Annotated in this window: 48 protein-coding genes and 6 pseudogenes; 28 read left to right on the top strand and 26 right to left on the bottom strand. The window is 68.2% G+C overall.

What is annotated here, in order from left to right:
• Positions 1–183: 183 nt before the first annotated feature.
• Both ACFC09_RS32515 and ACFC09_RS32510 read left to right on the top strand, forming a co-directional pair.
• Positions 184–1,548, top strand: coding sequence for a rhodanese-like domain-containing protein (locus tag ACFC09_RS32515; RefSeq protein WP_376534139.1), 1,365 nt, complete (start codon positions 184–186; stop codon positions 1,546–1,548).
• Between the two features lie 143 nt (positions 1,549–1,691).
• Complete coding sequence (locus ACFC09_RS32510; RefSeq protein ID WP_376534137.1) at positions 1,692–2,441, top strand: sulfite exporter TauE/SafE family protein; 750 nt, start codon at positions 1,692–1,694, stop codon at positions 2,439–2,441.
• A gap of 919 nt (positions 2,442–3,360) precedes the next feature.
• Here the strand turns inward: ACFC09_RS32510 and ACFC09_RS32505 are convergent.
• On the bottom strand, positions 3,361–4,632 hold the full coding sequence (locus tag ACFC09_RS32505) for a GH25 family lysozyme (protein WP_376534135.1): 1,272 nt from the start codon (positions 4,630–4,632) through the stop codon (positions 3,361–3,363).
• 126 nt (positions 4,633–4,758) lie between these two features.
• On the bottom strand, positions 4,759–5,667 hold the full coding sequence (locus ACFC09_RS32500) for a peptidoglycan-binding protein (protein WP_376534132.1): 909 nt from the start codon (positions 5,665–5,667) through the stop codon (positions 4,759–4,761).
• 219 nt (positions 5,668–5,886) lie between these two features.
• Between ACFC09_RS32500 and ACFC09_RS32495 the strand changes: the two genes are divergently transcribed.
• From ACFC09_RS32495 to ACFC09_RS32485, 3 genes are all read left to right on the top strand, one after another.
• The gene (locus tag ACFC09_RS32495) at positions 5,887–9,663 is read left to right on the top strand and encodes a hypothetical protein (RefSeq protein WP_376534130.1); all 3,777 of its coding nucleotides are present in this window, start codon (positions 5,887–5,889) and stop codon (positions 9,661–9,663) included.
• 282 nt (positions 9,664–9,945) lie between these two features.
• A complete protein-coding gene (locus ACFC09_RS32490) occupies positions 9,946–10,332 on the top strand; it encodes a peptidase inhibitor family I36 protein (protein ID WP_376534128.1) in 387 nt (128 codons plus the stop codon).
• Between the two features lie 109 nt (positions 10,333–10,441).
• Positions 10,442–11,314 (top strand): hypothetical protein, encoded by an 873-nt coding sequence (locus ACFC09_RS32485; RefSeq protein ID WP_376534126.1) that lies wholly within the window; start codon positions 10,442–10,444, stop codon positions 11,312–11,314.
• A gap of 115 nt (positions 11,315–11,429) precedes the next feature.
• Here the strand turns inward: ACFC09_RS32485 and ACFC09_RS32480 are convergent, their stop codons facing one another.
• Positions 11,430–12,521 carry a hypothetical protein gene (locus ACFC09_RS32480; RefSeq protein WP_376534124.1) on the bottom strand — a complete coding sequence of 364 codons (1,092 nt, stop codon included), beginning with the start codon at positions 12,519–12,521 and terminating at the stop codon, positions 11,430–11,432.
• 38 nt (positions 12,522–12,559) lie between these two features.
• Positions 12,560–12,793 carry a hypothetical protein gene (locus ACFC09_RS32475; RefSeq protein WP_376534122.1) on the bottom strand — a complete coding sequence of 78 codons (234 nt, stop codon included), beginning with the start codon at positions 12,791–12,793 and terminating at the stop codon, positions 12,560–12,562.
• A 340-nt stretch (positions 12,794–13,133) separates the two neighbouring features.
• Here ACFC09_RS32475 and ACFC09_RS32470 point away from each other — a divergent pair.
• A pseudogene (locus tag ACFC09_RS32470) lies at positions 13,134–14,216 on the top strand (IS3 family transposase).
• Here the strand turns inward: ACFC09_RS32470 and ACFC09_RS32465 are convergent.
• A complete protein-coding gene (locus tag ACFC09_RS32465; protein WP_376534120.1) occupies positions 14,213–14,797 on the bottom strand; it encodes a hypothetical protein in 585 nt (194 codons plus the stop codon). The pseudogene ACFC09_RS32470 and the gene ACFC09_RS32465 sit on opposite strands and share 4 nt — an antisense overlap.
• Positions 14,794–15,714, bottom strand: a complete 921-nt coding sequence (locus tag ACFC09_RS32460) for an ABC transporter ATP-binding protein (protein WP_376534118.1) — start codon at positions 15,712–15,714, stop codon at positions 14,794–14,796. Before ACFC09_RS32460 ends, ACFC09_RS32465 begins: the two co-directional genes overlap by 4 nt.
• 332 nt (positions 15,715–16,046) lie before the next feature.
• Between ACFC09_RS32460 and ACFC09_RS32455 the strand changes: the two genes are divergently transcribed.
• Both ACFC09_RS32455 and ACFC09_RS32450 read left to right on the top strand, forming a co-directional pair.
• The gene (locus tag ACFC09_RS32455) at positions 16,047–17,099 is read left to right on the top strand and encodes a sensor histidine kinase (RefSeq protein WP_376534116.1); all 1,053 of its coding nucleotides are present in this window, start codon (positions 16,047–16,049) and stop codon (positions 17,097–17,099) included.
• Positions 17,096–17,758 carry a response regulator gene (locus ACFC09_RS32450; protein ID WP_376534115.1) on the top strand — a complete coding sequence of 221 codons (663 nt, stop codon included), beginning with the start codon at positions 17,096–17,098 and terminating at the stop codon, positions 17,756–17,758. Before ACFC09_RS32455 ends, ACFC09_RS32450 begins: the two co-directional genes overlap by 4 nt.
• A gap of 10 nt (positions 17,759–17,768) precedes the next feature.
• On the opposite strand, the gene ACFC09_RS32445 is transcribed toward ACFC09_RS32450, so the two are convergent.
• On the bottom strand, positions 17,769–18,665 hold the full coding sequence (locus ACFC09_RS32445; RefSeq protein ID WP_376534113.1) for a Tn3 family transposase: 897 nt from the start codon (positions 18,663–18,665) through the stop codon (positions 17,769–17,771).
• Between the two features lie 428 nt (positions 18,666–19,093).
• On the opposite strand from ACFC09_RS32445, the gene ACFC09_RS32440 reads away from it, so the two are divergent.
• The 3 genes from ACFC09_RS32440 (at position 19,094) to ACFC09_RS32430 (ending at position 22,831) form a co-directional block, all read left to right on the top strand.
• Entirely contained in the window at positions 19,094–19,243 is a 150-nt protein-coding gene (locus tag ACFC09_RS32440; protein ID WP_376534111.1) for a hypothetical protein, read from the top strand.
• 56 nt (positions 19,244–19,299) lie between these two features.
• Positions 19,300–21,900, top strand: coding sequence for a LuxR C-terminal-related transcriptional regulator (locus tag ACFC09_RS32435; protein WP_376534109.1), 2,601 nt, complete (start codon positions 19,300–19,302; stop codon positions 21,898–21,900).
• A gap of 196 nt (positions 21,901–22,096) precedes the next feature.
• Complete coding sequence (locus tag ACFC09_RS32430) at positions 22,097–22,831, top strand: alpha/beta fold hydrolase (RefSeq protein WP_376534107.1); 735 nt, start codon at positions 22,097–22,099, stop codon at positions 22,829–22,831.
• 507 nt (positions 22,832–23,338) lie between these two features.
• Here the strand turns inward: ACFC09_RS32430 and ACFC09_RS32425 are convergent.
• Both ACFC09_RS32425 and ACFC09_RS32420 read right to left on the bottom strand, forming a co-directional pair.
• A pseudogene (locus tag ACFC09_RS32425) lies at positions 23,339–23,425 on the bottom strand (IS6 family transposase); the annotation flags it as partial.
• A 130-nt stretch (positions 23,426–23,555) separates the two neighbouring features.
• The gene (locus ACFC09_RS32420) at positions 23,556–23,726 is read right to left on the bottom strand and encodes a hypothetical protein (RefSeq protein ID WP_376534105.1); all 171 of its coding nucleotides are present in this window, start codon (positions 23,724–23,726) and stop codon (positions 23,556–23,558) included.
• A gap of 127 nt (positions 23,727–23,853) precedes the next feature.
• Between ACFC09_RS32420 and ACFC09_RS32415 the strand changes: the two genes are divergently transcribed.
• From ACFC09_RS32415 to ACFC09_RS32405, 3 genes are all read left to right on the top strand, one after another.
• A complete protein-coding gene (locus ACFC09_RS32415) occupies positions 23,854–26,337 on the top strand; it encodes a SpoIIE family protein phosphatase (RefSeq protein WP_376534103.1) in 2,484 nt (827 codons plus the stop codon).
• A gap of 653 nt (positions 26,338–26,990) precedes the next feature.
• Entirely contained in the window at positions 26,991–28,337 is a 1,347-nt protein-coding gene (locus ACFC09_RS32410) for a phytoene desaturase family protein (RefSeq protein ID WP_376534101.1), read from the top strand.
• Positions 28,334–28,612 carry a hypothetical protein gene (locus tag ACFC09_RS32405; RefSeq protein ID WP_376534099.1) on the top strand — a complete coding sequence of 93 codons (279 nt, stop codon included), beginning with the start codon at positions 28,334–28,336 and terminating at the stop codon, positions 28,610–28,612. Before ACFC09_RS32410 ends, ACFC09_RS32405 begins: the two co-directional genes overlap by 4 nt.
• Before the next feature lie 74 nt (positions 28,613–28,686).
• Here the strand turns inward: ACFC09_RS32405 and ACFC09_RS32400 are convergent, their stop codons facing one another.
• The 4 genes and pseudogenes from ACFC09_RS32400 to ACFC09_RS32385 form a co-directional block, all read right to left on the bottom strand.
• Positions 28,687–29,088, bottom strand: a complete 402-nt coding sequence (locus ACFC09_RS32400; protein WP_376534097.1) for a transposase family protein — start codon at positions 29,086–29,088, stop codon at positions 28,687–28,689.
• Positions 29,089–29,183: 95 nt separating this feature from the next.
• On the bottom strand, positions 29,184–29,315 hold the full coding sequence (locus tag ACFC09_RS32395) for a hypothetical protein (protein ID WP_376534095.1): 132 nt from the start codon (positions 29,313–29,315) through the stop codon (positions 29,184–29,186).
• Positions 29,316–29,439: 124 nt separating this feature from the next.
• Positions 29,440–30,755, bottom strand: a pseudogene (locus ACFC09_RS32390) (transposase).
• Between the two features lie 235 nt (positions 30,756–30,990).
• Complete coding sequence (locus ACFC09_RS32385) at positions 30,991–31,824, bottom strand: enoyl-CoA hydratase/isomerase family protein (RefSeq protein WP_376534093.1); 834 nt, start codon at positions 31,822–31,824, stop codon at positions 30,991–30,993.
• Positions 31,825–31,930: 106 nt separating this feature from the next.
• Here ACFC09_RS32385 and ACFC09_RS32380 point away from each other — a divergent pair, with 106 nt between their 5' ends.
• From ACFC09_RS32380 to ACFC09_RS32370, 3 genes are all read left to right on the top strand, one after another.
• On the top strand, positions 31,931–32,323 hold the full coding sequence (locus tag ACFC09_RS32380; protein ID WP_376534091.1) for a winged helix-turn-helix transcriptional regulator: 393 nt from the start codon (positions 31,931–31,933) through the stop codon (positions 32,321–32,323).
• A 440-nt stretch (positions 32,324–32,763) separates the two neighbouring features.
• Entirely contained in the window at positions 32,764–33,975 is a 1,212-nt protein-coding gene (locus ACFC09_RS32375; protein ID WP_376534089.1) for a DUF4158 domain-containing protein, read from the top strand.
• On the top strand, positions 33,876–34,355 hold the full coding sequence (locus ACFC09_RS32370; RefSeq protein ID WP_376534087.1) for a Tn3 family transposase: 480 nt from the start codon (positions 33,876–33,878) through the stop codon (positions 34,353–34,355). The genes ACFC09_RS32375 and ACFC09_RS32370 overlap by 100 nt, the downstream gene beginning before the upstream one ends.
• Before the next feature lie 189 nt (positions 34,356–34,544).
• Here the strand turns inward: ACFC09_RS32370 and ACFC09_RS32365 are convergent, their stop codons facing one another.
• The 4 genes from ACFC09_RS32365 to ACFC09_RS32350 form a co-directional block, all read right to left on the bottom strand.
• The gene (locus ACFC09_RS32365) at positions 34,545–35,735 is read right to left on the bottom strand and encodes a transposase (RefSeq protein ID WP_376534207.1); all 1,191 of its coding nucleotides are present in this window, start codon (positions 35,733–35,735) and stop codon (positions 34,545–34,547) included.
• 183 nt (positions 35,736–35,918) lie between these two features.
• Positions 35,919–36,014, bottom strand: coding sequence for a transposase family protein (locus tag ACFC09_RS32360; protein WP_376534205.1), 96 nt, complete (start codon positions 36,012–36,014; stop codon positions 35,919–35,921).
• A gap of 129 nt (positions 36,015–36,143) precedes the next feature.
• A complete protein-coding gene (locus ACFC09_RS32355) occupies positions 36,144–36,929 on the bottom strand; it encodes a hypothetical protein (protein ID WP_376534085.1) in 786 nt (261 codons plus the stop codon).
• 12 nt (positions 36,930–36,941) lie between these two features.
• Entirely contained in the window at positions 36,942–37,538 is a 597-nt protein-coding gene (locus tag ACFC09_RS32350) for a hypothetical protein (RefSeq protein ID WP_376534083.1), read from the bottom strand.
• A gap of 643 nt (positions 37,539–38,181) precedes the next feature.
• Between ACFC09_RS32350 and ACFC09_RS32345 the strand changes: the two are divergent.
• Together ACFC09_RS32345 and ACFC09_RS32340 are read left to right on the top strand one after the other, a co-directional pair.
• Positions 38,182–39,423, top strand: a pseudogene (locus ACFC09_RS32345) (IS256 family transposase); the annotation flags it as partial.
• 34 nt (positions 39,424–39,457) lie between these two features.
• Positions 39,458–39,784, top strand: coding sequence for a hypothetical protein (locus tag ACFC09_RS32340; protein ID WP_376534081.1), 327 nt, complete (start codon positions 39,458–39,460; stop codon positions 39,782–39,784).
• 631 nt (positions 39,785–40,415) lie between these two features.
• On the opposite strand, the gene ACFC09_RS32335 is transcribed toward ACFC09_RS32340, so the two are convergent.
• From ACFC09_RS32335 to ACFC09_RS32310, 6 genes and pseudogenes are all read right to left on the bottom strand, one after another.
• Positions 40,416–41,321, bottom strand: a complete 906-nt coding sequence (locus ACFC09_RS32335) for a 3-hydroxyacyl-CoA dehydrogenase (RefSeq protein WP_376534079.1) — start codon at positions 41,319–41,321, stop codon at positions 40,416–40,418.
• Positions 41,318–42,298, bottom strand: coding sequence for a 3-hydroxyacyl-CoA dehydrogenase NAD-binding domain-containing protein (locus ACFC09_RS32330; RefSeq protein ID WP_376534077.1), 981 nt, complete (start codon positions 42,296–42,298; stop codon positions 41,318–41,320). The genes ACFC09_RS32335 and ACFC09_RS32330 overlap by 4 nt, the downstream gene beginning before the upstream one ends.
• A gap of 60 nt (positions 42,299–42,358) precedes the next feature.
• Positions 42,359–43,143: pseudogene (locus tag ACFC09_RS32325) on the bottom strand (crotonase/enoyl-CoA hydratase family protein).
• A complete protein-coding gene (locus tag ACFC09_RS32320; RefSeq protein WP_376534075.1) occupies positions 43,140–44,372 on the bottom strand; it encodes a CaiB/BaiF CoA transferase family protein in 1,233 nt (410 codons plus the stop codon). Before ACFC09_RS32320 ends, ACFC09_RS32325 begins: the two are co-directional and overlap by 4 nt.
• Positions 44,373–44,377: 5 nt before the next feature.
• Positions 44,378–45,604 carry an acyl-CoA dehydrogenase family protein gene (locus tag ACFC09_RS32315; RefSeq protein ID WP_376534073.1) on the bottom strand — a complete coding sequence of 409 codons (1,227 nt, stop codon included), beginning with the start codon at positions 45,602–45,604 and terminating at the stop codon, positions 44,378–44,380.
• 621 nt (positions 45,605–46,225) lie between these two features.
• Positions 46,226–46,672 (bottom strand): FBP domain-containing protein, encoded by a 447-nt coding sequence (locus tag ACFC09_RS32310; RefSeq protein ID WP_376534203.1) that lies wholly within the window; start codon positions 46,670–46,672, stop codon positions 46,226–46,228.
• A gap of 2 nt (positions 46,673–46,674) precedes the next feature.
• Here ACFC09_RS32310 and ACFC09_RS32305 point away from each other — a divergent pair, with 2 nt between their 5' ends.
• Entirely contained in the window at positions 46,675–47,514 is an 840-nt protein-coding gene (locus tag ACFC09_RS32305) for a hypothetical protein (protein ID WP_376534071.1), read from the top strand.
• 55 nt (positions 47,515–47,569) lie between these two features.
• On the opposite strand, the gene ACFC09_RS32300 is transcribed toward ACFC09_RS32305, so the two are convergent.
• Positions 47,570–48,154, bottom strand: a complete 585-nt coding sequence (locus tag ACFC09_RS32300; RefSeq protein ID WP_376534069.1) for an IS3 family transposase — start codon at positions 48,152–48,154, stop codon at positions 47,570–47,572.
• A 143-nt stretch (positions 48,155–48,297) separates the two neighbouring features.
• Here ACFC09_RS32300 and ACFC09_RS32295 point away from each other — a divergent pair, with 143 nt between their 5' ends.
• The 4 genes from ACFC09_RS32295 to ACFC09_RS32280 all read left to right on the top strand — a co-directional run bounded on the left by ACFC09_RS32295 (position 48,298) and on the right by ACFC09_RS32280 (position 51,826).
• Positions 48,298–49,383 carry a transposase gene (locus ACFC09_RS32295; RefSeq protein WP_376534067.1) on the top strand — a complete coding sequence of 362 codons (1,086 nt, stop codon included), beginning with the start codon at positions 48,298–48,300 and terminating at the stop codon, positions 49,381–49,383.
• Positions 49,290–49,634: a transposase gene (locus ACFC09_RS32290; RefSeq protein ID WP_376534065.1), complete on the top strand. Its 345-nt coding sequence runs from the start codon at positions 49,290–49,292 to the stop codon at positions 49,632–49,634. Before ACFC09_RS32295 ends, ACFC09_RS32290 begins: the two co-directional genes overlap by 94 nt.
• Positions 49,635–50,001: 367 nt before the next feature.
• Entirely contained in the window at positions 50,002–51,150 is a 1,149-nt protein-coding gene (locus ACFC09_RS32285; protein ID WP_376534063.1) for a DUF6236 family protein, read from the top strand.
• 151 nt (positions 51,151–51,301) lie between these two features.
• Complete coding sequence (locus ACFC09_RS32280) at positions 51,302–51,826, top strand: hypothetical protein (protein WP_376534061.1); 525 nt, start codon at positions 51,302–51,304, stop codon at positions 51,824–51,826.
• 79 nt (positions 51,827–51,905) lie between these two features.
• Here ACFC09_RS32280 and ACFC09_RS32275 read toward each other — a convergent pair whose 3' ends face one another.
• Both ACFC09_RS32275 and ACFC09_RS32270 read right to left on the bottom strand, forming a co-directional pair.
• Complete coding sequence (locus ACFC09_RS32275) at positions 51,906–52,577, bottom strand: IS5 family transposase (protein WP_376534059.1); 672 nt, start codon at positions 52,575–52,577, stop codon at positions 51,906–51,908.
• A 419-nt stretch (positions 52,578–52,996) separates the two neighbouring features.
• Positions 52,997–53,629, bottom strand: a complete 633-nt coding sequence (locus ACFC09_RS32270; protein ID WP_376534057.1) for a hypothetical protein — start codon at positions 53,627–53,629, stop codon at positions 52,997–52,999.
• Between the two features lie 263 nt (positions 53,630–53,892).
• Here ACFC09_RS32270 and ACFC09_RS32265 point away from each other — a divergent pair, with 263 nt between their 5' ends.
• The 4 genes and pseudogenes from ACFC09_RS32265 (at position 53,893) to ACFC09_RS32250 (ending at position 57,487) form a co-directional block, all read left to right on the top strand.
• Positions 53,893–54,585, top strand: coding sequence for a hypothetical protein (locus ACFC09_RS32265; RefSeq protein ID WP_376534055.1), 693 nt, complete (start codon positions 53,893–53,895; stop codon positions 54,583–54,585).
• Between the two features lie 385 nt (positions 54,586–54,970).
• Positions 54,971–55,558: a hypothetical protein gene (locus ACFC09_RS32260; protein ID WP_376534053.1), complete on the top strand. Its 588-nt coding sequence runs from the start codon at positions 54,971–54,973 to the stop codon at positions 55,556–55,558.
• 398 nt (positions 55,559–55,956) lie between these two features.
• Positions 55,957–56,629 (top strand): annotated as a pseudogene (locus tag ACFC09_RS32255) (formylglycine-generating enzyme family protein).
• Between the two features lie 57 nt (positions 56,630–56,686).
• Entirely contained in the window at positions 56,687–57,487 is an 801-nt protein-coding gene (locus tag ACFC09_RS32250) for a phosphotransferase (RefSeq protein ID WP_376534051.1), read from the top strand.
• Positions 57,488–57,671 lie beyond the last annotated feature (184 nt).

Below are 57,671 nucleotides of genomic sequence, written 5' to 3'. Positions count from 1 at the left end.
GCTCGCAGTCTTCGGGAAATTCGCTGCCACCATTCCAGACGGTGATCGTTTGTGCAATGGCCCAGGATATGAGAGCCGCGAATATCACGAACGGTCCGAAGTGGTGCGAATTTCCCGGAGCTGCGGCGGCGGTTTCCCGATACGTAATTACCCGGGTACGCCATCCCGGAGAGGAGTCACACCATGTTTTTTGTCGACACCCTGGAGTTCGAGGGGCTGGGCAACCGTAGTTATCTGGCTGGGGGGCGGAGAGCGGCGGTCGTAGTCGATCCGCCGCGGGACGTCGATCAGGTGATCGCCCTCGCCGCGCGGCGAGGGGTGCGCATCGCCTGCGTGGCGGAGACGCACGTGCACAACGACTACGTCACCGGCGGGCTGGAACTGGCCCGCCTCACCGGCGCCCGCTACCTGGTTCCGGCCGGCGCCCACGTCTCCTTCCCTCGCACCCCTGTCGCGGACGGGGACATCTCCGAGGTGGACGAGGACCTGGTGCTGCGTGCGATAGCCACCCCGGGCCACACCCCGCACCACACCTCCTACGTCCTGGAGGAGGAGGGACGCGCCGTGGCCGCTTTCACAGGCGGCTCGCTGCTGATCGGCTCCGTGGGACGTCCGGACCTGGTGGACCCGCGACTGACCGAACAACTGGCCCGTGCGCAGCACGCCTCCGTCCACCGGCTGGCAGCGACACTCGACGACGAGGTGCCGGTACTGCCCACGCACGGTTTCGGCAGCTTCTGCTCCTCCTCCCAAGCCGAAGGCGATGCGAGCACGATCGGCCAGGAACGCGCCGGAAACGACGCTTTCACCCTGGATGTCGACGCCTTCGTCAAGCAGGTCCTGGCCGGGCTGGAGAACGTGCCCGCCTACTACACGCACATGGGCCCGGCCAACGCCGCCGGCCCCGCGCCCGTCGACCTGACCCCGCCCGAGCCCGCCGACGCCGCACAGATCGCCGAGCGCCTGGCGGCGGGCGAGTGGGTGGTGGACCTGCGCAACCGGGTCGCCTTCGCCGACGGCCACGTGGCCGGATCGTTCAACTTCGAGGGCACCGGCAAGCTGGCCACCTACCTGGCCTGGCTGATCCCGTGGGGCAAGCCGGTCACCCTGCTCGGCGACACCCCGGCGCAGATCGCCGACGCGCAACGGGAGCTGACCCGGGTCGGCATCGACCGCCCGGCCGCCGCCGCCACCGGAGATCCAGCCACCTGGGTCCGTCAGGGAGAACAGCTCGCGTCCTTCCCCCGCGCCAGCTTCGCCGACCTCGCCGACGCACACGAGCGCGGCGAGGACATGGTGGTGCTAGACGTGCGCCGGGATTCCGAACGTGCGAACGGCTTCATCAAGGGCTCCGTGCACATTCCGATCCACGAGCTGCACGGCCGGACCGGCGAGGTGCCGGACGGCACGGTGTGGGTGCACTGCGCCGGCGGGATGCGCGCGGCGACCGCCGCTTCCCTCCTGGACGCGACCGGACGAAAGGTCATCGCCATCGATGACGGCTTCGAGGCCGCCGCCGACACGGGCCTGAGCATCACCCGGCCCTGACACCCCTTGCTCCACCTGCACAGAAGGCACACGATGTTCCTCTCATGCCACGATCCTGGCCGTCTCGGCCCCGAACAGGGCCACCCGCACGTCGCCGGGACCGGGCCAGTGACCGGCGACAGCGGACACAGTGGGCGAGTAGCATGACCGTGCTGATCCTGGCCCTGATCGCAGGAGCCGTCGTCGGCCTGGTGCTCGGCGCCCTCGGCGGCGGCGGCAGCGTCCTGGCTGTGCCCGCGCTGATCTACCTGCTCGGCTTCACCCCCGCCACGGCCACCACCGCCAGCCTGATCATCGTCACCGCCACGTCCCTGACCGCGCTGTACGCGCACGCCGGGGCCGGGCACGTGCGGTGGAAGGCCGGAGCAGCGTTCGCAGCCGCCGGGATCCTTCCGGCGGCTGCCGCCGGAGCCGCCGCCGCCCACCTGCCCCAAACCGCCCTCACCGTCGCCTTCGCCGCCATAGCCGCCCTCTCCGCCATCAAAATGCTCCGGCCCGCTGACACCGCCCGCCCCAAAGAAGGCGGCGTACGGCCGGGCAAGGCAGGCGGGGCCGGCGCCGCACTGGGCACGCTGACCGGACTACTCGGCGTGGGCGGCGGCTTTCTCGCCGTCCCCGCCCTGGTCACCGTCCTAGCCTTCGAGATGGACGCCGCGGTCGGCACCAGCCTGCTGGTCATCACGGCCGACTCACTGGCCTCCCTGGCCACTCGCTCCGGCACCGCCGCCTCGCTCGACTGGGCGCTGATCGGCCCGTTCATCGGAACCGCGATCCTGGGCGCCTGGTACGGCAAGCGCATAGCGGCGAAGGTCTCCGCGACCCACCTGCAGCGCATCTTCGCCGTGGTCCTGCTGGCCGTGGCTGCCTTCATGCTTGCCGACGCCGTGACGTGACGGCAGCTCAGACCGGCGACAACCTCTCCAGACGGGCCTGCATCCGCCCGGTATCCCCGGCCGCCAACGCGCCCTCCTCTCCGGTTGGCCTCCTAAGCGACGAGCTTCTCGGCACCGGGATCTCGCCTCCACAGGCCGTTCGGACCGCGGTAAGGGCACGGCCGAGATACGGGTCAAAGGGGCAATGAGTTGATCTTGAAGCCCTGGGAGCCCTTCTGCCCGGGCTCGCGAGGCTATTTGCTGTGGCCGTGTCCCGGACCGTCTGGGTGCCAAGGTGCGTCGGACCGCGTGCGAAGGGCGCCGGCGGTGAGCTGTGGGGGGTACACCGACTGTTCGGTTCCGGGGACGGGGCCGAGGTAGGTGTGGCCAGTCATGTGGCACCAGGCGGGCAGGTCGAGCGGGACGTCCGGGTCGGTGGCGATGACGTGGCTGTCGACCGCGCCACCGCTGACACCAATCGAAGGCGTTGGGGATCTCGGTCAAGTCGTCGAAGGGCAGGGTGTCTTGGAGGGGACTCAGCATTCGGGAGCCCATCACCCTGATACCGTCATCGACCAAGCGGCAACACACAAGAACCGTCCGCAGAATCGGTGGGCACCGCGGTGACGCTGAAGCCGCGTCCCGACCGCGTCCAGCGCCTCGTGCAGCCAGACGGCCGGATCGCACCCGGCACGCGGCACGGGAGCCCCGAGAGAGATCAATTTCTCCTCGACATACCGATGGCGCTGCTCCTGCCTGCGCACCTTCTGCGCCGCCCGGTCGGAAGCGCGCGAGTTCGCAGATTCTCGGGCGGGTTACCGGCGGAACCCGCGCGCCGAACGGCCTTAGCGGGCGTTCGGTGCGCGGGTTCGGTGGTGGTGGCAGTGGTGCTGGTCGGGGCCCACGACTGCTTGCCCTCTGGCGCATGCAGATGTCGACGTCAGGAGACGAGTGCTGCCCAGGTGTTGGGGCCGACGATGCCGTCGGCGGTGAGGCCCTGGCTGGTCTGGAAGGTGACGACCGCGCTCCGGGTCGCCGGACCGAAGTCGCCGTCCACCGTGACGGGGTGGCTGTGTGCAGTCAGTTCGTCCTGCACGGCCTTTACGGCCGGTCCGCTGTCGCCCTCCTTCTCGGTGATGATGAGCGCCTGCCAGGTGTTGGGGCCGACGATGCCGTCGGCGGTGAGGCCCTGGCTGGTCTGGAAGGTGACGACCGCGCTCCGCGTCGCCGGACCGAAGTCGCCGTCCACCGTGAGGGCGGAGCCGTGGGCGTTGAGCAGGTACTGGATGGCTGTGGTGCTGTGGCCGGTAGCGCCTTGTGAGATGACGGGCCAGCCGCTGCCCGGGGGCGGCGGGGGTGGGGTGTAGGTGCCGTGGGCGAAGGTCTTGAGGTTTGCGGTGGTGCCGTTGAAGATGTCCTGGTCGCCGGGGAAGGTGCCGCTGTCGGCGTTCTGCCAGATGGTGTAGGTACTCCAGCCGGCTGGCAGCGGGGTGGGCGAGCCGCCGTAGTTGGCGATCCACAGGGGGTCGTGCTGACCGGGCGTGGCGGAGTTGCCGGTGCAGGTCGACCACCAGTCCCGGGTGGAGTAGACGATCGGGTAGCGGCCGGTCCTGGTGTGGTACTCGGTGCTGAAGGCGGTGATCCAGGAGACCATCGCGCTTTGGCTGAGGCCGTAGCAGGTGGCTCCGTAGGGGTTGTACTCGATGTCGAGCGCGCCGGGGAGGGTCTTGCCGTCGTCGGACCAGCCGCCGCCGTGGGCGACGAAGTAGTCGGCCTGGGCGCTGCCGCCGGCGGTGTCGGGCAGCGCGAAGTGGTAGGCGCCGCGGAGCAGGCCCGCGGCTGCGGATCCGTTGTACTGCTGGGGGAACTGGCTGCTGGTGTAGTCGACGCCCTCGGTCGCCTTGACGTAGGCGAAGGACGCGCCTTTTGATGCCACCGACGGCCAGTTGATGTTCTCCTGGAACGCGCTGACGTCCAGGCCCTTCAGCGTTCCCGTGACGTTCGGGGCAGCAGCTGCGGTGGCGGAGTCGTGAACAGTCCCGGTCGGCATGCGGGCGGTGAGCCCGGAGCCCATGTGGTCGGCGTCCTCGTGCCAGGGGTGGGCCGGCGCTGTCGGGGCCGCCGCGGCACGGGCTGCGTCGTGTGGCAGACCGGCGGCTGCGGTGAGCACGGTGATGCCGAGTGTCACGGCGGCGGCCAGGTTTCTGTTCATCGGTGGTTCTCCGTTCTCGAAGGTCGGCGCAGGGTGGACCGGCGCCGCGATGCACGTGGTGTGCGTGTGATCGCGGCGCCGGCTGCAGTTGAGCGGGGGTGCCGGTGATCCGGCAGGGGCGTCTGGTTAGGGCCGGACCAGTCCGTAGAAGACGGAACTCGACAGGGTGTAGCTCTTGTCGTAGACGCCGATCTGGCTGGAGTTGCTCGGGTTGGAGGTGTTGCCCGAGATCACGTAGACGGTTGATCCGCTGACGTGGTCGACGATCCCGATGTGGTACCGATTGGTGGCGGTGCCGAAGATGATCATGTCGCCGGGGAGTGCCGAGTGCAGCTGGCTGGTGCCGTACCAGCGGTTGTGGCTGACCGCCCAGTCGTAGACGTTCGGCACATAGGTCATGAACGGGATGTTCTCCCCGGCGTCCCGCCAGACCCAGGTGGCGAAGGCGGCGCACCAGTCCGCGCAGATGCTGTAGGGCTTTCCGGGGACGCAGTTGCCGGAGTCGGCGCGGACGCCGAGCTGGCTCTTGGCCACGCTGACGATCTTGTCGCGCTGGGCGTTAGTGGTGTGGCAGCTCGCGACGAGTCGTGTGATGCCCATCGACTCCATGGTGTCGGGGCCGGCGATGCCGTCGGCAGTGAGCTGGTGCGCGCTTTGGTAGTTCTTCACGGCGGTGGTGGTGCCGGTGCCGTAGTCGCCGTCCTGGTTGACTCCGGCCTTGCTCTGGACCGCCTTGACGACGGTTTCCAGTTCGCCGAGCGTCTGGGTGCCGATGATCCCGTCGGCGCTCAGGCACCGGTCGGACTGGAAGGATTCGGCCGCTGCCTCGGTCTGCGGTCCGCTGATGCCGTCGACGGTGCCGGCGTTGTACGCCAGCCCGTTCAGGTCCTCCTGTGCCAGCTTGATATCAGCTGAGGCCGCCGACGCCGTGGTGGGTCCGGCCAGCACCGCGCCGGAGACGAGTACGGCTGCGAGAGCGCCGAGCACGGCCCTTCTCGTTCGCAGTAGTGCAGGGTGCTTCACGTCGCTGCTCATAGGTGTGCGTCCTTCTTCCCCGTTGTGGCCGTCACCGCCGCGTATGCGGTGGTGGCTTGTTTGTAACGGGCGAGACGTTGTCCGCTGTCGCCAGCTGGACGGCGGACAACAGCTTTCGCACAATGAGCACTCCACGTGGACGGATGGGAGGCGACGGTGCCCCGCAGCGAGCGGCCGTTAGACGACGAGGACACTCAGCTGGTCAGGTTCGCTGCGGACTTGCGGAAGCTCAGAGACAAGGCCGGCGCCCCGCCTTACCGCAAGCTCGCCCGTGCCGCGCACTACTCCTCGACCACCCTCGCCGACGCCGCCTCCGGCCGTAAGCTGCCGAGCCTGCCGGTCACCCTCGCCTACGTCCGCGCGTGTGGCGGCGACGCGGCGGAATGGGAGCAGCGCTGGCACCGCCTGTCGGCCGAGCTGGCCCGCGCCGATGAGCTCCCGGACGCCGCCGAGGGGAACGACGACTGCCCCTACGCGGGGCTCAGCCCCTTCGAAGCCAGTGACGCCGACCGGTTCTTCGGACGCGAACGGCTCACCGACGACCTGGAAGGCCGCGTCCGCGGCACCAGGTTCGTGGCGGTGTTCGGCGCCTCGGGCTCCGGGAAGTCCTCGCTCCTGCGGGCCGGCCTGATCCCGCGGGTGTCCGGTGGCGAGGCATCGTGGACCGCACTGGTTCTCACCCCTGGCCCGCACCCCTTCGAGGAGTGCGCCGCGCGGCTCGCCGCGCTCTCCGGCTTCTCCGCCGTCGCCCTCCACGACGATCTGCGGACCAACCCCCGCGCCCTGCATCTGACCTTGCTCCAGCTGCTCGCGCAGCAGCCGCCGGAGGCCGAACTCCTCCTCGTGGTCGATCAGTTCGAGGAGATCTTCACCCTCTGCGCGGACGCGGAGGAACGGGCCGCCTTCATCACCTCGCTGCTCACGGCTTCCAGTGCGGCCAACAGCCGGACGCGCGTCGTCCTCGGCGTGCGCGCGGACTTCTACGCCGCCTGCTCGCAGCACCCCGACCTCGTAGGCGCGCTCCAGGACTCGCAACTGCTCGTCGGCCCGATGACCACTGATGAGCTGCGCCGGGCCATTACCCAGCCCGCTGTGCAGGCCGAGTCCACGGTTGAGGGGCCCCTGCTCGCCCGGGTGGTGGCTGAGGCAACTGGACAGGCCGGCGTCCTGCCCCTGGTCTCCCACGCTATGCGTGAGACCTGGCGGCGAAGGCGCGGCAATACGCTGACCCTGAGCGGGTATGAGTCGGTCGGCGGCATCACCCACGCCCTGGCCAACACCGCCGAGACCGTCTACAACAGCTTTACTGGGCCGCAGCAACGCCTTGCGCAAGGCATTTTCCTGCGCCTGGTGTCCCTCAACGACGGCACCGAGGATTCCAAGCGCCGCCTGGCCAGGGACGAACTCGATCCCAGCGCGGAGGCCGTCGTCGATGCACTGGCCCGGGCCAGACTCGTCACCCTCGACACCGACAGCGTGGAGATCACCCACGAGGCACTGCTCCAGGCATGGCCGAGACTGAGCGGCTGGATCAGCGAAGACCGGGCCGGCCTGCTCATCCAGCAACAGCTCACCGACGCCGCCACGGCGTGGGAGCGGGAACAGCGCGACACGAGCGCGCTCCATCGCGGATCACGGCTCGCCGTCGCTCAGGAGTGGGCCCAAGCGCACGCGGATGAGGGACGGTTGAGCCGGCGGGCGCAGGAATTCCTGGCCGCCTCAAGCCGGCACCAGGGCCGGGGGGTTCGGCGCCGCCGCGCGGCAGTGGCCGCGCTCTCGCTACTGACGGTGCTCGCCGTGGTCGCGGCCGGGATCGCCCTTCAGCAGCGATCGACCGCGAGATCCGAGCGCGACAGCGCAGTCTCCGGCGAAGTGCAAGCACAGGCCGATCAGTTACGCGGCACCGATCAATCGCTCGCCGCCCGCCTCGACGTCGCCGGATACCGCATCCACCCCACCAGCCGCCTATCGACCGACCTGCTGGGAACCCAGAGCACACCGCTGTCCACCCCGCTGACAGGGCACACCGCAGCCGTCTACGCGGTCGCTTTCAGTACACAGGGCCACGTGATAGCCACCGCCGGCAAGGACGACACCATCAGGTTGTGGAACGTCACCGACCCCGCTCACCCGGCGCCGCTCGGCAACCCGATCCACGCCCACAGCGGCGGCATCATGTGGCTGTCCTTCAGCCCCGGCGGTCACACCCTCGCCGGAGCGGGCCGCGACCACACCGTGCGGCTGTGGAACCTCGCCGACCCGAAACACCCGACCGCATTGCCTGCACTGCACGGCCACACGGGCATCGTCTTCTCGGTCTCCTTCAGCCCGGACGGCCGCACCCTGGCCAGCGCAGGCGACGACGGCACCGTGCGGCTGTGGAACGTCACCGACCCCGCCCACGTAAGCGAACTCGGCAAGCCCCTCCGCAGCCAGAAAGGCGCCATCGCCTCGGCGGCCTTCAGTCCCGACGGCCGCACCCTGGCCAGCGCCGGCCACGACCACACCATCCAGCTATGGAACGTCACCGACCCCGCGAACCCGAAGCGCTGGGGTCTACCGCTGCGCCGTCATACGGACACCGTCTACGCAGTCGCCTTCAGCAAGGACGGCCATATCATGGCGAGCGCCGGGAACGACTTCAGCCTGCGGCTGTGGGACGTCTCCAACCCGGCAAAACCAGTCGCCCTGGGCACGGTCCCCGGCGCCGCGACCAACACGATCTACGCGCTGGCCTTCAGCCCTGACGGGAAGGTCGTGGCCACCGCGGGCGCCGACCAGACGATCCGGCTGTGGAACGTCACCGACCCCACTGCCCCGATCGCGCTGTGCCCGCCCCTCACCGGCCACACCGGCTACGTATGGTGGCTCACCTTCAGCCCAGACGGGCACTCCCTGGCCAGCGTCAGCGCCGACAACACCGCACGGCTGTGGGACCTGCCCCGGATCGTACTGCCCACCTCCAGCTACGAGAACACCGTCGCCTTCAGCCCCGACGGCCGCGTCCTGGCGGCCGGCGCCACCGACGGAGCGATCCGGCTGTGGAACACCGCCGAACCCAGCAACCCCAACCCCATCGGCACCCCGCTGCTCGGCAACGCCAACGCCGTGAACAGGCTCGCCTTCAACCGCGACGGCCACCTCCTGGCCAGCGCCGGCCGCGACGGCACGCTGCGGCTATGGGACGTCACCGACCCGGCACACCCCCGCGCGCTGAGCAAGCAGACCCCCGACCCGGCCCAAGCCGCCGTCACCCAGGCTGTCTTCAGCCCGGACGGCCGCACCCTGGCCAGCGGCGGCTACGACCACAAGGTGCGGCTGTGGGACGTCACCGACCCCACACACCTCCACGAGATCGGCACGCCGGTCACCGCGCACACCGACACCGTACGAGCACTGGCCTTCAGCCCGGACGGCCACACCCTCGCCAGCGCGGGAGCCGACGACACCACCCGCCTGTGGAATGTCACCGACCCCACCCGCCCCAAGCAGTGGTGCCCGCCGCTGGCCGCCCAGACCGGTGGCGTGGGATCGGTCGCGTTCAGTCCTGACGGCCGCACCCTCGCCACTGCCAACGACGACCACACCGTGCGCCTGTGGAACGTCAGCGACCCCCGCCGCCCCGCGACCCTCGCCGCGCCACTGACCGGACACACCAGCTTCGTGCTGTCCGTGGCATTCAGCCACGACAGCCGGACCCTCGTCAGCAGCGGAGACGACGGCACCATTCGGCTCTGGAACGTCGCCGACCCAACGGCGCCCACCGCGTCCGGCGGACCCATCAGCGGCCACACCGGACCCATCGACCAGGCAGTGCTGAGCCCGGACGGCCGCACCCTGGCCAGCGCGGGCGACGACCACAACATCCTCCTTCAGGCAACCAGCACCGCGGACGCCGTTCGCCGCGTCTGCATTACCACGACCGGCACCCTCACCCACCAGGTGTGGCGCCGCTACATCTCCGCTTTGCCCTCCTACCGGCGAGTCTGCGACTGACACCCACCGATTGGCTCTGCTGGGCCGAAAGGCCGTCACAAAAGCCGGCGCCAACTTGCGGGGAACCCAACGTGGACATGCCCCTCGTAGCCGCGTGCTCCCCGGGCAGAACAGCAGCGCTTGGTGGTTGTCCGGAGCCTGTTGTCCGGCAGCAGCTGGACGACCGCGGACAACGTAGACACGGTACGAAGGAACCGTTCCCGCGGAATCGCCGGCTGGGAGCGGTCGCCGTCGGAGAGTGATCCGCGGGGGCCATCAACCTCCACAAGACAGGGAAGTACCTTGTTGAAAAACCTCCTCTTGACGGGCGCGGCACTGGTGTCCTCGTCGCTGATCACCATCGGTGCCGCGGGAGGCCCCGCGAGTGCCACCACGGTCCACGGCTGCGCGGCTCAATATCTGTGCGCGTACGAGTCCGTGAACTACTCCAGCAGCCCCGGCCCGGTGAAGGACAACAACGCGGACCTCAGGTCGTACCCGAAGTTTCGGTACATGGAGTCCATCTACAACAACGGCGTCAGTTGCACGGCCTACCTCTGGTCCCAGCCCAACTACCAGGGTGTCGTGCATTCGCTCAGCCGTGGCCAGGGCTACCCGAACCTGAACAACATCCCGGAGTTCGCCTCCACCGGTGTCGAGAGCAACGCCTGGTGCAATTCCCGCCCCTGACGCAGGTGCTGCCCCCGGAGGATCCCGGGGGCAGCACCTCCCATCGACAGACAGAAGGAAGTTGGTGAGGCGCATGCAAAGGCAGCCTCGGCGGCGCAGGTTCCAGGTCGTGGCAGTCCTGCTTGCGAGTGCTACGGCGGCAGCGATCCTGGTCCTCTCGGACTCCGGTCAGGCTCGACCGGGCGCACTTCTGCTTCCGCAACCGCTGGCTTCCCTACAGTTGTCGTCTGCTCAGCAGATGTCCCTTGATCACGCCGAAGATGTGCTGGTCAGGCGATGCATGCGAGTTCGCGGTCTGGATTTCGCGGTCGCGCCCACCGCAGCTACGCGGCAATTCACCGATCCGAACCCTTACGGGCTGCTCGATCCTGCTGTTGTGGCGAAACAGGGCTACGGTCTGCATGGTCCGACGAATGGCGGCGCACATGAGCATGCGCTGACGGCTCGTGAGAGCCGGGCTCTACTCGGGACGGCTACGCATGAGAAGAAAGTGCGGCTACCCGGAGGCGGATACACCGTTGAGAACACGGATGGGTGTTTTTCCCAGGCGCAGGACAAGCTGTATGGGCTGGCGTGGAAACCATTGCACTACGGCGAAGAGACGTTGTTCGCCCAAGAGCTCGCCCGAGTGCGACATGATCCTGCCGTCCAGAGAGTCGAGAGTTCCTGGGCATCGTGCATGCGTGCATCAGGCTATAAGGTAGCCGCACTTCAGAATGTGTTTTCTGACGCGGAGCGACGTATCGCGGCCACCGGAACCGATCAAAACGCTGGGCAAGCGGTGTTCGCCAACTTATGGAAGCAGGCGCAGCGCGATGCCGCGTGTCAGCAGAAGGCAGGTGTGCTGACGGCATTCCGTCGTGCGCAGAACGCAGCCGAGCCTGTTGTGATGCGCGGAAAGCGTGGCGACCTTGCCCGTCTGGCAGATTTGCGCAGTCATGCCCTAGCGTTGGCCATCCAGTTGGAGAGCACCGATAGATGACCATAAGAGGCCAGCATTTTGCTCGACCGCGTCCTTTAAAGGCTCTGGCATTGCTCAGAGAAGCGGCCTATGACGTATCCACGGATGTCAACGCTGCTCAGCCAGGCCGACCGCACTATCGGGGCAGCCTCGCGGTGCGCTCCGGGTGGGCGGCGCTGACGTAGCGCATGGCGGCTCGCTCCGTGATGCCGAAGAGCCTCATCAACTTCAGCGGGTCGGCGCTCTCGAACGCTTTGTTGAGGATCCGGTCCTGGCGCAGGCCGTCTAGGGTCACCCCTTTGGGTAGCACTCCGCGGAGTGTCGCGGTGCTGACGGCCGGCCGGTCGGGGTCGAGAGCAGTCTTCTGACTGACCAACAGGTGGGGGTTGGTGGAGGCCGGCCAGCGGCGGTGGCGGAAGGTCAGCCACTCGGCGGCCTGCCTGTGCGTGAACTCCTCCAGGTAGAGAGTGTGCCGCAGCAGGCCGCGGCGGATTTCGAGCGTGCCGCGGGCGAGGTCCACATCGGCGGTCAGGATCGTGCGGATGTCGCTACCGGGTACCGCGAGCACGGCGGCCAGGGCGACGGTCAGGCGACCGAGCGGCGTGGCGGCGTGGTCGAGGAGCCCGGCCAGCAGGTCGCTGGGCACCGACTGCGAAACTCCCTTCAAGGCACCGACGGGCAGGTTTTGGGCAGGGTCGCAGAAGATGACCCGCTGCCCCTTCAGGGAGCGGAACAGGCTGCGAAGGACGATGGCGAGCTGCCGGCGGGCGTGCCCGGACAGGTTCTTCACCGCGTCCTCGACTTGCTGCTGGGTGATCTCCCGCAGCGTCGTCACCCCGGTCGCGGCCCAGACGGTGAGTACGGGTTGGAGGTAGTCGAGGTAGCGGCGGATGCCGTCCCAGCCGCGGAACTCGCCTTCGCGGCGCCCCTGGCTGCGCAGGACGTCCACCCGGGCGCGGACCTCGCTCGCGGCGGGCTGCGGCAGCGTGGCGAGCGCGGCCTCGATCGCGGTGAGGTCGGCGTCTCGGTGGAGGTCCGGGTCGTCGACGAGCAGACCACGGGCGCGTAGGAACTGGCAGACGGGCTTCGCCGCGAGGTTCGGGTCGAGCTGTGCCAGGTCGTGGACGTCGGGTTCGGAGACGGCCGACTCGGCGCCGAGCCAGTACATGATGGTGATGAGGGTGCGGATGTTCTTGCGGTGGTCCGGGGCCTGTTGCTCCCGGCGCATCTGGCGGTACTCCTCCACGAGGAGTCGCGCTGTCGCGGTCAGCCGCAGCCCGCCGCGTGGCCGCCGCCGAAGTCGGTCGAGGACCGGGGCCCAGTCGCGTCGGAGGAGGCGAGTTCCTGCTGGGCGGTCGAGCAGCGGGCGTACTCGATCCGAATCGGCTTGACCACCGCGGCGGCCGGCACCGTCTCCACGGGCGGGCCACCCTTCCACGGTCGCCTCGGGCCGCGGTCGTCCGGCACGATCACCTCCAGTTCCTCGCGGAGCGCGGGCACCAGGATGAAGCGGGCGGTGTGGTATTTCGTCGCGCACTTTCCGCTCCGGGTGCGGCGGGCTCCCCGCCAGGGCTTCGCATTTCGGACAGTCGTTTCGTTCTGCCGCGTTTGCTGCTTGATCGGTCGTCAGATCCACCCCGGCAGTCTGTCGTCCGTCATCAGGGCTGCGACGAGCTACCGCAACCTCGCCCTTGGGGGCACACTCACACGTCGCGGCGCCTCACGACGAGAACGGCGAGTGCGACCGTGATCAGCGGCCAGAGCGTGTACACGATCCAGGAGCCGGGGTGAACCGCCCCGGGTTTGATGGAGACATCGAAGACCCGGAAGGATCCTGTTCATGGCTGCTCCTCGTAGGTACCCCGATGAACTCCGCGAGCGCGCGACGAGGCTGGCTGTGGAGGCCCGCAAGGACCCTGTCGCACGTGATGGCGCGATCAGGCGTATCGCCGATCAGCTCGATGTGCACCCCGAGGCACTGCGGACCTGGGTCAAGCGTGCCGAGACGGACGAGGGGCTGCGCGAGGGGACCACGAGCCGGGACGCGGCCCGTATCGCCGAGCTGGAACGCGAGGTGAAGGAGCTGCGTCGTGCCAACGCGATCCTGAAGTCGGCGTCGGCTTTCTTCGCGGCGGAGCTGGACCGTCCACAGCGATGAAGGTCGCCTACATCGACCAGTACAAGGAGGAGTTCGGCGTCCAGCCGATCTGCGACGCCTTGCGGGGCACCGACGCCGAGATCGCACCGAGCACCTACTACGCCGCCCACGGCCGTCCGGAAGCGGCCCGCGCCGCCCGCGACCGGGACCTCACAGAGGAGATCGCCCAGATCCACGCCGACAACTACGGTGTCTACGGCGCCCGCAAGGTGCACGCCGCGCTCCTGCGGCGCGGGTGGACGGTGGCCCGCTGCACCGTGGAACGCCTCATGCGCGCCGCCGGCCTGTGGGTCTACGCCGCCTTCGTCATCGACGTCTTCTCCCGCATGGTCGTCGGCTGGCAGGTCTCCACGTCTCTGTACACCGACCTCGCCCTGGACGCTCTGGAAATGGCCATATGGAAGCGCCGCCAAACCGGCGGCAACCTGACCGGTCTGGTCCACCACTCCGACCGCGGCGTGCAATACCGAGCCATCCGCTACACCGAACGCCTCGAACAAGCCGACGCCGTCGCTTCGGTCGGTTCCAGGGGCGACTCTTACGACAACGCCCTCGCCGAGGCGTTCAACAGCTTGTTCAAGGCCCAGCTGATCCGCAACAAGGGCCCGTGGACCAGCATCAACGACGTCGAAGTCGCCGTCGCCGAGTACATCGACTGGTTCAACCAGCGGCCTCCACGGCGAACTCGGCCACGTCCCGCCCGCCGAGTTCGAAGCTCATCACGCAACGCCCGCCACCCCAGAACACGCCCTCAAAACCAGTTAACCGACTCTCCACAAAACTCGGAGCTTGACACCGAGACCCAGACCGACCAGGGCGCAGAGCGGAGCCAGCAGCGCGGAGGCGACCAGCGCCCGGAGCACCCCGGGGTGGGTGAGCGGAACGCCGGCGTGATGCCTGTCCAGGATGGCCTGGGAGACCAGGAAGGAACCGGTGGAGGCGGCCGTGCCGACTGCGGCCCACAGTGCGGCGGTGACGGCCGCCTTGGCCAGCACGACCGAGCCGCGGGCCGGGACGGCCACGGTGGTGGTGCGGATCAGCCCGCTGCTGTACTCGCTCACGACGGTGAGGGCGCCCATGCTGCTGGCGACGAGCGTCAGCGTCCAGTAGCCGGCCGCCGGGTAGGCGTCGAAGGGCAGGAACTCAGCGGGGCCGGAGGGCGCGGCTTTGTCCGCCAGTGTGGCCACGGCGGTGGACCCGAGGACGAACAGGAGGGTGAGTGCGATCGTCCACGGGGTGGAGCGCAGGGACCGTGTCTTGATCCACTCGGCGGCGAGCAGGTCGCGGAAGCGGGCGGGTGGCGCGGTGACGGGGGTGGTCCGGGGGGCGAAGGTGAGCGTGGTCATCGGGGCTGTCCTGCCTGGTATTCGGTGCTGTCGGCGGTGAGTTCCATGAAGGCCGCCTCCAGTGAGGCGGTGCGGGTCGTCAGCTCGTTCAGCTGGATACCGCCCTCGAAGGCGAGCGCCCCGATCCGGTCGGCCGGGAGCCCGGTCACGGCGAGTTTCTCGGCGCCGGTCGAGCCCTCCGGCTCGACCGAGGCGCCCGCCGCGGCCAGCACCGCTGCCAGCTCGGCGGTCTTCGGTGTCCCCACCACAACGCTGCTGCGGGTGCTGCGGGCCGCGAAGGCCCGTACCGACTCGGCGGCGATGAGGCGGCCCCGGCCGATGACGACCAGTTGGTCGGCGGTGTTCTCCATCTCCGACATCAGGTGGCTGGAGAGGAAGACCGTGCGTCCCTCGGCGGCCAGGCGCCGGAAGAGCCGGCGTACCCAGAGGACGCCCTCCGGGTCCATGCCGTTGATCGGCTCGTCGAACATGAGCACAGGCGGGTCGCCGAGCAAGGCGGTGGCGATGCCCAGTCGCTGCTTCATGCCGAGGGAGAATCCGCCGATGCGGCGGTTCGCCACCTCAGTCAGCCCCACCTCCTGAAGTACCTCGTCCACCCGGCGCCGCGGGATGCCGTTGCTGCGGGCCAGAGTGGACAGGTGGATTGCAGCGCTGCGGCCGCCGTGGACCTGTCCGGCGTCGAGAAGGGCACCGACGTGCCGCAGCCTGCGTGGGTGGCGGTGGAACGGGACTCCGCTGACGGTGGCGGCGCCGGTGGTGGGCGCGTCCAGGCCGAGGATCATCCGCAGGGTGGTGGACTTGCCGGCCCCGTTGGGGCCGAGGAATCCGGTGACCTGGCCCGGCCGCACGGTGAAGGACAGATGGTCGACGGCCGTCTTGCTGCCGTAGCACTTGGTGAGTTCGCTGACTTCGATCACGGCACCCACACTGCCGAGAGGAGCCCCGTCCGGGCATGGGGCCGTGGGCGGCAATCATGCGGCCGGATTGAACCGTGGGCGTACGTCCCTGGGCTGATGCCGCGCCGCTGGTGGCCCGGTTAGTCTCGCGGCGTGAACCCCATGACGACCATTTCGTTGCCTGCGCGCGTTGCGCACCGTGGCCTTGTTCCCGGGAGGGCATGCCGCCGATGACGAGAACGAAGGCCGTGGCTTGGGCGGGGGGTGCCTGCTATCTCCTCGTGGTGAGTCTGCTGGTGGGGGCCGCACCGCGGGCGTCGGGCACGGTCCACGGTGTCGGGGCGCTGCTGGCTGTGAGCCTGCTCGTCGGTGTGGTGCGACGGATGCCGTTGCTGGCTCTGGTGATGGCACTCTTCGGATCCACTGCTGTGGTGGTGGGCCCTCCGAGTTCCGCGCATGAGAGCAGGGCAGCGTCGTACCAGGGCCAGTTCCTGTCGTATCTGGCGGTGGACCTCGTGCTGGGCTTCATCGTGGCCACTTGCGCACGGCGCGCTTCGACTGTTGCCGTGGCCGGGTCTTTCACAGCGCAATTCCTGGTGATCGGTGGCTTCGCGCATGGGGATGGCCTGGCCGTCAACGGGGTGATCGGCCTCCTGGCGTTGGCCGCATCCTGCATGGCCGGTTTGTTGAGTCGCGAGCGCCGCGAGCACGCGGTGGCGCTGCGTGCACAGGAGGTGGCCGAGGCGGTGACCGCCGAACGGCTACGGATCGGACGGGAGTTGCACGACATGGTCGCACACAGCATCGGCATCATCGCGATCCAGGCCGGTGTGGGCAGCCGGGTCATTCAGACCCAGCCGGCGGAGGCGCGCGAGGCCCTGCGCGCCATCGAGGCCACCAGCAGAGAGACCCTCTCCGGCCTTCGGCGCACGCTGGTGTCGCTCCGTCAGGCCGACCGGGGCGCGGCCACCTCGGAGCAGTCACCGCTCGCACCCTCGCCGGGGCTGGCGGACGTCGAACGGCTGGCGGCAGCGACCGCGGGCGCGGGGGTACGCGTCGACGTGCGCTGCAGCGGGGAGCAGCGTCCCGTGCCGGCCGACATCGACCTGTCCGCCTACCGCATCGTGCAGGAGGCGCTGACCAACGTGGTCCGGCACGCGGGCACCGGGTGTTGCCGGGTGGCCATCGACTACGGAGACGAGGAGCTGTCCGTGGAGGTCGTCGACAACGGGCGCGGCGCCACCGAGGATGGCTCAGCCCACGGCTTCGGCCTCATCGGGATGCGGGAACGAGTCGGTCTGCTGGGCGGCCACCTCAGTATCGGGCCGCGCCCTGAGGGCGGCTTCCGGGTGGCGGCCCGGCTGCCGCTGCCCGCGTCCGTCGGAGTTCCGGTGGAGGCCCGATGACCGTCCGTGTGGTGCTCGCCGACGACCAGCCGTTGGTTCGGTCCGGTCTACGTGTGATCATGGCCGATTACCCCGATCTGGAGGTCGTCGGTGAAGCCGCCACCGGCGCTGAGGCCGTCCAACTGGTCAGGGATGCCAGCCCCGACGTCGTGGTCATGGACATCCGGATGCCCGGTATGGACGGGATCGAGGCCACCCGCCTGATCACCGCCGGTCCGGCAACCACACGCGTCCTCGTCCTGACCACCTTCGACGAGGATGACGATGTCTACGGCGCGCTCCGGGCCGGCGCGAGCGGTTTCGTGGTCAAGGACATGGCGCTGGACGACATCCTCGCGGCGATCCGCGTGGTCGCCGCCGGCGACGCACTGATCGCGCCGGGTGTGACGCGCCGTCTGATCGCGGACTTCATCGGGCGGCGCGCGGCTGTCCCGGAGCGCTCCCCACGGCCGGTCGAGGGCATCACCGAGCGGGAACGGGAAGTGCTGACCCTGGTCGGACGCGGCCGGTCGAACACCGAGATCGCCGAGGACCTCTTCATCACGGTGGCCACCGCCAAGTCGCACGTGTCACGGCTGCTCACCAAACTGGGCGCCCGGGACCGGGTCCAACTCGTCATCACCGCCTATGAGATGGGGCTCGTCACCTTGTCTCGCTGAAGCATGGGGGTCATGCCGCTGGGGCCTGCTCGTCCTCCAACACGCTGAAGTCGACGTCGAGGTGGGTGTCGTAGTCCTCGGAGGTGACCCCTATCTCATGGGTGGAGTAGACGCCGAACCGGTTGACGTGCTCCGTCAGGTAAGGCGAGATCTGGGCCAGGTCCAGCGGGTCGATGACCCAGCCCTCGGCCTGCAGCTGCCGCACCACGTCGGCGATGTCGAGGGTGTTGTGGAAGATCAGCAGGTTGGCGAGCAAAGAGGTGAACTTCACGTCCTTCTCCTGCTCAACCGGGTTGTTGGCCACCACCGTGCCACGCTGGCCGAACCGCACCCAGTCGCTGAAACCGTTGAACGCCTCGACCTTGTTGGTCGCGGCCGTCACCCGGCCGCGCAGCGGCGCGTCTGAGAGGTATCGAAACAGCTGGACGGTACGAATCAGCCGCCCGACCTCGCGGAAGGCGGTGTGGGTGGCGTTCTTGTGGGAGCCGGATCGCAATCGCTTGAGCAGCAGGGTGGAGGAGATGGTGCCCTCTCGGACCGAGACGGTCACCCTCACCAAGTCCTTGAAGTGGGTTTCGATCAGCTCCCAGTCGATCACGTTACGGCCCGGCCCGCCGAACAGGGCGTCGATGTGCTCGTAGACGGTGCTGCGGGACGGGCGGAAGAACAGGCAGTCCTTCCAGTTGCGGATCCTGGGCATCAGATCGATCCCGAGCAAGTGTGCGAGGGCAAACACCGGACAGCTCTGACCTTGCGTATCAGCATGGATCGTGCCCGGCCGCACCTCGGAAGCATTCTTCAGCAGGCCCTCGATGATATAGACGGCCTCCGCCACCCCACACGGCACGAAGTGCGTGAACAACGCGATATACAGGTCCGAAATGTGGTGGTACGCGATGCCGCCCACGGCACCATCAGGCCCAGCTCACCCATGAGCCGGCGCACCAGCTCCAGGCCGGCGGCGTGGCCCCAGCGCGCCAGCTGGCTCCCAGATCCGCGTGCGTGCTTCGGCCTGGGCCGACCCGATCGTGCTGATCGCCTTCGGCCCTGCGGCGGCGAGGGTGTCGATGAGCTGGGAGACGGTGGGGGCCGACGCCGCGGGGCCGGGCGGATCGTCGCCGTGGACGCCCAGGGCCTCGACATCTCTCTGATCGGTTGGCATCACCCGGCACCCGAACGCTGGCCGCGGACGACGCCTTGCGGTTTGGCTGGGGCCGGCGAGAGCGCTTCTTCACCGGTTCATCGGTCTGCCCATCGGGCGGTTGAGTCGGCCTCGTCGCTCGCCGCGAGCCGTCGCCGGCACAAGAGTCCACAGGCGAGTGGGACGAAGGCGCCGTGGAGATCGTCGAGGCGTCATTCCCAACTGACGGCGAGGTGCTTGAACTGGTGAAGTGGGGCGGAGGTCTGCTCCACGACGTAGCGGACCTGGCGAGGCCAATGGTGTCCGGGGCACAGCGCAGGTTCATGGGAAGATCGGCGCTGTGAGATCCAGCGAGACAGGTGCCGCATCCACGCCAGTAGCGGGTATCGGTGCGGGAGGTGTGGTTGCTCGCCCGGCCCTGTTCGGGCGACTGGGCGGGGCGGCCCGGGTGACGGTGGTGTCGGCGTCGGCGGGGAGCGGCAAAACGATACTGCTGCGATCGTGGCTGTCCGAGGCGGGCCTGGACGAATACGCGGCGTGGGTGCCGGTGGGGCGGGATGAGCGGGATCCGCAGCGCTTCTGGCTTGGCGTCGTGGATGCGCTGCGCCGGACTATGGCGGGCTCGGCGCTGGTCGGGACCCTCACGGCGGCTCCGGACCTGGACGGGTGGACGATCGTGGAGCGGCTGCTTGAGGACCTGGCCCCGCTGCAGGACCGGAACTACCTGGTGATCGACGACGTGCACGAGCTGGACCCGGAGGCGCTGCAACAACTGCAACTGCTCATCATGCGGGCGTCGCCTCAGCTGCGTTTCGTGTTGGCCACGCGGCACGACGTGCGCCTGGGCCTGCACCAACTGCGGCTGGAAGGCGAGCTCGCCGAGATCCGCGATCCGGATCTGCGGTTCACCCTGGCCGAAACCGAGGAGCTGTTCAGAGCGGCGGGGCTGACGCTGTCCGGGCCTGCGGTTGCAGTGCTGCACGAGCGGACCGAGGGCTGGGCAGCGGGGCTGCGGCTGGCCGCGCTGTCCCTGGCGGGGCACCCAGACCCGGACCACCGGCTGGCGGCCGAGTTCTCCGGCAGTGAGCGGACGGTGGCCGAGTACCTGTTGGCCGAGGTGCTGGATCGGCAGAGCGAGCAGGTGCGGGGGCTGCTGCTGCGCACCAGCATCCTGGAGCGGGTTAACGGCGAGCTCGCGAACCTGCTGACCGGGGGCGAGGGCGGAGAGCGGGTACTGCAGGACCTGGAGGCCGCGAACGCGTTCGTGGTCTCGCTGGACACCTCGCGGACCTGGTTCCGCTATCACCAGCTGTTCGCGGACCTGCTGCGGCTACAACTGCGGCGCACCCGCCCCGGCGAGGTCGCCGCACTGCACCGGGCCGCCGCCGACTGGCTGGCGGCCCGGGGCATGGCGGTGGAGGCGATTCGGCACGCCCAGGCCGCGCGGGACTGGGGGCTGGCTGCCAGGCTGCTCGCCGACCAGTGGCCCGGTCTGTACCTGGACGGGAAGACCGCCGTCATCCACGGGCTTCTCGCCGGATTCCCCACCGAGTCCCGCACGGCGGACGCGGAGCTGGCGGCGGTGGCCGCGGCCGACCAGCTGGCCGGCGGGTCGCCGGCGGCGGCGGAACGGTACCTGTGCCTGGCGGAGCGGGCGCTGGCATCGGAGGGTCGGCTGGGGCAGGCGCAGCTGCTGGTGGGGATCGTCCGGCTGCTGATCGCCCGCTGGCACGGGAACCTGGCGGCGGTGACCGAGCAGGCACAGCGGCTGCAGGACGCGGCGGAGGCGGCCGAGACGACGCAGCCCGGCCTGGGCGAGGAATTGCGCGCGCTGGCGCTGATCAGCCTGGGCAGCACCGAGTTCTGGATGGCCAGGTTCCAGGAGGCCGTGCGGCACCTGGAGCAGGGCGTCGCGCTCGCGCGCCGAATCGGGCGGCCTTACCTGGAGTTCACCGGCCTTGTTTACCAGGCGACTTTGGAGTTCTTCCGATCGGTCCCGTTGGCACTGGAGCACAGCAGGCAGGCGGCCGAGCTGGCCGAACAGCACGGCTGGGCCGAGGGACCGGCCTTCGGCCTGGCGAGCATGAACGTCGGGACCATCCTGGCCTGGCAGGGGCGGCCGGAGGTGGGCGAACCTTGGATGCAGCAGGCCGAGCGCACCCTCCGGGCGGAGACCGAGCCCGCCGACGCGCTGGCGATCCGCTCCCTGCGCGGAGTGCTGGCGCTGGCGCGCGGCCGGGACGCCGACGCACTGGCCGCCTTCCAAGCCGCCGACCAGGTGGCCGAGCGCCTGACCGAACCGAACCTAATGGTCCACGGGAACCGGTCCTTCCTCGTGCAGACCCTTGTCCGCCTCGGTGAGACCGACCGCGCCGAGCAGGTCCTGGCCGGTCTCTCCGACCAGGACCGCGATGGCGGGCAGATGCGTCTGGGCCTGGCAACCCTGCGGCTCGCCCAAGACGATCCGCAGGCGGCGGTCGCCGCGCTCGCGCCGGTGCTCGACGGCTCCGCGCAGCTGCCCTGGCCGGGCTGGCTGGCCCAGGCGTTCCTGCTGGAGGCGATCGCACGTGCTGCGCTCGGTGATCCCCGCGCCGCCGCCGGAGCCCTGGAGCGCGCGCTGGACCTGGCCGAACCCGACGGAATGCTGCTGTGGTTCCTGCTGCACCCGGTGCCGGCTCTGCTGGAGAGCCTCCCCGGGCACCGCACCGCCCACGCCGCCCTGATCTCCGAGATCCTCGGCCTGCTCGCCGGTCACCAGCCCGCGCCGTCGTCCGCCGGGCCGTGGCCGCTCGCCGAGCCGCTGAGCCGAAGCGAGCTGCGGGTACTGCGCTACCTGCCGACCAACCTGACCACGCGGGACATCGCCGGCCAGCTGAATGTCTCGCCCAACACCGTCAAAGTGCACGTGCGCCACTTGTACGCCAAGCTCGGCGCCCACCGCCGCGCCGAGGCCGTCGCCCGAGCCCGCGACCTGGGCCTGCTTGCGCCCGGCACCCGCTGAGCGGTTCTCGATCGAGGACGTACCCGTCGGCGAGCGCCAGCGCGCTATTACCCGGATCGGGTGACGCTCGATAACCCGACCGGACCGTAATTTGCGGTGAGGCGAGCGCACCATCCCCATCGACACCGGAGCGCCTCGGGTAGCGCACGCCGTTTCCCCGCTTAGGGCGCCCACCGTAAGAGATAGAGAGTCCGACTTGACTGCCAGCAGGCCCACGCAAACCTTCGTCCTCGTTCCCGGCGCATGGCTCGGGGACTGGAGCTGGTACCCGGTGGCTCGCCAACTCACCGAGCGCGGCTACCCGACTCTGGCGCTGAGCATGCCCGGACTGACCTACGACGGCTCGCCGGCCGGGCTCCGGCTGGCCGACGCGGTCGACCACGTGGTGAGCGAAGTCGAGAGCCGCGATCTCACCGATGTTGTCCTGGTCGGCCACAGCTGGGGCGGATACCCGGTCACCGGCGCGGCCCACCGGCTCGCGGGCCGCGTCGCAAAGGTGATCTACTTCGCCGCGGTGGTCCCCGAGCAGGGCACGCCGATGATCGATGAGAACGAGCAGTACGCCGCGATGATTCGGCAGGCTATCGCAGCGACTCCCGACGGCACCGTCCCCGTCGGCCTCGACGCGGTCCAGGGCGTGCTCATGCCCGGAGACCCCACGCCGCTCCAGAAGCTTGTCAGCCAACTGCTGCTGCCGCAGCCGGGCGGTTATATGACGGACAGCCTCGACGTGCCCCCGGTCACGAAGATCGGGCTAGACGCGGCTTATGTGCAGTGCGCCGACGACATTGCCCTGGCCCGGCCCAGCGCCGAGTTCGCAGCTCGGCTCGGCGTTGAGCCCGCTGTCATCCCGGGCAATCACATGACGCTGCTGACTGATCCGGCCATCGTGGCCGACGCCCTCATCAGTGCTCTGGAATCCCGCCAGTGAGCAGTACAAGCTGAAGGCGCTCATCCGAAGGCGATGTCGTCATGACACAGCGGGCAGCCGCAAGGAAGCCGCAAGGTTCTCCGATCTCTCCCGACGTGCTGGGCCGGCTGCTCCTGCCCGGTGATCCGGATTGGGATACTGCCCGGCAGATATGGAACTTGCGTGCAGACCAGCGGCCGGCCGCCGCCGTGGAGCCAACGGGGGCCGACGACATCGCCACGAAGGCCGCGCTCGCATCTCGCCACGGGCTGCGGAACACGGCGCAGTGCATCGAGGCCGCCCGCGCCACGGCCCGAACACCACCGTGTCCCAGGACACGGGCCTCTGCGGCCATCAGTAACCGTCGCTACCGCTCATCCAGATGCGGGAACAACATCGCGAACTTCACGGCGAGTTGGGTGCGGATTTCGTCCGGGATGCGCATACCACATCAACGGGCCTTGAGGCGGGAAGCAACACCCTGATGATCTGCAAGCCCTTAGCTTTTAGAGTCGGCATTTCTGGCGCAGGAAAGCGGAAGTACGACCACACGCAGTGAGCGATCACCTCGGCCGGGTACCGGTGACCCTTGTACGACAACGACGCGCCCTCCACGAACGACCCCGCTCCGTGATCAACTCGGAGATCATCCCATGGCCAGTCGATGTAACAGTGCCCTCGGCGAAGGTGACCTCGATCGCCCAGCGCAACGCGTAGCGGCTGATCAGGTTAGCCGCGGCGCAGGTCAGTCGATGGTGGCCAGAGCCAGGTCGTAGCCGGTGTCGGCGCCCTCGTCGCGCAGCAGGGTCACGCGGACGGTGCGGGTGCGGAAGGAGCCGTACCACAGGCAGGTGGTCTCGGCGAGGCGCACGGCGCCGGTGACAGCAGAGCCACGCCAGAACGGACCGGTCAGCACGTTCGGATCCGAGTGTGATTAGCGCCACACAAAATACACCCCTAAACCGGGTATTTTCGAACGATGTTCTCTGAGCATGTGCTGCCGACCGATTGGCTCGACCGCATGGTCGGCGGATGCGATCCCGATGGTCCGGAACACACCTCGGGGGCGGGCAGTGGACAAGTCTGAGTGCGTGGTGTCTGCCGCAGTGCGACGGTCCTCTGATTTGGTCGGCGCGCCGATCGCGATGATCGACGTGGAAGGGACGGTGGTCGGGTGGTCGCGGGCCGGCCAGCGGCTGGTCGGTTACTCGCCCGCGGAGGTGGTGAGCCGTCCCGCCCGGGTCATGCTGGCGTCTGCCGAAGACTGGGCGGAGGCGTCCGCCTTCGCGGAGCGGTGCCGTGTCCGGGGTGGCTGGTCCGGCCTTGCGGCGCTGCGCCACCGCGACGGCCGCAGGCTAGAGGTGAGCCTGCGGGTCTCCCCGTTGTCGGGGCTGGACGGCGGCGCCCATTGGCTCGTCTCGGTGACCGACTTGGCCACGGTCTCCTCGTCGGCGGTGAACGGATTGAGGCCGTCGTCGCTTCTGACCCGCGCGCCGGTCGGGATCACGGTCCGTGACGTGGAGCTGCGCTGCACCTGGGTGAACGATCTCGCAGAGCGCCGGGACGGCATCCTTCCCGAGGTGCGGCTGGGCCGGCGGCTGACGGAGGTGGTGGCCGGCTTCGAGGCCGAAGCACTCGAGGCGGCAATGCGGCAGGTGCTTGCGGACGGTACCCCGGTGGTTGACCTTGAGTACCCGGCGTGGAATGCGCGCCGGAAACACGCGTTCAGGGTCTCCTACTTCCGCCTCGAAGACGCGGAGGGCCACGCATTGGCCGTGTGCGGCATGTGCGTGGACGTCACCGACAGGGAGCAGGCGCGTGAGCGCCTGGCGATCCTCAGTGAGGCCAACACGCGGATCGGCAGCACCCTGGACGTCATGCGGACCGGGCAGGAGCTGGCCGACCTCGCGGTGCCGCTCCTGGCCGACTTCGTCACTGTCGACCTGGCGGAGTCGGTCCCGCTCGGCGAGGAGCCGCTGGCCCGGCTGGGGCCGATGGGGCAAAACATCCCGGTCTTCCGCCGCGCGGGCCTGGCATCGATCCACCCCGGAATCCCGGAGTCCCTGTGGGCACAGGGCGAGGCGGTCTTCGTCCCACCGACCTCGCCCTACACCCGCATCCTGTCCGACGGGAAGCCCTACCTGGAACCGGTCATTGACACCTCCCCCGGCACGTGGTTCGACCAGGACCCGGCACGGGTGGAGAAGCACCACGAGTACGGACTTCACACCTGGATGTTTGTGCCGATCCACGCGCGCGGCAACGTGCTGGGTGTGGCGGTCTTCATGCGTTCGGAGAATCCGGTGCCGTTCGAGGAGGACGACCTGCTGCTGGCCGAGGAACTTGTCTCCCGGGCCGCGCTGTCTCTGGACAACGCCAACCAGTACACGCGCGAACGCACCGCGGCCCTGGCCCTCCAGCGCAACCTGCTCCCGCAGCGCCTGACGGGCGGGGACGCGGTCGAGGTGGCCTCGCGCTACCTGCCGGCCGACAACCACTGCGGCGTCGGAGGTGACTGGTTCGACGTGATTCCGCTGTCCGGGGCCCGGGTGGCCCTGGTCGTCGGCGACGTGGTCGGGCACGGCATCAACGCCGCGGCGACCATGGGCCGGCTCCGCACCGCCGTGCACACCCTCGCCAACATGGACCTGGCTCCCGACGAACTGCTGGCCCACCTCGACGACCTGGCCATCCGCCTCACCGAGGAGGACACCGATGCCACGGGCCCGGCCACCGCCGTGGTGGGGGCCACCTGCCTGTACGCCGTCTACGACCCGGTCACCCGGCGCTGCACGATGGCACGGGCCGGTCACCCCCCGCCCGCGGTCATCGACCCGCACGGCCACGTCACCTTCCCCGACCTTCCCACCGGAACCCCACTCGGGCTCGGACTGACCCCCTTTCCCTTCGAGTCCGTAGAGCTGGAACTTTCCGAGGGCAGCACGCTCGCCTTCTACACCGACGGCCTGGTCGAAACCCAATATCAGGACATCGACACCGGGATGCACCGCCTGGCCACCGCCCTGGCCCACCCCCGCCTCCCGCTGGAAGACCTCGGCTCGGCCGTGCTCGACACGCTGCCGACCGGAGCAACGTACGACGACGTCACGCTGCTCCTCGCCCGCACCCGCACCCTCAGCCCGAACCAGGTGGTCTCCTGGGACCTGCCCACCGACCCGGCCGTCGTCAGCGAGGCCCGGTCCTTGACCCTCGGCCAACTCGCCAAGTGGGGACTGCCCAATCTGGCGACAACCACCGAGCTGATCGTCAGCGAACTGGTCACCAACGCCATCCGCCACGGCACCGGCCCGATCCGCCTGCGCCTGATCCGGCACCAGGTCCTCACCTGTGAAGTCTCCGACACCAGCAACAGCCTCACCCGCCTGCGCCACGCCAGGACCACCGACGAGGGCGGCCGCGGCCTCTTCCTCGTCGCCCAGCTGTCCTACCGGCGGGGCACCCGCTACACACCGGACGGCAAAACGGTGTGGGCCGAACAGGAACTGACACCTGCGGTACAGCAGTGAGCAATGTACATCGCGAAACTTGCAGGTCAGGCGGGCTGGTGCGCGGCCACTCAAAGAAGATCGGCTCCAGGTGGCGAGCCCTGCCCGCGGGGAAGATCGTCGGCATCGTGCTGGCGGTGCTGCGCTGTGACCAGCGGCCCGGCGATCTGGCCAGCGGTACGGGGCGCGGGAGGTCGTGGGTCTGCTGGCCGACCGCGCCCCGCGCCTGGACCAGGCCCCTGAAGAAGATCGCCCGAGGGGGCGGGAGGTGCTGCTGGACGGCTCTTTGACACGCACCCGGCGGCGCACCGGGGCCGCAACCCGGAAGAACTCTCGGGCAAGCATAGATGGCGTCGGGTCCGGGGTCGCAGAGCGCGTTGTCACGCTTGCCGCTTCTGCCCGAGTCGTCGCGGGGCGGAAGCGGCTGGACGACCAGCCGGTCCTCAACAGGATCGTGTGGAACTTCCGGACCGGAGGACCGCTTGGCGGGACGTGCCCGAGCGGCGTAGGCCACGGGTGACATTGCACGCGCTTGCGCCGCTGGGCTCTGAGCGGGGGCGAGGCGACGCAACGCCGCGGCCCGACGAGGGCGGAGACGGTACGTGTGGGCACCGCACCGTAATCGCCCATAAAGTGCTATGGGCATCCAAAACGCCACGGGAAGGGGTGGACAAATGGATGACGTGGATGCTGTGGTCGTCGGCTCGGGCATCAACGGTCTGGTCGCCTCGGTCGAGCTGGCCCTGGCCGGGTGGTCCGTGGTCCTGGTGGAGCGGGCGGAGCGCATCGGTGGATTCATCGCGGCCGAGGAGCGCACGTTGTCCGGCTATGTGCACGACACCTATTCCTCGTGGCACCCGCTGTTCGTCTCCGGCGCCGCCTTCGCACGCCTCGGCCCGCTGCTGCGCGCGCACGGACTGAGCTACCGCAACACCGAGGAGTGGATCACGGCGAGCGTGGCCGACGACGGTCGGGTCACCCTGGCGCACCGGGACCCGGAACGTACGGCGGCGGGCTTCGCGCAGGAGGCCGATGGGTCGGCGTATCTCGCCGAGTTGGGGCGGATCGGCGACAACATGGCGGCGATCGGCGGGCTGATGGGCAGCGAGCCGCGCTCGGCGGCATCCGTGCGCCACGCGGTCGGCCTGTTCCGCACCGGCGGGCGCTCTGGCATCGAGCAATGGCTGCGTTCGCTGGCCACCAGTGGTCGCGCCTACGCTCGCACCCGGTTTTCCGGGCACGAGGTGGACCATCTGTTCTCCCCGTGGCTGCTGCACGCCGGGCTGGCGCCGGACCACGCGTCGGGCGCGCTGATGATGCCTCTGCTCGCCGCCACCCTGCACAGGTTCGGCGTACCGGTGGTGGCCGGAGGTTCCGGCCGGTTCCTCGACGCGTTCCGGTCGCTGCTCGACTCACTCGGCGTACGCGTGGAAACCGGCACACCTGTCGAGACCGTCCTCGTCGAGGACGGCCGCGCCGCAGGCGTGGTGACTGGCCGGGGGGTCGTACGGGCGCGCCGGTCCGTACTCGCTTCGGTGACCCCCACCGCGCTGTACGGCAGTCTCCTTCCGGAGTCCGCGGTGGCTCCCCCCGTACGTGACGCCGCCGCGCGTTTCCGCTACGGCCGGGGCGCGATGCAGATCCATGTCGCGCTGTCCGAGCCGATCGGCTGGCGGGACGAGCGTCTGGGCGAGGTTCCGATCCTCCATCTGACCGACGGCTCAGCCGACACCGGCATCGCGTGCGCGGAAGCGGAGGCAGGGCTGCTGCCCAGGCGGCCCACGGTGGTCGTCGGGCAGCAGTACCTGCTGGACCCGACCCGCGTCCCTGTGGGCGCCGCCGCGCTCTGGCTGCAGCTCCAGGAGGTTCCATTCGCGCCCGTGGGAGACGCGGCCGGCGAACTGGACACCGCCGAGGCTGGACCTCGACGGCTCTGGCCCAGGGGTACGCCGACCGGATCATGGCCCGGATCGCCCTGCACGCACCTGATGTACACGACAAGGTTCTCGCCGTCGACGTGATCACACCTGTGCAGCTCGCCGAGTACAACCCGAACGCGGTCAACGGCGACCCCTACGGGGGTGCCGCCGAGCTGGATCAGGACTTCTGGTGGCGTCCGACGCCCACGCCCGGACGGCACGCGACCCCGATCGACAGCTTGTGGCACATCGGTGCCTCCACCCATCCAGGCGCGGGCCTGGGCGGCAGCTCGGGCCACATCACCGCCACCACGTTGACCACCCGCCCACGACTGGCGCGCGTCCGCCAGTTGCTCGACAGACGCACAGGCACGTAGTGGGTCGACAGCCCGCCAACGACGAACCGGGGCGTCCTACTGAAGCACTGCACCACCCCTGACACAGCCAAAAATCATTGAGGGCATTTCATCTTGAAGTCGCTGGTGGTGGGGCTGGTGTGGGGTTTGGCTGCGATGCTCGTGCCGGTCGGAGGCGTGATCGGTAGGAGGTGATCGTCTGTCAGCGGTGGACCTCGGCGTTCGTCAGTACGAGGAGCGTCCGCGGCAGCGTGGTCGCGTGTCGGGCATTCATGCGGACCTTGGTGACCAGTGATCTTGTTGTGGCGGGCGGTGGTGATCTCGCTGGAGCGTCCCGGTTTCGCGGCCGAGAGCCATACCAGGCTGCCGCACTCATCGGTCAAAGCGAGGAACAGCAGGCCATGGGCCTTGTGCTTGCCCGAATAGTTCGGCCGGTTCTCGTCCGGTGCGTCGGCGGGTGCGGATGAGGGTGCCGTCGAGCAGCACGACGACGCCACCCTTGCGGGCGATTTTCTTCAGTGCGCGGCCCAGGCGCGGGGCGCGGTGTCCACTCCGGTCGTCCCTCCGGCCCGCGCGGGCCTCAGCTTGTCATTCAACGTTCGGCTGCTTCGGCATTGGAGGCCATCGATGTCCGCAGGATGCGTAGCCCTCGTTGGCAGACTTCATGGGTGACGGGCTCGAACAGCTCGGGGGTTGAGATTTCGAAGAGGAACGTGGTCAGCAAGTCTTGGTGTCCTTGAGGGGCCTCACGTTGCACTGCACGAGGTTTTCAAGGGGCCGGCTTCCGTTCGCGTCCATGTTGCCCATCTTGCTTGACCGCGTGGCCATCGGGCAGTAACGGCCGCCCGTCAGCTCGGAACAGCTGTGACGCGTCGGGGTTTGGTGCCGATCTTGTGGTGGGCGGGCCGGCTGAACGCTTTGCCGGTTGCAAGGACCCTTCCGACGTCATGACGGGTGGCCGGACAGCGATTCTTCGAGCCCAGAGGTCTTCCTGGCCCGGGTCGGGACGGTTTCGGTGCACGGGCGGGAGAGCCGGTCTTCACGTGCAGGTTCCTGAGCCCTCGGCGGACTCGGGCAGGGGTCAGTCTGTTCGGTTCAGCTGGCTTCTCCCAGGGTCTGCGGAGGTCGGTGGCCAGAGGACGGGCGAGCCGGAGCTGGGCATAGGCGGCGATCACCAGCCAGGTCCACCGGTCGGCCGCCTCCGAGCTGCGGAGCCGGGGCCTGGTCCACCCGAGGGTCTGCTTGAACAGGCGAAACGTGTGCTCCAGGTCGAAGCGTCGGAGGAAGGACTGCCAGCAGCGGTCGACGTCCGTCTCGGTCGCGGTGGTGCCCGACCACCACCGCCAGACCGGCTTGTTGACCCCGCCGCTGGGAAGTTTCTCCACGACCAGGCGGATGACGGTTCCTTTGACGAGGGGCAGTGGTCCGTCGTGGTTGAGCCATGCAGCCCGGTGGGTCAGTCGCGGGTGCAGCCGGCCCCACGCCTGCGCGGTCGCCTTCCCATAGAGCCGGGTGTCTGTGACCGTCACGGCCTGCTCGGTGCCCCAGGTGGTGGGGTTGCCGAAGACGAACTCGCCACCGTGCTTGGGCAGCCGCCCGCCCTTGGGGTTAACCAGGAAGAACTCTTCGCGCGAGGGTGCCGGCCGTCGCATCACCCGGTCCGAACGGAGCCGGCCCAGGACCTCGACGGGCAGCCCGGTGAGCAGGTGGGCGATGCGCGGAGCGTCGTATCCGGCCTCCACTGAGTAAGGCCGGCCGGGCACCATCTGGTGTTTGCCCTCACCTCGGCCGAACATGTGGCAAAAGGCCCGGTCAGCACACGTGTTGGCGTCCGGTCGCAGCCACGGCGAGACATCCACCGCCAGCACGAGCCGACCGTCCGCCGCCCTCGGCAGCGGCACCCCGGCCAGGGCCCGGCATAGCCGGGCGACGTCGATCCGGCCCTGGTTGAGGCCGCCGTACAGAGCTCCCTGCCCACGGCGATGTTCGGGCGCGAGCGCGAGAGATCGACCAACGTCCGCACCGGCCCCTCCGTGCACAGCAGCGCGTCGCACAACTCGAACAACGCCTCGCCCCGCGCGGTCAGACACACGTACAGCTCCGACCGCAAGTGTGACAGTTCCGCGAACGCATCCCGTAGGACGCCTTGAAGCACCAAACTCACGATCTCGGCCTTCGCGCTGATCCACTCTGTGACGGAGCACAGGATCAGACGAAGGCCACCTACGTGTCCGCTGAACTGCGAAAACACTGATCAAGTTCGAGCCATGTTCGACACGGGACCATAAACGATCAAGAGTGCGTGTTTCCGAACCCCGAACCGGAAAATTCAGTGGTTTGACGGACAAACAGGACGGCTGTGGGGCCGTTCGGTGATGTGTCCTGTGGCCGTCCGGCAATCAGCGCGCGACGCTACGCATCAGTCCCTCAAGGTCGCGTTCGCCGGCCGGTGTTTGCGCCCCGTCCTGCAGGCCCCTGCTGATCAGGTGCTGAGCGGCCGGCAGACTGAACGTAGAAGCCCATGCCTCGTTCTCACGGAGGAGTCCTTCCTTGAAGTCATCGGCGGGCAGCGCGCTCTTGGCTGCTCCGATAACACCGTCGGGCAGCGCGGCGAGATTTCGGGCGATACGGTCGACGTACTCGTCGAGTTCGTCGGCCGGCAGGGCCCGGTTGATCCAGCCGTAGGACGCTGCGGTCTCGGCGTCGAACAGGTCGGCGGTGAGAACCACCTCCAGTGCGCGGTTGCGGCCCACGCGGTCCCGGAGGTACTGCGTTCCGCCTCCGCCGGGGATGATGCCCATGAGCGCTTCGATCTGACCGAGTCCAGCGGTCTCGATGGCGGCGAATGCCATGTCCGCAGCGGCCACGAATTCCGCGCCGCCTCCGCGTGCCTTCCCGGCGAGCTTCACGATGGTCACCTGGGGCTGGTGGCGGATCAGCTCACCGACCGCCTGGAACACGTTGACGTCCGCCGGCGCGGATGCGGCGAGTTCCTGGAGGACGTCCATCTCTTCTGCGATGTGCATGTCCACGTGAGCGATGAAGAATTCCGGGTCGGCGCTCGAGAAGACGATCACGCGGACGGATGAATCGTCCTTGAGGCCGGTCAGCACCGTCCGCAGCTCGCGCATCATCGTCGTTCCGAGCGCGTTTACCGGGGGATTGTCGAGGACGATCCGGGCGACGCCGTGTTCGCTGCTCACGCGCAGGGTCGCGTAGGCATCGTTCGTCATGAGGTTCTCAGTTGGTTACCGATGGGCATGTAGGTTTGCAATGCATACCTACCGTCGGCGACGGCGCCCAGATGGTCAAGAACGCACTTTGGGAGCACCAAGGATCATGAAGGACACCAATCTGCACAGCGTTGACGCCGAAACACGGACGGTTTTCCGGGCGGACTGCCCCAGCCGGCCGATCCTCGACCAGATAGCGGACAAATGGTCGATGATGGTGATGGCGTTGCTGGAGCGGCCCACCCGGTTCAATGAACTGAAGCGAGGTCTGGAGGGAGTCACACAACGTGTCCTCACCCAGACACTGCGCCGTCTCGAGCGCAACGGCATGATTCAGCGCACGGTGCTGCCGACCTCACCGGTCGGCGTCGAGTACTCGCTCACACCCCTGGGCGAGTCCCTGCGCGAGCCGTTCGGGCAGCTCTACGACTGGACCGTTGAGCACAGCGAAGAGATCCAGAGCAGCCAGCGGGCGTACGACACCAGGGCGGATGCGTAATCGCCTGTTCGATGGTGGCAATGCGCAGGCGGACCGCAGTGCCATGGACGAGTAGGGCTCAGCTGGTCTGTTTCGGTTTTCTTGTCCAGCTGGGAGTGGCGCCCTTCCGGGCGAGGCGCCTGGTCATGAGGGTGATGGCGGCCCAGGTGATCAGGGTCGGAGGTCCTCGGTGAGGGAATGGGACCGAAGCTGCGAGCTCAGGTCGTCCGTACCGTCGGAGACAGCGTCGATACAGGTGCCGTAGAAGGGATCTAGCCAAGGTGAGCCCAAAAGCCGCCACGGGATGATCTTGACGCCTTGATCCCCTGCGGCTCATCCACCACCGCACCCCGGTGCGTGTCCTGGATGCCGGAGTTCTGATCTTCGCAGTGTTGTGAGCCGGGGAGGGCTCGCGCGGGCGTGTGCGGCGCCGTCAAGGGCTGGCATCGAGTGGGGTGGGGATGACCTCGATCGAGCGGACAGCGTACCCGCGGTTCGAGCGGCTGATCACCGCGCGTGAGTTGCATGTGTTCTTCACGCCCAGCGAGGAGGAGCGGGTCTGGGCGGAGGAGGTCACGGACTCCGGCGAGCATCAGCTCGCTCTGCTGGTGGCGCTGAAGTCGTATCAGCGGATGGGGTGTTTCCCAAAGGTGTACGACGTGCCGGACCAGGTGGTGGAGTTCGTGCGCCGGGCGGTGGAGCTGCCCGAGAGCACGCTGCCGGTGTACGCCTCCGGGCGGACAGCCGAGCGGTACCGGCCGTGGGTGCGGGAGCGGTGCGGGGTGCGTTGCGGCGGCCCGGCAGCGCGCACGCTCGCTGAGGAGACGATGCGGGCGGAGGCGGCGTCGGAGAACAACCCGGCGGACCTGATCAACATCGCGCTGGAGAAGCTGGTCGAGGCCGGGCTGGAGATACCGCGGTTCTCCACGCTGGACGCGATGGCATCTGCGGTGCGGGGCCGGGTGAACGAGGAGATCCTGGCAGGCATCCAGAGCCGGATGACCGAGGAGGAGCGGCGCCGGGCGCTGGGGCTGCCGGATATGATCGGGCTGGACCGCAAGACGCTGTTCAACGCGCTCAAGCAGAACCCTGGCCGGGCGAGCTGGTCGAACTTCAAGAAGCTGAAAGACCACCTGGAGTGGGTGGACGGGCTCGGGGATACCGGCAAGTGGCTGGAGGGGGTCGCCTCGGCGAAGGAAGGTCGCGGACTTCGCCGGCGAGGCGGAGGCCCAGGACGCCGCCGCCTTGAAGGACTACACCGCCGGCAAGCCGAACAACTGCTCCCCTGGGAACAGGTGGAGGCCAAGCTATCCGAGTACCTGGTGGAGGTCGGCCTGCGCGAGGCGGGCGAGGCGACGCCGTTCGACGGCCGCGCCCTCGTGGCCCACTTGCGCGCACGGCTGACCGCGGCGGCGGCGAAGGCGGACGGGGACTACCTGGACAACGACGAGCTGTGCATCGACCCGGACACCGGGGTCCCCAAGCTCAAGCCACGCCGCGCCGCGCCACGCCGCGCCGCGCCGAGAAGCCGAGGGCAAGCGCGGTGCGGCTGGAGCAAGCGATCAAGGAACGGATGCCGGAGCGGTCACTGCTTGGCATCGTGGCGCGTACCGCCCACTGGATCGAGTGGTGGCACCGGTTCGGGCCGCCCTCCGGCAACGACCCGAAGTTGAGGGACCCCTTCGGCCGGTACGTGATCACCACGTTCGTCAAAGGTACGAACATGACGTTCGCCGAGGCCGCCCGGCACATCGCCGGGGTGAGCGCACACGAGCTGTCGGTCGCTGCCCGCCGCCACACCACGGTGGCCAAGCTGAACGAGGCGCTCACGGACGTGGTGAACGCCCACGCGAGGCTGGACATGTCCCGTGCGTGGGGCAACGGCACCACCGCGGCGGCCGACGGCACGCACATGGACACCTATCCGGACAACCTGCTCGCCGAGACCTCTGTCCTGCTGGCCCCGCCCGAAGCGGCTCAGCCTGACTCAGGCCGCGGCGGGCTCGGTGCCCGATCTCGTCGGCCGGAACTTCACCGTCGACACCCTGGGTGAAAAGCTCGTCGGTGACATCACTTACATTCAGACCGGTGAGGGCTGGTTGTATCTCGCGACCGTCATCGACTGCTGTACGAAGGAAGTCAACGCCACCAGCCGGGGACGGGTGTCGGCGTACACGTGAACGTAGCCCTGGGAGGATTTTCGTGAAGCGGGGGTGTGTCACCGTGCGCCGGTGACGCTCCGTCATGGGTAGCGGCGTCGGAGGTGGGCCATGAGGATGACGCGGTGGCGCAGCGGAACTCCGGCGCGGCCGGCCGTGATTCTCTTCTGGAGCTTCAGGTCCGTGATCCGGCCTTCGTTGACACCTGAGTTGAACGGGGTGGTGATCCCCTGCACGGCTGCGTACTGATCCTCGCGGACTGCCTTGACCAGTCCAGCCAATGCCGGGAGGCCGCGAGCTGGTCGAGCCAGTCCGGCAGCGGGGCGCGTCGCGGGCGTCGAGCATGGCCGCGTACTGCCGTACCAGGTCGTGGGTTCGGTCCAGCTCCGGGCAGTGTTCAAGCAACCGCCGGAGTGCCTCGGTGGCGTGCAGGCCACGCCGGGACGGTGTGGTGGTGATCCACCGGGCGACCTGGCGAGGCGAGGGTGGCCGCTCGCGTGGCGTGTCGATCGGCAGACCGCGACACAGCGGCGCGATGGCCATCTTGACCCGCTGGTAATGACCGCAGTAGCCCTTGCGACGATCTCCTGGTGCAGCACTGTCGCCGCGTGTTCGCCTTCCTCCCAACGTTGGCGCAAGTACTCCAGATACGGGTCGAGGCTTGTGGATCGGCGGGGCGGAGTGCGGTGTAGGCACTCCTGCCAGGAGGTAGCGCGGGCGTACTTGGGCACGGTGCGTCGGTTCATGCCCAGGTCGCGGGCTGTCGCGCTGAGTGAGCGGCTGGGATCGGAGACAGCGTGCACCGCCTCGAACGGCCGCTTGGCGTGACGGCGGGCGGGAGTATCGGCCGCCTCGGACCGTTCGGCCGACGGTGGTGAGGCCGGATGGGATTCAGATACTGCGGCGGACAGGCATCCGCGGTGGGCGGCGGCGACGTCCGAGACCCGTTTCGACAGTCCCTGCCAGAGGTGAAAGCGCTCGCTGACCCGCACCGCGTCCGGGGCCCCGTCGGTGATGCCCTGCCGGTAGACCAGTGAACCGTCCCGGCACACCACCTCGACGCCGGGGTGCGTGCGCAGCCAGGCGGCCAGCTGCTCGGCGTCACGCCCGGCCCACAGCTCGATCGGCAGTCGCGTGTCTGCATCCACCAGCAGTGTGCCGTAGACGTCCCTATACAGTGCGAAGTCGTCCACGCCCAGCACCCGCGGTGTCGCGACCGAGGGCAGTCGCGTGCGCATCAGCTGGAACAGCACACTCGTCCGCGACAGCGGCACCTTCAAGATGTGCAGGAGCCGCGCCCCCACGGCCGGCGAGCAGCACCCCGGCCATCTCCACCAGGTGCTGGAGCAGCGGACTGCGACGCTGGTAGTGCACCGTCAGCCCCTCTGCCTGCTCGGCAAACGTCCGCCGACCACAGCTCGGACTGTCACAGAACAACCGCCGCACCATCAGACTGATCAGCACGGGCGTCCACCGACAGCGATGTCGGCCAGCGTGCGGGAATACCGGCTGTGCACCCGCGCCGACTCGCGCCCGCAGCCCGGACACGCCACCAGCAACTCGCAGGTACGGGCGGCTATACGGACCACGCCGCCCGCCGACCACACCCGTTCCACCCGCACCACATCCAGGTGCGGAGACACAATCCGTATGAGGTCATCACACACTCGCTGACGGTCCCGCTACCCGTGACGGAGCGTCACCGGCGCACGGTGGCACACCCCCGCTTCACGAAAATCTTGCCAGAGCCACGTCCACTTGTACGCCGACAGGAGCTGGTCGATCACCTCCCGGCAGGCGTCGCCGACCTCGGACGCCTGGCTGCGGCACCACATCGGCGTCCGCATCTGGAAGGCGATCTTCTCCGGCGGGTAGTCGTTCTTGTCGGTGCGTTTGCCCTGCTCAAGTGCCGCATGCGTCTTGACCAGTCCGCCCTCGTGGAAGACCTGCACCATGGTGGCGGTGGAACGGACGTCCACCCGGCGGCCGATCAGTTTCCAGGGCACCGAGTAGAGGGTGCGACCGACCTTGATGTGGATGTCCGGGCCGACGGTCGCGGTCGACCACTTCGCCAGCACGAACGGCGTCTCGGGCAGCGGGAGGAGGGCTTCGGCCTCGGATGCCTCGAACACCGCCTGCGGCGCCGCCCCCTGAAGCGGTCGGCACTGGCGGCGTCCGGCGGTCTCCCTGGCCCAGGTGAGGGCCTCGGCCTGCATATGGTCGAGGGAGGTGAATTGGCGTCCGCTCCAGAAGGAGTCCCGGATGTAGGGCATGGGCCTCTCCACTCTGGACTTGTCCTTCGGGTGCGAGGTCCTGGCCGGGTCCACCAGGGTCCCGTAGTGCACGGCGAGTTCGGCGTACGACTTGCTGATCTTCGGGTCGTAGAGGTCCGGCTTGTCCACCCCGGTTTTCAGGTTGTCCGGCACCAGACGGCGCGGGACACCGCCGAAGAAGCGGAACGCGTCCACGTGGGCCAGGGTTCATGCGTGCTGGTCCATGTGCGTCACGGGGCGGACGAACATGTGCCGCGAGCAGGGCAGCACCATCACGAAGGCCCAGATCCGGTGCCGCTTGCCGGTCCTGGGGTTGATCCACTGCCCTAGGAAGCCGTAGTCGATCTGGGCCTCCGAGCCCGGCTCGACATCCTCGCGAAGCACCGTCACCTTCGACCGGGCCGCCTCGTCGGGAAGGTTCTCGTGCACCCACCGCCGCAGTGACGTCAGTGATGCCTCCAGCTTCCGCTTGTCCCGCAGACGCTGGTGGATCGTGGTGACCGTGGTGGTCTCCAGCATCTGCTTGATGTAGTCGCGGTGCTGTTCGATCTCCGGGCAGGTCAGCTGGTTCAGTCGCCGGCTGGCCAGCTCCGGGAACCAGCTCTTGATCAGCTTGGCCCAGTCCGCCTCGCTCATGGGCGGCCCACCCGGGGTCATCCCGGCCGCCCCCGCCGGCGCCAGGTACTTCCTGATCGTCTTGCGGTCCACCCCCAGCGAAGTGGCCGGCTGGCTCTTCGACCGGCCCGCGTACCAGTGGACGTAGATCTCGACGATGTCGACCACGGTGAACGTTCTCCTTGCCATCCGGTGTGTCCGTCGGCCTCTCGGCTCGCAGGTCGAGGGACGCCTGCGGCACTGAGATGGCCGGGACCCTCAACCCGGCACCGGCATGACCAGGGGGAACCAGACCGATTCGCAAGGAATAGCTATTTAGAAGCCAAACCACCCGAAACAGGGAAGCCGTGGCGCTGGGTCAGTAGAACCAGACGACGAGTCGTACGTTCTCCGCACCATGGACTTCGCTGAGTAGGCGCATGACGCTCCAGACCCGACCCCAGTCGCTGTCGGCGCCTGCGGCCGAGGCACGGTTGCGTGTGCCAGAGGCGTCTGTCTCCTGCCAGTCGACGTCGGCCAGCTCAGCCCAGGTCAGCCAGGTGGTTCCGTGTACGTCGCCGGGAGCGCCGTATGCAGCGAAATCACCACGCAGCTCGTCCGACGCGTCGTCCGGGAAGCCGCGGCCCTCAGCCAGGGGGCGGAAGCCGAAGGAATTGCGGATTCCAAAGAGGCAAGCGAGGCCGTTGTAGGCGTTGCCCCTGTTGAGCAGGGAGCAATGCTCGGAACCTGTGGATCGGTGCCGGGAGGAACGCGGAGGGCGTACCTTCCCGATGATCCCTTGAAGGTCTCCGAGTAGGCCCGTGTTCGCAGCGCGGGTCGGGAAGGCACGCCCGTGCTGAGCGTAGTGAACGCCGACGGCAGTATCGCGTCCGGCTCCCTGATCGACGAGATCGTCCGCGAGGGCGCCCGCCGGATGCTGGCCGCCGCGCTGGAGGCGGAAGTCAACCAGTACATAGCCGAGTTGGCTGCCGAGAGCGACGAGCGCGGGCGGCGCCTGGTCGTTCGCAACGGCCACCACCGGCCCCGGACAGTCGTCACCGCGGCCGGGCCGGTCGAGGTCACCGCGCCGCGCGTCAGCGACCGCCGCGTCGACGAGGCCACCGGCGAGCGCAAGCGGTTCTCCTCTGAGATCCTTGCGCCGTGGTGCCGCAAGTCACCGAAGATCTCGGAGGTGCTGCCGCTGCTCTACCTGCACGGACTGTCGTCCGGAACTTCGTGCCCGCGCTGGAGCAGTTCCTCGGCGGCACGGCCGGACTGTCGGCCGCGACGGTGACCCGGCTGACGAAGCAGTGGAGCGACGACCACGCCGCCTTCCAGGACCGGGACCTGTCCGACCGCGACTTCGTCTACGTATGGGCCGACGGGGTCCACCCGAAGGTGCGGCTCGGCCAGGCGCACTCGTGCGTGCTGGTCCTCCTCGGCGTCCGCCTGGACGGCACCAAGGAGCTGATCGCGCTGGCCGAGGGACTGCGGGAGTCCACCGAGTCGTGGGCCGACCTGCTGCGCGACTGCCGCCGCCGCGGCGTGCGCGACCCCGAACTCGTCATCGGCGACGGTGCGATGGGCCTGTGGAAAGCCCTGATCGAGGTGTTCCCGACTGCTCGGCACCAGCGCTGCTGGGTTCATGAAGCCCGCAATGTGACGAACTGTCTTCCGAAGTCCGCACAGCCGGGCGCGACGAAGGCAATGCAGGAGATCTACAACGCAGAGGACAGGGCCCACGCCGAGAAGGCGATCGAGGCGTTCTCCCGCACTTACGGCACGAAGTGGCCCAAGGCCGTCGGGAAGATCACTGACGACCGGGACGAGCTGCTCGCGTTCTACGACTTCCCGGCCGAGCACTGGGTCCACCTGCGGACCACGAATCCCATCGAATCCCATCGAGTCGACCTTCTCCACGGTCAAGCTCCGGACCAAGGTCACCCGAGGCGCCGGCAGCCCGGCCGCGGCCCTGGCTATGGTGTTCAAGCTCGTCGAATCCGCCCAGGCCCGCTGGCGGGCGATCACCGGAGCCCACCTGGTCACACTCGTCCGGGCCGGGGCCCGGTTCGAGAACGGCCTGCTGGTCGAACGCACCGAGAGCCACGCGGCCTGAGGAGAATGCCCAGATGACCGTCTCCGACACCTACGGCACCAACTCCTACACGGCCAAGGAGTTGGCCGGCCTGCTCGCCGACCGACTCGACGTGACCTTCACCGAACGCGAGAGCGACTACCTCGGCGTCTACTTCCTGGCCACCCTCGCCGACACGACCCGTCTCCAGGTCCAGCCGAACGCCATTCCCGGAGACGACGGGGAAGACGATCTCTATGACGACGAGCACCCCGACGTGTCGGTACTCCTGCTCATCACCTCGCCGGCTGCCGCCGAGCCTCTCAACGACGAGCTCTCGGCGGTCGGAGGGCTCACCAGGCTCCGATCAACTCGAAGCTGAGCAACTGCCGATCCACAAGTCTTGACTATTACTCTGAGCAAGGAACAGGTCGATGGCGGCTTGCCACACGGAGTCCTCGTCGTCGGCCCCCCACAGCCGGGCTCCCGGACGGCATTCGATCGTTCCACTGACATCGGTCGACATACCGAGATCCTGCCTGCGCGGCCCGCATGGCGGCACCTGCATTTCATTGCCCGCAGGCTCGCGGCCCTGCCCAGGCCGCCCATCCCAACGGGGGGGCGTCGCTACCTGGGGGACACCTGGAAGTCGCAATCGCGTGCGCATTCGATCACGCCCGAGCACACGGGCCACGGTCACCGTCCTCATGGGGACTCGTGACCGCGGGGGTGGGGAATTACGCCGACACGTAAGCGCGGTTCGCGGGGAATCGCACGACCGTCGACACGGGCCGGATCCTACCTCCTCCGACGCCAAATCCTCCTTGCGGACTGAGCACCGTCACCCTCCGCCACCGCCCCACAAGAAGTGGATCAGAACCGAACGAAATGGCCGTTGCCAGATATGCGTGCGGTCGATTGCCTCGGCGTCCGACAAAGTGCACGGCACGCGCGCTCCGAAGATGCTCCGAGGCTGGTGGTCGATGCGCAGGAGAGCAGACGTACACACTTCGTCAGACGCTTTTTCCGGTCGGCAGCACGGCATGGGCGATTCCGGTGAGGTTGCCCTGTGCCACGAGGATCTCCTTGCGGTCCGATCCGTCGAGGCCGGCGGTGTAGACGCTGCCGCCCAGGTCGGTCACGTACATGCGGCCGCCGTCCGGGTCGAGGGTGATGCCGATGCCTTCCATCAGGTGGGTGAGGAGGATCTCGGGCGAACGTACTGCGTTCGGTGGGTGCATGGGTGCGCGGTTCACGGTGTTGCCCCTGGGCGGGTCGCCGCGGTCTGTCCAGTACAACACGTGCTGCGCGTGGTCGAGTTCGAGGTCGATCGGCTCCGGCAGCCCTTCGAAGAGCACTTCGATGTCACTGCGTTCGGCCGCGCTCTGCCGCTTGGACAGGTCGATTCCGGCCCGCAGGATCTTCCCCTCTCCCGCGTCGCTCGGGCCCTTCTGGGACCAGTAGAGATGTCCGCTGGCCGGGTCGACGGCGACTCCCACGCACCACCTTCTCTCGTCCTGGCGGTCGTGGGCTCCCTGTCCCGTCTGCACGAGTGTCTCGACGTTCGAGCCGTCGAGTTCGCAGCGCATCACACGCATGCCTTCGCGATCACCCCAGTACAGCTTCCGGCTCACGGCCTCGAACTGGAGCTGCTTCGGGGTGTGTGTGACGCCGCTCGGCACGATCGTCGTCCGGTTGCCTCCGTCCAGGTCCACACGCTCGATCGAGCCGTCGTTCTCCGCCGGCACACCCATATTCGTCCAGTAGATGTGCCCGGCCGCCACATCGACCGCCACCCCGTCAGGGACCCTGCACCCGGTGACGAGGAACGTCTTGCCCGAACCGTCGGGGTTCACGCAGAACAGCCGACCGCCACTGCTGGCCTCGAGTACGAACAGTCTCTCCTGTCGCTGTGTCATGTCCCCTCCTGGGTAACGGGGTCGGCCGTGCGCCCGGGGGAGTCATGCCGGGCGCGCACGGTCAGCAGGGCCGAGAGCATCGCGTCGCGCCGGTCGGCCAGCTCGTCGACCGAGTGGCCGTTCGCTTCATCGAGGACACCGGCCACGATCGTCTGCTGGAGCTCGGGTGTGAATTCGGGGGTGCCCAGGTCCTGCCAGGACGCCACCATCCGCGGCATGAGCGTCTCCATGAAGTGCTGGATGCCGCCCTCTCCTCCGCCCAGATGCCACAGCAGATGGGGTCCCATGACACCCCATCTGAGCCCCGGGCCCCAGGACACCGCGTCGTCGGAGTCGGCTACGTCGAGCACGCCCTCCTGGACCAGGTACACCACCTCGCGGTACAGCGCGGCCTGGATGCGGTTGGCGACGTGCCCGGGGAGTTCCTTCTTGAGGTGGACCGGTTTCTTGCCGATCGCGGCGTAGAACGCCATGACGTCCCGGATCGTTTCCGGATCGGTCCTCGTGCCGCCGACGACCTCGACCAGCGGGACGATGTGCGGCGGGTTGAAGGGATGCCCGATGACGGTCCGCTCCGGGCGCCGGCACTCGGCCTGGATGACGCTCATCGTGATGCCCGATGAACTCGACGCGAGAATCGCGTCCGGCGGCGAGGCATCGTCGATGTCGGCGAACAACTTCACCTTCAGCTCGGGTCGCTCCGGTGCGTTCTCCTGGACGAAGTCGGCGTCCGCGACGGCCTGACGCAGGTCGGCGGTGAAGCTCAGCCGGTCGGGCGAAGCCCCGGGCGCGAGTCCGATCGAGGCGGCCGCGGCCCATGCCGCCTCCACGTACGCCCGCAGAGCCGTCTCCGCGGTGGGGGCGGGATCGGTCGCCGTGACGTCGAAGCCGCGGACGAGATAGTGCGTCGCCCAGCTCGCACCGATCGTGCCGGTCCCTACGATCGCCACGCGGTGGACATGCCTGTGCGCGTTCATGACTGGTCACTGCTCCTGAGAGAATCGGATACAGGCGGTAGGGGGCTGGCGTGACCGGCATCAACGGCCGTGCCAGACGGGTGCGCGCTTCTCAGCGAACGCCCGTGCGCCTTCCCGGGCGTCCTCGCTGATGGCCAGCCCGCTCGTGAGTTCGTCTTGACGTGTGAACGCGTCACTCTCGTTCAGGCCCTGGGTTTCACCCAGGACCTCCTTGACGGCTGCGAGCGCCAGCGGTGCGTTCCGCGCGACGTGCCCTGCCAGTTCCCGGCCCACAGCCAACGCGCTGCCAGGTGGGGTCAGTTCGTTGACGAGCCCGTACTGCTTGGCTTCTGCGGCGGTCAGCGGCTCGCCGGTGAGCATTACGCGCGCGGCGACGTGGTACGGAAGGCGGCGCGGCAGCCGGACCAGTCCGCCCTCTGCCGCCACGAGACCGCGGGTAATCTCGGGAAGTCCGAACCGGGCGTCCTCCGCGGCGACGATCAGATCGCAGGCGAGTACCATCTCGAAGCCTCCGCCGAGCGCCCAGAGCCCTCGACCGCGGCGATGAGCGGTTTGCGCACCACCGCGCGGGTGAGCCCGCCGAATCCTCGGCCGGGGAGCACCGGCAGCTCGCCCTTGGTGAAGGCTTTCAGGTCCATGCCGGCGCTGAACACCCCGCCCGCGCCCGTGAGGACGCCGACCGAGAGTTCCGGGTCCGCGTCGAGCAGATCCAATGCCTCCGCGAGTTGTACCGCGACCTCATGGTCGACGGCGTTCTTCTGCGCCGGACGGTTGATGGTGAGGGTCAGCACGCCGCCGCGGCGCTCGTGCAGCACCACGGTGGCCGCTTCGGGCGCCGTGCTCATCGCGGCGCCTGCGCTTGCGTCGGGCCGGGAATCGCTCCCTGGGCGCGCAGCTCGGCGATGTCGGCAGGGCTGAATCCCAGCTCGGCGAGGATTCCGTCGTTGTGCTCGCCCAGGTCCGGGGCCCGCTTCGCCGGGACCTTCTCGACGCCTCGCACAGTGACCGGGCTGTTGATGGTGTACTCCAGCCCGCTGACCCCTGCCAGCGGCACGACGATGTCGTTCGCTCGCAGCTGTGGGTCCTGTGCTGCCTCCTCCGGTGTCTGGATGAGGCTGTAGGTGACGCGTTCCCGGGTCAGGGCGTCCTTCCAGTGGGCGAACGGGCGTGAGCGGAACTCTGCGTCGAGCAGTTCTGTCAGTGCGGCGGAGTTCTTGACGAAGCCCTCGGTGCTGGCGAAACGGGGATCCTCCAGGAGCTCGGGATGCCCGATGGCCCGCGTGAGTCCAGGCCAGTGCGGGGGTGAGGCGACCAGCATGAACCACTCGTCGTCCACGGTTCGGTAGGGGTTGATCAGCGGGTTCGCCGGTGCCTTCCGATCGTGCAGCTCGAACGGCGTGCCGCCAGCGAGCGCGCCGGCCACGAGTGTTCCCGTCGCCCATACGCCTGTGGCGAGCAGCGACGTCCCGACACTGGCCCCTTGTCCTGTCTGTTCGCGGCGGTAGAGGGCGGTCACGATCGCGGCGTAGATCGCGATCGCCGTCATGTAGTCGCCGCTGCCCCAGACCGGCACCGTCGGCGGCGCTTCCGCGTCCCGGGTGGAGGCCAACAGCCCACTGCGCGACCAGGCGGCGGTCAGGTCGAAGCCCGGCAGTCCGGCGTCGGGACCGGCGTCCCCGAATCCCGTGATGTCGGCGTAGACGACTCTCGGGTTCCAACCCGAGACCTCTTCGTAGCCGAGGTGCAGCTTCTCGCGCGTGCCGTGCGGGAAATTGGTGATCACCACGTCGGCCCACTGGACGAGCCGCTTGAGAACCTCGGTGGCCGCCGGTGACTTCAGGTCCAGCACCATGCCGCGCTTGTTGCGGTTGGCGAGGTGCCAGCTGTAGTTGGCCTCGGCCCGGGGGCTGGGCGGCACGGAGCTGAGCCGCCTCTGGGGGTCTCCCTTCCCCGGTGGCTCGATCTTGATGACGTCCGCTCCGAAGTCGGACAGCACGGTGGCCGCGGCCGGTCCCGCGATGAAGCTCGACGCATCGAGGACCCTCAAGCCGGTGAAGACGGATTCGGTGGTCATGGTCGTCACCTCACGAAGGCGCTCAGGCCGTCGGTCACGGCACGTCCGACGATGAGGGTCTGGATCTCCCGTGTGCCTTCGTACGAGTAAATGGCCTCCGCGTCGGCGACGAAGCGGCCGATCTTGTAGTCGAGGACGATCCCGTTGCCGGCCATCAGCTCCCGCGCCCACCCGACGTTCTCGCGCATCCGTACGGTGCAGTGGGCCTTCGCCAGCGCGGACTGCTCGTCCCGGTAGACCCCGGCGTCCTGCAACTGGGCCAGTCGCGTCACCATCCCGCACGCGGCCGTGGCGTTGCCGAGCATCTTCACCAGCAGGTCCTGGACGAGCTGGAAGCCTCCGATGGGTCGCCCGAACTGCTCGCGCTGTTTCGCGTAACTCAGGGCGATCTCGTAGGCGCCGAACATCACTCCCACCGCCTGCCACGCCACGCCGCTACGGGTCTGACGCAGGATCTTGGCGGTGTCCTTGAAGGAGTTCGCATTCTGGAGCCGATTGGACTCCGGGACGCGGCAGCCGTCGAGCACGATGTCGGCATTCTGCACGATCCGCAGCGCCATCTTGTTCTCGATCTTCGTCGCGGTGAACCCGGGGGTGTCCTTCTCCACGACGAATCCCAGCACATGCTGCGTCTCGACATCGCGGGCCCAGATGACGACCAGATCGGCGAACGTCGCGTTGCCGATCCATCGCTTGGCTCCGTCGAGGATCCATCCGTCACCGTCACGTCGCGCGGTCGTCCGCAGGCCGCCCGCCACGTCGGATCCGCCGTGCGGCTCGGTCAGCCCGAAGGCGCCGATCTTCTCGAAGCGGCTCATCGCCGGCAGCCACCGCCGCTTCTGTTCGTCGGAGCCGCAGGCGAGGATGGTGCCCATGGCCAGCCCCGTGTGTACGCCGAAGAACGTCGCCAAGGACGCGTCGAAGTGTGCGAGCTCCAGCGCGGTGAAGCCCGAGAAGAGGTTGCTCGGCTTGGATTCCGGGGAGTCGGGGTCGGCCCATTCCATCAAGCCCAGCTTCCCGAAGCCCTCCACCAGCTGGAAGGGGAACTCGGCCCGGGCCCAGTAGTCGTCGACGAGCGGGGCGGCCTGCGTGCGCAGGAAGTCGCGCAGGGATGTGATCTTCCCCCGTTCTTTCTCCGACAGCAGTTCCTCATGGGCGTAGAAGTCGGCGGGCAGCAGCCCTGGGTCCAGGTAGGGACCGGACGGTTTCGGCAAGGTCGTCGTACCGCTCATGGCGATCTCCTTCAAACGCAGTGGGCACGGCTCGCAGGTCCGCGCCCTGGAGCCCACTTCTGCGCGGCGATTCGGTTCTCTGCCGCGATTGAACGAGGAGTCGTGGCCACTTCCCCGGACCCGCGCCGCCACGGGGTGCCTTTGCCACCGTGTATCACCCCAGTGGCCCGCCGCAGCCTGGTGAGACAGAGGCGCGGGAAGAGTCAGCGCGCTCATCGGGGGCCCGGGTGCGGTTGGCCCGTGCATGCGCACCGTAAGACGGCCTCGGCTGCTCGAACGGCACGCGTCGTGGACTCGTCGTGTCGTGGTACGTACAGCAACAGCCCATCGGGTCTGTACAACATCCGCCCAGGACTCACTACGGCGGCTTCTGGCATGGTCTCGCGAAATGCCTGCGTAGGGAGTGTGAGGCTGCCAGGCCGAGGACGAAGGCCAGGAGGATGCAGGAGAAGTCGACAGCCCAGTCGCGCGCGGTGCGCCGCGGCTGCCTGCCGGATGTGCGGGCGTCTGGGTCCGGTTCGTGGGCCAGCGGACGGGAACAGCCACCGGCGCCCCGCCGGCCCCTGAGGCACCCGCGTCGACTCGCCAGTACTCGTGATCGACAATTCGAGGCTGGTTGCTTCATGTGGTGACCTTGGCGATGAACGTGGCGAGGTTCGCGATGGTGCGCTGGATCTTTTCCTCCAGGGTGAGCGACTCGGGGAGCCGTGCACCGACGCCCGCGTCCTTCTTGCCTCGCACATACAGCGGGCAGGCGAGGTCGCTGCATATGTAGGCGCCCACGGAGTTGCCCTGCTGCCCGGCTTTGCCCGCCTTCGCGGCGACCATGAGCGCGACGCCTCCGGTGTGGGTGGTCAGGCAGATCGAGCACATGCTGCGCCGCGTCTGCCAGGAGGTGGCATTGGGACAGCGCAGCGCGAGTGCCACCGGGCGGCCGTCCACCTCGGTGGCGAGGTAGGCCCGGTCGGGGGCCTGGGGGTCCCGCCAGCCCAGGAAGTCCAGGTCGTCCCAGGGTCGCTCGGCCAGGTCGCGGGGGACGGACAGGCGCTTGGCCCGCGGTAATGACAGTGTTGCCGGACGGCTCCTACCTCACCCGGCTGCTGGGCCGCACCTTCCGGATCATCGAGGCGGACGTGACCGCGGAATGTTCCGACGGGAGCCGCACCGGTGATCGGTACCGGCTGGTGACGACGCTCCTGGACCACCGCACCGACCCCGCTGAACAACTGGTCTGCCTCTGTCACGAGCGGTGGGAGATCGAACTGGCCTTCTTCGCGCTCAAGGACACCCTGTTCACCGGTCGGGTCCTGCGGTCGGCCGACCCCGTCGGTCTGGAACAGGAACTATGGGCGTTGCTGACCGTCTGTCAAACGACCCGGTGGGCGATGGTCGACGCCGTCGAGTCCCGGCCGGGTACCAATCCGGACCGGGCGAGCTTCACCATCGCCCTTCACGCGGTGCGGGAACAGGTGATCACTGCTCAAGGGATCCTCTCGCCGTCCGATGTTTCCGGAGGTGTCACCCGGGCCGTGCTCACCGGGCTGCTGTCTCCTCGTCGTGCGCGAACCAGCGCTCGCCTCGTGAAATGCCCTATCTCCCAGCACACCGTCGCCGGGCAGACCCGCCCCAAGACCAGCCAGCGGATCACTGTCATGAGCGTCACTCTCCGCGAGGTCGGCACTCCCGAACAGGCGAAAGCGCGCGGGATGTGGGGTTCAGGGAGCTCACGCTCCGTCTCCTACGCACCGATCCGGACCGAGCCTGGCGGACCGTGGAGATCAGCCGTGCACTGGGGATCACGGCGACCCCGAAATATCGCAGCCTCTGCACACAGATCAACCGGTGGGCCGATCAGTTCATGCTGGTCAGGGAGGGGCGAGGACGATACCGCCTCGCCCCGGAGTGGCTGACTTCGGCGACGCCGTGAGGTCAACTTGACGTGGCGGGTGGGATGTTAACTCCGCGTCATTGCTTGAACAGGCCGATCGTGGACTCCATCAGGGCGTTGTCGTACGCGTCACCGACGGATCCGATGCTCGCCGCGATGCCGACGGCGTCCAGGTGCTCGGCGAGCTTGAACGATGTGTATTGTGACCCGGCGTCGGAGTGATGGATCAACTCTCCTGGCTGAACGGACTGTTGGTCGCGATCGCGTTGCCAGATGGCCATCTCCAGAGTGTCCAGGACGAAGACGGTCTCCTTCACGGTGGCCGCGGACCAGCCGACGATCCGGCGGGAGAAGGTGTCCACGACGAATGCGACAGAGACGGTCGCGGACCAGGACTTCACGTGGGTGAAGTCCGCTACCCAGCACCGGTTCGGAGCGGCGGCGACGAAGTCGCGGTCGACCAGATCGGGAGTCCGCTGGACCTGTCCGCCGGGGATCGTGGTGATGACGCGTCTGCCGCGCACCGCGCCCTGGATACCGAGCTCGCGCATCAGGCGCTCGACGGTACAGCGGGCCACCGCATGTCCCTGCCGCTTCAGCTCGCGCCAGATCTTCCGGGCCCCGTAGACACGGTAGTTGGACGTGTAACCCCGGCTATTCAACGGAATTGGGCGAGCTGACGCCCCGATAACAGAAAGGTGCCGCTGACCTGCAAGGATGTGAGTGTCGAAGTCATATCCGATGCAGAAGTCAGGGCACCTTTCCGGTGAGTGAGCGTACAGGGTGGGACCGTCGGCTGTCGGTGGTGGCTGACGGGAAGAGGCTGATCGGGCATGCCGGGGCGGTGCTGCTGCGCCAGTGCGCGGACCGCACAGGGCTCATGCAAGCGCTGGCGAAGGTGCTGCCGTCCAGCACAGCGGCCGGCTGGCGGGAACGGGCCGGGGTAGTGGTCCAACTGGCGATCGTGATCGTGCTCGGGGCGGCGAACATGTCGGAGGCCGAGCAGCTCCAGCTCCATCACCGGCCGCTGTTCGGGCCCGCGGCCTCGGACTCCACCGCCCGTCGCACGCTGGCCGCGCTCGACGAGGCCACCCTGATGAAGATCGCCAAGGTGCGGGCACGGGTGCGTCGGCAGGTGTGGAGTCTGCTGCACCTGCGGCCGGGCGGCTTCCCCTGGCTGGTCGTGGCGGGCAGGCGGCTGACCGGGTGGATCGTCATCGACATCGACGCCACCATCATCACGGCCGCGTCCAAGAAGGCCGGGGCAGCGGTCACCTTCAAAAAGACGTTCGGGTTTCATCCGCTGGCCGCGTGGTGCGCGAACACCACCGAGTCCCTGGCCATGTGCCTGCGGCCGGGGAATGCCGGAGCAAACACGGTGGCCGACCACATCACGGTACTCACCGACGCCCTCGCCCGGATCCCCGGCTCCCCGGCCGCGAAGATCCTCATCCGGGTGGACGGGGCCGGAGCCACCCACGGACTGCTGGAACACCTCGAAGCGTTGAACACCACGCGGCGCACGGTCCGCTACACGGTCGGCTGGAAGATCACCGAAGACGACGAAAAGGCCATCGCAAAGCTGCCCAAAAGCGCCTGGGAGACCTCCGTGCACCAGGACGGCAGCCTCCAGGAGGGCTACTTCATCGCCGAGTTGACCGGGCTGAACACCCGCGAGGGCCGGCCGGAGGGCATGCGGCTGATCGTGCGTCGCGTCAAACCCACACTCACCGCCACCAAATATCCGGCACATGCGGGGCAGGCATCGCCGGCTCGGGCCACAGCCAGTTCCTGGACGTGCTGCACCGCTCGCATGCCAGCGTCGAGGACCGGGTGCGCACCGGCAAGGCGATGGGACTGGACAACTTGCCCTCCGCCTCCTGGGAAGTGAACTGCGGCTGGATGCTCGCCGCAAACCTCGCGAGTGATCTCGACGCCTGGGTGCGGCTGCTGGCCCTGCACGACGTCGAGGGCCTGGCCGACGCCGAGCCGGAGACCATGCGCTTCCGCCTCTACCACCTGCCGGCTCGCCTCGCCGATCACGCCCGACGCCAATGGCTGCGTATCGACGCGACTTGGCCCTGGGCACAAGCGTTCACCACCTGCTGGCAGCGGCTCACCGCCCTCCCGGCTGTCACCTGACGGTCGGACACTGCCGCGACAAGGACCAGGAAGGAGAAGACCGGCAGCACTCCGGGCCCGTGGAGCCCGGCGCACCCGCGGCGTCACACGACGGCCCACCTCGGACGGCCCGAGGACATTACGGGCGAACTGCCGAGCAGGTCAGCCACCAAAACCTGCTGACGAATCGAGGCTAACTGAACGCCGTTGGAGCTAGCCGACGGAGGCGTGGCGGACGTCTTCGCCCTCGGGGTCGTCTTCCCTGTCAAGAGCTGCGTGTTGCAACAATCTGGGGAAGATAATGACGCCGCTCGGTAGTATTCTGGCCGGTGGCACCTTGCGGTATTGATACAGGCGCGCACTCTTTGAGGTCGCAAAAGGAGTCAATGTGAGCGAATGGGTCGGTCTTTATTACCGGCATGTGCACTTCCGTGACGAGCAGTGGCTGAAGTTAGCTGCGCTTTATTGGGACCGGGTTTATCGATTCGATACAGATGGCGTGGAGGCTAGCCTACCGGAAATCAGCCGATCCGAAATTCTGCTCTACGGTGAAGGGTTTCTTCGCATCGCTACCCCTCGCGCAACGGCGATGCAAGTTGCCGCCGATCAGCTCTTCGAGGCGCTGGTAGGTGTCGACTTGTCGCAATATCTGACGCCCACGGCCGACTCGTTTGGACCTCTAGATCTCGACTGGGGGTTAGCAGCATGGAAGGCACCACAAGAATTCAGTGAGCGCCTTATTAGACTCGACCTTGCCGCACTGTCACGGGTGAGGGAGGAGCGAGTCCTCATGCACACGACTCTGGCCCGCACCTACCTCATGCTCCTCGGATCTCAAGTAGCGCCAGAATACGCTGCCCTGCCGATCGCCGATGATGAATTCGACCATGCTGCGGCCAGTGTCAGCGCCCGCCGGCTGGTGTCTGGGGTTCTGGGGCAGCCTGCGCCCGAAGCGTTGGCAGGTGAGCGGTCTGCGTTACTGGTAAGTATTGCAGTGGCGGCGGTCTTGCCACGCGATCTCAGGGACATCCCGGTGGAGCGAATCATCGAGTTCCGGAATAGATATGCCGGGGAACGCGCCAGGTTCAGGGATGCAGTGGACGCGATGGTGACTGAGTCCGCGCATCTTGACGGTATCAGAGAACAGGAAGTTTTGCTCAGGCATTTGGAAATGCGCTACGAAACGCGAATTCGCCCAGCCCTGAACGACCTCGCTCGCGCGATGCGTGGTCAACGGATAGAGACAGCGATGGGCGCGATCAATGTGCAGGCCGCTGCACCCCCAGTGATGACTAGCGCGCTGGCTTTGATCGCCACGCACCCCTCTCCGAGTCGGTCTGCAGTGATCGGCCTTGGCGGTTTCGCACTCGGTGTGTACGCAGCTGCCTTGCAGCAAAAGCGTCAGCGGGAACACGAGATTAGCGCCTCTCCCATGGCCTATCTGCATCACCTCGAAACGGGAATTGACCCTCTCAATCTCGCTGAACGAGTTCGGGCTGCGGTACGTCGGATGACACCGCCACGGGTCAACAGATAGGGACCGCAAGCCAGTTGCCCCGAGGATCGCCCCAGCCTCGTTTCCCCGGAGGGGCGCATCACCTTAGAAGCCGTTGTCTTTCCGGGAGTGACGGGTGTGTTTCTGCTGGTCAGGTGTAGGTGCGGTGTTTCGGCGGCAGGGACGAGGTGTCGTGTCGTTCTCTTCGGTGGAGGTGCTGGGTGTGCCGTCGGTGATGGGGTTGCTGGAGGAGCGTGAATGCGCCGCTCGGCAGCGGGTGGAGGCTCTGAAGGCCGAGCTGCGGGAGGCGGAGGCCGCCTGGGAGCGGTTCGTGATCGCGCGTGAGACGGTGGGCGAGGTATTGGTGGAGCCTCGCGGAGGCGGGGACGTGCTACCAGTCGTGGTGGCCGGCGAACGGCCGGTGCAGGTCGCGGCGGCGGTGCCCGGTTCGGTGGTGCCGTACTGGCAGGCAGGGCTTGCCGCGACGGTTCTTGCGCCGGACTGCTGGCGGATCATGGAGGTCCTGGCCGGTGGGAGCGGAACGCGCGGGGAGGCGATGGACTGTCGGCAGCTCGCGGCGGCTGTCGGACTGGAGCCGGTCCCGGCGAAGGTGGAGGGGGTGCGATCGAAAGCGAGGCGCCTGGCCGCGCGGGGCTGGCTGGCGGACGAACGCCCAGGGCTGTTCAGCGTGCCCGTCGTACGAGCCGACGGCTCATGACCATGCTCGTCGACCACTGGATCACCGCCTCCGAGGTATCGGTGCGCGTCTCGTAGTCGCGGGCCAGTCGGCGTGAATGCTACAGCCACGCGAACGTGCGCTCCACCAGCCACCTCTTCGTTAGCAGCACGGTGAAGCCGCTGGTGTCGTCGCTGCGTTTGACCACTGTCAGCGCGACGCGCAGGACACCGCGGGCGAAGTCGACCAGGCGGCCGGTATAGCCTCCGTCGGCCCACACCCGCGTGACGCGCCAGTGCCGCTCGCGCAGCCGGATCAGTAGTGTCTGCCCCGCGTCCCGGTCGGTGGCCGAGGCCGCGGTCACCATCACGGCCAGCAGCAGTCCGAGGGTGTCCACTACGATATGCCGCTTGCGGCAGTTGACCTTCTTTCCGCCGTCGAAGCCCCTGGTCGCGGCTGGCACCGATGCGGCTCCCTTCACCGACTGCGCGTCGATGACGGCCGCCGTGGGCTCCGGATCGCGGCCCGAAGCCACGCGGACCCGGTCACGCAGCCGGTCATGGAACTCGGCGGCCAGGCCGTTGTCCCGCCACCGCCGGAAGGAGGCGTAGACGCGGTCCCACGCGGGGAAGTCCGCGGGCATCGCCCGCAAGGTGATGCCGCCCGCGACCAGGTAGCGCACCGCGTCGACCATCTGCCGGTGGCAATAGCCCTCCGGTTGCCCGCTGCGGCCCTCCAGCCAGCCGGGGACCGGCGTCGCGTCGCGTACGATCGCCCACTCCGCGTCGCTCATGTCGGACGGATACCTCGGACGCCTGTACGGCCGATCCCCGGCGTTCCCGAACCGGTGAGCGAGGCAATCACAGTCGAGTTGGACGACATCGGAGCCGACACGGAAGACTGCAGCACCAGGGGCCTCCTGTTGCTCGGTTGGATTCGACACCCACGAGCTGTGCAGGAGGCCCCGTTTTTTGCTCAGCCAGCCATGAGATCACCCGACCGAGTCGGCGACCTCGAACTCACGCCCACCAAGATCGTTAGAGCAACGGCTTCTTAGCCAAACGGAATTCTCGGCTGCTATTGATCAGGAACTCATGGGGTTCTCGTCCAGGACGTAGCGGACGTGCGGGCCGCCCCCCTCGCCGGGTGACCGGGTGACTGGGTGACCGACCGGAGCGATCGTCCACGGTTCGCCGCCCGTGCCCATGCGCGTCACCAGCCGAATTCGTCCGGTTCGAAGCCCACGACGGCGGCGGCGAGCCAGAGGAACATGATGAAGACCGCGCAGATGATCTGCCAGACGAGGTCGGCGACGTCTGTGCCGGGCCTCGGGCCGAGGGCAGGGCGCACTTTGCTCTGCGGGTCGATGGTCATCAGATACTCCTTGCCGACCTCCAACTCCCTTGCTGCGACGGACAGATCACGCTGTCGGGGGTTTCCCGGGGAGGAGACGGCGTAGGTGTACACGCCGGGGCTGCCGTCGCTCGGGTTGGGCATGGTGTAGCCGGTCTCCTTCTGTATGAGGCCGTAGACCTCCCGGCCCCGGTCGTGCAGGGCGTTGGAAGCGAGGTACTCCATGTGCATCGCGCAGAAGAACATGGCCGCGATCGCGGCCAGCAGTCCCCACGAGGCCCCGATCTCGGCGCCCCTGCGCGCGAACGCGACGGCACAGCCCACGACGATGCCAGCCCCCGCGATCAGGAGGAACCCCCACGTGCCGCTCCTGGTGTAGAGAGCGCGCCCGAGGAGCATGAGCAGCCACAGCGTCAGCAGCCCCACAGCGACTCCGACCACGACGCCCGCGCACAGCCGGCCACTCGGAATCCGTATGCGACGCCTGGACATGGACGGCCTCCTCCGCTTCCCCGACAAGCCGATCCGACCCGCGCGGATCCCATGGACTCATGGTTTCCCACCACGAGTCCAGGCTTTATGAGCTGTGCCCGGACAGGACAAGAACCCCATGGGTTTCTGATCAATATAAAGCAATCCTGAGCCGATGCACGGTACTTGTCACGAAGGCAGAGTTGTTGTTACTGGCTCCAACTGCGGGCGTGGTGCCGTGCATGATCGGGATAAATGAACGAAGTCTTGGCTTCAGGTAGTGCATGATCTACCTGGTGAAGAGGGAAGCGGATACGGGTGTCCAGGGTGCGGACGTGTGGCACAAGCGGCTGGGGTGGGCGTTCGGGCTGATAGCGAGCGATCCGGCTGAACGTGCTGCGGCGCTTGTTCGCCTGGCTGACGCCGAGAGGAACACCCAGGACGCTCGGGATCGGTACAACCAGACGTGGCGACGAAGGTATTCGCTGGGGCGGCAGGCGGCGCGGCGAAACTACCTGGAAGCCCGGAGGTGTTCGCTGCCCGGTGGGTTGTGGGACCGGCCGGCCGGTTCAGACATCGGCATGTGGCCGGGTCTCCCCTACGTGCTGCTCTTCCTCGAGTGGGAGGCGAGATATCCGCAGGAGTGGACACGGCACGCCAAGGCGTGGGGCACGAAGGAGCGCCTCATCCGAGACGTGGCTGCCGCTCACCTCGATGAGACGGTCAGAACCAAGCTTGTGGAACTGGTCGAGACCGTCGTCCAGCGGCCCTACCGCTGTAAGGACCGCGAGTACGCGCGCGTGGCCCGGGCAGTGGACAGTGACGACCTGCGCAGCAGGCTTGAGGTAGCCTCCCGTTCGGACAATCCATGGGCGTGCCGCCATGCCGGATACGTTCTCTGGCTCCTGGACCGTCCCGAGGTACCGAATACGCGTCACGTCTGGCGAATCTGGCTGGCGGCGGCATCCGGCGAGTGAGCACTGACTGGTGCCGTTCAGGAGCGGGCCGATGGTCAGTGACGAGTAGCTTGCCTTGTTGGTGACGACAAGCCTGCCTCTTCTTCACGAATCCGCAGGTCGGTGTGTAGTCCCGATGACAACTTCCCCGCTTCGGCACAAATCCGACGGGTCGCCGTACAGCGCTCTGGCGGCGGCCCGCTCCGAATCCGCGCCACGAATACGAGGCCGATGATGGCCACGCCCTGGCCTCCCCGGCACACTGCGCGCCGTCCACTCACCCCGCGGCTTGCCGCGTCCCGTAAGCCGGCCGATCCCGCCCGGATCGGCCGCCGCGTCGTAAGGCGGCGGGCGAAGGGAATGGACGCCAGCGCCGTCACGGCGGCCCTCGAGGACGCGCGGTTCGATGCCCGGCAGGCGTCCCGGCACGAGGACCTGGCTGACGACGTCCGCTGGCCGGGCGGAGCTCGCGGAGTGGGAGCGCATTGCGCAGCTGCTCGCCGACGCGGAGCCGGGCACCGTGTACGACCCGGACGCCGACGACGTCGTCCGGGCTGAACTCGGCGCCGGCGCCGCGGCCGCCGCCCGGGAAGCCGAGATCCGTGAGGCCGCCCGGGTCGCGGCCCGCGCCGATGAGTTCCAGGCGCTGCGCGAGCTGGGCACACTGGCACAGACCGAGCCGCGCGACGGGGACGAAGCCGTACGCGACGAACTGACACGGCGCGCGGGCGGGTACGTCCAGGCCGACGTCGGCGCCTGGCTCGCCCATGCCCTGGTCGCGCGCCTCGGGCACTACCGCGCCCCGGCCGCCTGCGAGGCCGCGGCCGGCCTTCTCACCCCGCCGGTCCTCGCGCACGCCGCGCTGCTCGCCGAACTTGCCCGCCTGGTCCCCGGCGTCGACGTCGCCCAGTTGGCGTTCGCGGCCCGGCTCGCCACCGCCGAACCCGAAGCTGCTGGTGACCTTGCCGTGTTCCTCGCTCGCGTCCGGTCGTAGCGCAGTAATCGTACGGTCCGCTCCGGCATTCTCCGGCCTCGCCCGTGATCACCGAGGGTGACTGTCACGCTGTCACGCTCACCCGTGTCACGCGCCCCGATCCGGTTGTCACGCTGGGGTGTCACGTTGGCGGTTCGGCCCGGAACCACGTGCCCGACCCCCTGATTCGGGCCACGCGTCGATCAGCGTGACACCCTTCCCAGAGCGACTACGGTCCGCATCCGGATTGGGTGTCCCGTTGACCTGCGCCAGTGAACGTTGATCGATTGCCACTGAAGGATGATCGATGGCTGTCTGTGTCAGTGAAGGATGACCACTTGCAGATTCGTGTCAGCCAGGGACAACGGTTGGCGGCTCTGTCGTCTCGCAATGGCAGGCATCGTTCGGATCTCCTGATCATGGACGTGATGATGGGGAACGAGATGATCGCCATCCTGCCGGGGCAGGTGACGCTGTCGGACGGGCGGACTCAGCGCAGTTGGTCGGTCGAGCTTGCGCCCTACCAGCTCGCGGCATTCCGGGTCACCCAGGCGTTGTACGCACAGATCACAGGCCAGCGGCCGAGTACCACCCCTGGGGATCAGCTGCCCGTCGAGTGCGTGTCCTGGTGGGACGCGGCGCGGTTCTGCAACGCCCTGTCCCAGTGCGCCGGCCTCACACCCGCGTACCACTTCCGTGCCGAGGCCGAAGATATCGAGTGGAACGCCTCCGCCGACGGGTATCGACTGCCGACCGAAGCCGAGTGGGAGCACGCCTGCCGCGCCGGGACGACCGGGCCGCACTACGGGGATCTCGACGCGATCGGCTGGTACCGCGGTAACTCGCACGACCTATCCACGAAGTGGACGGCAAACGCCCCAACTCGTGGGGCTTTACGACATGCTCGGCAACGTCTGGGACTGGTGCTGGGACGTCTACGACGCCGAGGTCTATGGCGTCTACCGGGTGCTCCGTGGCGGTGGTTGGTTTGATGAGCACTGGAGTTGCCGGGCCTCCGCGCGGCGCCGCAGCCACCCGACTTTCCAGGTCGACGACGTGGGATTCCGCGTCGCGCGTTCCGTCGTGCGTTGATCCACGTCGTGTGCAGCCCGGCCCGCGCGGGGTCGGTCTGGCGATAGCGTGATCCTCATGACGGCTGAAGACGAGGCGCTGGTCGGCGGGATGGTGAACGTGGGGGCGGTCTTCCGCCAGGGGGAGTTGGTGGAGCGACCGGCACCGCGCAACGCGCGCGCCCTGCATGCCTATCTCCTTGCGCTGAAGGAGCACGGCTTCGACGCGGCGCCGGCCCCTGTCGGTCTCACTGCGGGTGGCCGTGAGCAGCTGACTTTCATTCCTGGCGACGTGGCTCTGCCGCCGTTCCCGGACTGGGCGATGACGAGTTCTGCCCTCGTATCGGTGGGGAGCCTGCTGCGGCGTCTGCATGAGACCAGCGCGGTCGTCGCGGTCGACGCCCGTGCCGCGTGGCCCCGGGACCTCGCCGACCCGGAGGGGGGAACGATGTTGTGTCACAACGATGTGTGCCCGGAGAACGTCGTCTTCCGCGATGGTCGTGCCGCGGCCCTGATCGATTTCGACTTGGCGGCCCCGGGCCGTGCCCTCTGGGACTTCGCCATGACCGCCCGCTATTGGGTGCCCATGCTCGATCCCGGGTCCGCGACGGCTCTCTATCCCCACGGGATGGATGCGGCCGCGCGGCTGCGGATTCTTGCCGACAGCTACGGCCTCTCGGCGGGGGACCGCGCCGAGTTGCCTGGCGTCATCGAGCAGGCCACGGAGGTCTGCCGGGCCTTCGTCGCCCGCCGCGTGGCCGACGGAGACCCCGTCTATCTCCAGGCGTTGGCCGAGCGTGGTGGATGGGAACGCTGGGACCGCATGCAGACCTGGCTGTTGGACCACCGTCAGACGTTCACGGCTGCCCTGCTGAACTGACCGGCCTGGACGTTCGAGGACAGACTCATCACTGGCTGGCCGTTGTCATCCAATCGAGGCGTTTGACAGCGAACCCAGTCGTTTGGGGTTGGGTGCAGATCTTCTGAGGGTGCTGTCGGTCAGGCGGTGGGTATGACCTGGTCGCGGTAGCGCGTCTGGTGGTTGCGGATGAGTTCCTGCTGCT

The organism is Streptomyces sp. NPDC056161, assembly GCF_042268025.1.
Classification (GTDB): Bacteria; Actinomycetota; Actinomycetes; order Streptomycetales; family Streptomycetaceae; genus Streptomyces.
Note: the sequence above shows the minus strand (reverse complement) of the source record. Positions and strands in the feature narration are given on the sequence as shown.

Excerpts from the sequence above, each read along its gene's own strand:
- ACFC09_RS32515 (WP_376534139.1), top strand. The coding sequence starts at position 184 with ATGTTTTTTGTCGACACCCTGGAGTTCGAGGGGCTGGGCAACCGTAGT.
- ACFC09_RS32510 (WP_376534137.1), top strand. The coding sequence starts at position 1,692 with ATGACCGTGCTGATCCTGGCCCTGATCGCAGGAGCCGTCGTCGGCCTG.
- ACFC09_RS32505 (WP_376534135.1), bottom strand. The coding sequence starts at position 4,632 with ATGAACAGAAACCTGGCCGCCGCCGTGACACTCGGCATCACCGTGCTC.
- ACFC09_RS32500 (WP_376534132.1), bottom strand. The coding sequence starts at position 5,667 with ATGAGCAGCGACGTGAAGCACCCTGCACTACTGCGAACGAGAAGGGCC.
- ACFC09_RS32480 (WP_376534124.1), bottom strand. The coding sequence starts at position 12,521 with ATGCGCCGGGAGCAACAGGCCCCGGACCACCGCAAGAACATCCGCACC.
- ACFC09_RS32465 (WP_376534120.1), bottom strand. The coding sequence starts at position 14,797 with ATGACCACGCTCACCTTCGCCCCCCGGACCACCCCCGTCACCGCGCCA.
- ACFC09_RS32450 (WP_376534115.1), top strand. The coding sequence starts at position 17,096 with ATGACCGTCCGTGTGGTGCTCGCCGACGACCAGCCGTTGGTTCGGTCC.
- ACFC09_RS32415 (WP_376534103.1), top strand. The coding sequence starts at position 23,854 with ATGGTCCGGAACACACCTCGGGGGCGGGCAGTGGACAAGTCTGAGTGC.
- ACFC09_RS32410 (WP_376534101.1), top strand. The coding sequence starts at position 26,991 with ATGGATGACGTGGATGCTGTGGTCGTCGGCTCGGGCATCAACGGTCTG.
- ACFC09_RS32385 (WP_376534093.1), bottom strand. The coding sequence starts at position 31,824 with ATGACGAACGATGCCTACGCGACCCTGCGCGTGAGCAGCGAACACGGC.
- ACFC09_RS32380 (WP_376534091.1), top strand. The coding sequence starts at position 31,931 with ATGAAGGACACCAATCTGCACAGCGTTGACGCCGAAACACGGACGGTT.
- ACFC09_RS32375 (WP_376534089.1), top strand. The coding sequence starts at position 32,764 with ATGACCTCGATCGAGCGGACAGCGTACCCGCGGTTCGAGCGGCTGATC.
- ACFC09_RS32370 (WP_376534087.1), top strand. The coding sequence starts at position 33,876 with ATGCCGGAGCGGTCACTGCTTGGCATCGTGGCGCGTACCGCCCACTGG.
- ACFC09_RS32350 (WP_376534083.1), bottom strand. The coding sequence starts at position 37,538 with ATGGCAAGGAGAACGTTCACCGTGGTCGACATCGTCGAGATCTACGTC.
- ACFC09_RS32340 (WP_376534081.1), top strand. The coding sequence starts at position 39,458 with ATGACCGTCTCCGACACCTACGGCACCAACTCCTACACGGCCAAGGAG.
- ACFC09_RS32335 (WP_376534079.1), bottom strand. The coding sequence starts at position 41,321 with ATGACACAGCGACAGGAGAGACTGTTCGTACTCGAGGCCAGCAGTGGC.
- ACFC09_RS32330 (WP_376534077.1), bottom strand. The coding sequence starts at position 42,298 with ATGAACGCGCACAGGCATGTCCACCGCGTGGCGATCGTAGGGACCGGC.
- ACFC09_RS32320 (WP_376534075.1), bottom strand. The coding sequence starts at position 44,372 with ATGACCACCGAATCCGTCTTCACCGGCTTGAGGGTCCTCGATGCGTCG.
- ACFC09_RS32315 (WP_376534073.1), bottom strand. The coding sequence starts at position 45,604 with ATGAGCGGTACGACGACCTTGCCGAAACCGTCCGGTCCCTACCTGGAC.
- ACFC09_RS32275 (WP_376534059.1), bottom strand. The coding sequence starts at position 52,577 with ATGAGCGACGCGGAGTGGGCGATCGTACGCGACGCGACGCCGGTCCCC.
- ACFC09_RS32270 (WP_376534057.1), bottom strand. The coding sequence starts at position 53,629 with ATGTCCAGGCGTCGCATACGGATTCCGAGTGGCCGGCTGTGCGCGGGC.
- ACFC09_RS32265 (WP_376534055.1), top strand. The coding sequence starts at position 53,893 with ATGATCTACCTGGTGAAGAGGGAAGCGGATACGGGTGTCCAGGGTGCG.
- ACFC09_RS32260 (WP_376534053.1), top strand. The coding sequence starts at position 54,971 with ATGCCCGGCAGGCGTCCCGGCACGAGGACCTGGCTGACGACGTCCGCT.
- ACFC09_RS32250 (WP_376534051.1), top strand. The coding sequence starts at position 56,687 with ATGACGGCTGAAGACGAGGCGCTGGTCGGCGGGATGGTGAACGTGGGG.